The organism is Streptomyces sp. NPDC046900, assembly GCF_040644975.1.
Classification (GTDB): domain Bacteria; phylum Actinomycetota; class Actinomycetes; order Streptomycetales; family Streptomycetaceae; genus Streptomyces.
This window is the reverse complement of record NZ_JBEYXD010000007.1, coordinates 1-57,184: the sequence shown is the minus strand read 5'-3', so window position 1 is coordinate 57,184 and position 57,184 is coordinate 1. Positions and strand designations below refer to the sequence as shown.

The 57,184-nt window shown below is 68.1% G+C and carries 47 protein-coding genes, 2 tRNA genes and 7 pseudogenes (1 of these 56 cut by a window edge); 28 read left to right on the top strand and 28 right to left on the bottom strand.

Features of this window, described 5'->3' with window-relative positions; genetic code table 11:
* The 3 genes from ABZ904_RS09855 to ABZ904_RS09845 form a co-directional block, all read right to left on the bottom strand.
* Positions 1–619, bottom strand: the 5' end (the start) of a protein-coding gene (locus ABZ904_RS09855; RefSeq protein ID WP_361822297.1) for an SDR family NAD(P)-dependent oxidoreductase. Its footprint begins 722 nt before the window's first position; 619 of the gene's 1,341 nt are visible here — the first part of the coding sequence; the start codon lies at positions 617–619; its stop codon lies off the left edge, out of view.
* A gap of 30 nt (positions 620–649) precedes the next feature.
* A tRNA-Asp gene (locus tag ABZ904_RS09850) sits at positions 650–721 on the bottom strand.
* An 8-nt stretch (positions 722–729) separates the two neighbouring features.
* Positions 730–801, bottom strand: a tRNA-OTHER gene (locus ABZ904_RS09845).
* Between the two features lie 49 nt (positions 802–850).
* Here ABZ904_RS09845 and ABZ904_RS09840 point away from each other — a divergent pair.
* The gene (locus ABZ904_RS09840; protein WP_359391856.1) at positions 851–1,189 is read left to right on the top strand and encodes a hypothetical protein; all 339 of its coding nucleotides are present in this window, start codon (positions 851–853) and stop codon (positions 1,187–1,189) included.
* Between the two features lie 96 nt (positions 1,190–1,285).
* Here ABZ904_RS09840 and ABZ904_RS09835 read toward each other — a convergent pair whose 3' ends face one another.
* Positions 1,286–1,513, bottom strand: a complete 228-nt coding sequence (locus ABZ904_RS09835) for a hypothetical protein (RefSeq protein WP_359391857.1) — start codon at positions 1,511–1,513, stop codon at positions 1,286–1,288.
* Between the two features lie 137 nt (positions 1,514–1,650).
* Between ABZ904_RS09835 and ABZ904_RS09830 the strand changes: the two genes are divergently transcribed.
* From ABZ904_RS09830 to ABZ904_RS09815, 4 genes and pseudogenes are all read left to right on the top strand, one after another.
* Entirely contained in the window at positions 1,651–2,340 is a 690-nt protein-coding gene (locus ABZ904_RS09830) for a type 1 glutamine amidotransferase domain-containing protein (protein ID WP_359391858.1), read from the top strand.
* 88 nt (positions 2,341–2,428) lie between these two features.
* Positions 2,429–2,782: a VOC family protein gene (locus ABZ904_RS09825; protein ID WP_360992581.1), complete on the top strand. Its 354-nt coding sequence runs from the start codon at positions 2,429–2,431 to the stop codon at positions 2,780–2,782.
* Positions 2,783–3,200: 418 nt separating this feature from the next.
* Positions 3,201–3,677 carry an SRPBCC family protein gene (locus tag ABZ904_RS09820; RefSeq protein WP_359391902.1) on the top strand — a complete coding sequence of 159 codons (477 nt, stop codon included), beginning with the start codon at positions 3,201–3,203 and terminating at the stop codon, positions 3,675–3,677.
* A gap of 141 nt (positions 3,678–3,818) precedes the next feature.
* Positions 3,819–4,004, top strand: a pseudogene (locus tag ABZ904_RS09815) (GYD domain-containing protein); the annotation flags it as partial.
* A 284-nt stretch (positions 4,005–4,288) separates the two neighbouring features.
* On the opposite strand, the gene ABZ904_RS09810 reads toward ABZ904_RS09815, so the two are convergent.
* From ABZ904_RS09810 to ABZ904_RS09780, 7 genes and pseudogenes are all read right to left on the bottom strand, one after another.
* Entirely contained in the window at positions 4,289–4,735 is a 447-nt protein-coding gene (locus ABZ904_RS09810; protein WP_359391859.1) for a hypothetical protein, read from the bottom strand.
* A 198-nt stretch (positions 4,736–4,933) separates the two neighbouring features.
* Positions 4,934–5,602, bottom strand: coding sequence for a GNAT family N-acetyltransferase (locus tag ABZ904_RS09805; RefSeq protein ID WP_359391860.1), 669 nt, complete (start codon positions 5,600–5,602; stop codon positions 4,934–4,936).
* Between the two features lie 439 nt (positions 5,603–6,041).
* Positions 6,042–6,677, bottom strand: a complete 636-nt coding sequence (locus ABZ904_RS09800; RefSeq protein ID WP_359391861.1) for an MSMEG_1061 family FMN-dependent PPOX-type flavoprotein — start codon at positions 6,675–6,677, stop codon at positions 6,042–6,044.
* 371 nt (positions 6,678–7,048) lie between these two features.
* Complete coding sequence (locus tag ABZ904_RS09795; protein WP_359391903.1) at positions 7,049–7,189, bottom strand: hypothetical protein; 141 nt, start codon at positions 7,187–7,189, stop codon at positions 7,049–7,051.
* A 670-nt stretch (positions 7,190–7,859) separates the two neighbouring features.
* On the bottom strand, positions 7,860–8,357 hold the full coding sequence (locus ABZ904_RS09790) for a hypothetical protein (RefSeq protein WP_360992470.1): 498 nt from the start codon (positions 8,355–8,357) through the stop codon (positions 7,860–7,862).
* A 48-nt stretch (positions 8,358–8,405) separates the two neighbouring features.
* Entirely contained in the window at positions 8,406–9,527 is a 1,122-nt protein-coding gene (locus tag ABZ904_RS09785) for a winged helix DNA-binding domain-containing protein (RefSeq protein WP_360992473.1), read from the bottom strand.
* Positions 9,528–9,774: 247 nt separating this feature from the next.
* Positions 9,775–10,633 (bottom strand): annotated as a pseudogene (locus ABZ904_RS09780) (NAD(P)H-binding protein).
* A 146-nt stretch (positions 10,634–10,779) separates the two neighbouring features.
* On the opposite strand from ABZ904_RS09780, the gene ABZ904_RS09775 reads away from it, so the two are divergent.
* Entirely contained in the window at positions 10,780–11,112 is a 333-nt protein-coding gene (locus tag ABZ904_RS09775; RefSeq protein WP_360992476.1) for a hypothetical protein, read from the top strand.
* Positions 11,113–11,196: 84 nt separating this feature from the next.
* Here ABZ904_RS09775 and ABZ904_RS09770 read toward each other — a convergent pair whose 3' ends face one another.
* Complete coding sequence (locus ABZ904_RS09770) at positions 11,197–11,715, bottom strand: hypothetical protein (protein WP_360992480.1); 519 nt, start codon at positions 11,713–11,715, stop codon at positions 11,197–11,199.
* 212 nt (positions 11,716–11,927) lie between these two features.
* Between ABZ904_RS09770 and ABZ904_RS09765 the strand changes: the two genes are divergently transcribed.
* The gene (locus ABZ904_RS09765; protein ID WP_359391866.1) at positions 11,928–12,128 is read left to right on the top strand and encodes a hypothetical protein; all 201 of its coding nucleotides are present in this window, start codon (positions 11,928–11,930) and stop codon (positions 12,126–12,128) included.
* Positions 12,129–12,306: 178 nt separating this feature from the next.
* Here ABZ904_RS09765 and ABZ904_RS09760 read toward each other — a convergent pair whose 3' ends face one another.
* Positions 12,307–13,506, bottom strand: coding sequence for an epoxide hydrolase family protein (locus ABZ904_RS09760; RefSeq protein ID WP_359391867.1), 1,200 nt, complete (start codon positions 13,504–13,506; stop codon positions 12,307–12,309).
* Between the two features lie 239 nt (positions 13,507–13,745).
* On the opposite strand from ABZ904_RS09760, the gene ABZ904_RS09755 reads away from it, so the two are divergent.
* The 6 genes and pseudogenes from ABZ904_RS09755 to ABZ904_RS09730 all read left to right on the top strand — a co-directional run bounded on the left by ABZ904_RS09755 (position 13,746) and on the right by ABZ904_RS09730 (position 20,547).
* Positions 13,746–16,523, top strand: a complete 2,778-nt coding sequence (locus ABZ904_RS09755; protein WP_361822289.1) for an AAA family ATPase — start codon at positions 13,746–13,748, stop codon at positions 16,521–16,523.
* A 237-nt stretch (positions 16,524–16,760) separates the two neighbouring features.
* Positions 16,761–16,960, top strand: a pseudogene (locus ABZ904_RS09750) (IS5/IS1182 family transposase); the annotation flags it as partial.
* 246 nt (positions 16,961–17,206) lie between these two features.
* Positions 17,207–18,007 (top strand): polysaccharide deacetylase family protein, encoded by an 801-nt coding sequence (locus ABZ904_RS09745; RefSeq protein WP_360992485.1) that lies wholly within the window; start codon positions 17,207–17,209, stop codon positions 18,005–18,007.
* A 17-nt stretch (positions 18,008–18,024) separates the two neighbouring features.
* Positions 18,025–19,200 carry a hypothetical protein gene (locus tag ABZ904_RS09740; RefSeq protein WP_360992488.1) on the top strand — a complete coding sequence of 392 codons (1,176 nt, stop codon included), beginning with the start codon at positions 18,025–18,027 and terminating at the stop codon, positions 19,198–19,200.
* A 258-nt stretch (positions 19,201–19,458) separates the two neighbouring features.
* On the top strand, positions 19,459–19,884 hold the full coding sequence (locus tag ABZ904_RS09735) for a hypothetical protein (RefSeq protein WP_359391871.1): 426 nt from the start codon (positions 19,459–19,461) through the stop codon (positions 19,882–19,884).
* A 192-nt stretch (positions 19,885–20,076) separates the two neighbouring features.
* Entirely contained in the window at positions 20,077–20,547 is a 471-nt protein-coding gene (locus ABZ904_RS09730) for a VOC family protein (RefSeq protein WP_359391872.1), read from the top strand.
* 566 nt (positions 20,548–21,113) lie between these two features.
* On the opposite strand, the gene ABZ904_RS09725 is transcribed toward ABZ904_RS09730, so the two are convergent.
* Positions 21,114–21,536 (bottom strand): hypothetical protein, encoded by a 423-nt coding sequence (locus ABZ904_RS09725; protein ID WP_359391873.1) that lies wholly within the window; start codon positions 21,534–21,536, stop codon positions 21,114–21,116.
* 747 nt (positions 21,537–22,283) lie between these two features.
* On the opposite strand from ABZ904_RS09725, the gene ABZ904_RS09720 reads away from it, so the two are divergent.
* Positions 22,284–22,955 (top strand): hypothetical protein, encoded by a 672-nt coding sequence (locus tag ABZ904_RS09720; protein ID WP_360992495.1) that lies wholly within the window; start codon positions 22,284–22,286, stop codon positions 22,953–22,955.
* 470 nt (positions 22,956–23,425) lie between these two features.
* Here ABZ904_RS09720 and ABZ904_RS09715 read toward each other — a convergent pair.
* Positions 23,426–23,593: pseudogene (locus tag ABZ904_RS09715) on the bottom strand (NUDIX hydrolase); the annotation flags it as partial.
* Between the two features lie 834 nt (positions 23,594–24,427).
* Between ABZ904_RS09715 and ABZ904_RS09710 the strand changes: the two are divergent.
* Positions 24,428–25,882: a multicopper oxidase domain-containing protein gene (locus ABZ904_RS09710; RefSeq protein WP_360992498.1), complete on the top strand. Its 1,455-nt coding sequence runs from the start codon at positions 24,428–24,430 to the stop codon at positions 25,880–25,882.
* 141 nt (positions 25,883–26,023) lie between these two features.
* Positions 26,024–26,233, top strand: coding sequence for a hypothetical protein (locus ABZ904_RS09705; RefSeq protein ID WP_360992501.1), 210 nt, complete (start codon positions 26,024–26,026; stop codon positions 26,231–26,233).
* 108 nt (positions 26,234–26,341) lie between these two features.
* Here the strand turns inward: ABZ904_RS09705 and ABZ904_RS09700 are convergent.
* Positions 26,342–26,512 (bottom strand): annotated as a pseudogene (locus ABZ904_RS09700) (IS5/IS1182 family transposase); the annotation flags it as partial.
* A gap of 287 nt (positions 26,513–26,799) precedes the next feature.
* Here ABZ904_RS09700 and ABZ904_RS09695 point away from each other — a divergent pair.
* The 3 genes and pseudogenes from ABZ904_RS09695 to ABZ904_RS09685 form a co-directional block, all read left to right on the top strand.
* Positions 26,800–28,501: pseudogene (locus ABZ904_RS09695) on the top strand (SpoIIE family protein phosphatase).
* A gap of 471 nt (positions 28,502–28,972) precedes the next feature.
* On the top strand, positions 28,973–29,635 hold the full coding sequence (locus ABZ904_RS09690; RefSeq protein WP_359391877.1) for a DUF4253 domain-containing protein: 663 nt from the start codon (positions 28,973–28,975) through the stop codon (positions 29,633–29,635).
* Positions 29,636–29,964: 329 nt separating this feature from the next.
* Positions 29,965–30,121 (top strand): annotated as a pseudogene (locus tag ABZ904_RS09685) (IS5/IS1182 family transposase); the annotation flags it as partial.
* A gap of 262 nt (positions 30,122–30,383) precedes the next feature.
* Here ABZ904_RS09685 and ABZ904_RS09680 read toward each other — a convergent pair.
* The 4 genes from ABZ904_RS09680 to ABZ904_RS09665 all read right to left on the bottom strand — a co-directional run bounded on the left by ABZ904_RS09680 (position 30,384) and on the right by ABZ904_RS09665 (position 33,962).
* Complete coding sequence (locus tag ABZ904_RS09680; protein ID WP_359391878.1) at positions 30,384–30,587, bottom strand: cold-shock protein; 204 nt, start codon at positions 30,585–30,587, stop codon at positions 30,384–30,386.
* Positions 30,588–31,647: 1,060 nt separating this feature from the next.
* Positions 31,648–32,547 (bottom strand): hypothetical protein, encoded by a 900-nt coding sequence (locus ABZ904_RS09675; RefSeq protein WP_360992506.1) that lies wholly within the window; start codon positions 32,545–32,547, stop codon positions 31,648–31,650.
* Entirely contained in the window at positions 32,520–33,188 is a 669-nt protein-coding gene (locus ABZ904_RS09670; RefSeq protein WP_359391904.1) for a hypothetical protein, read from the bottom strand. The genes ABZ904_RS09675 and ABZ904_RS09670 overlap by 28 nt, the downstream gene beginning before the upstream one ends.
* Positions 33,189–33,740: 552 nt before the next feature.
* Positions 33,741–33,962 carry a hypothetical protein gene (locus ABZ904_RS09665; protein WP_359391880.1) on the bottom strand — a complete coding sequence of 74 codons (222 nt, stop codon included), beginning with the start codon at positions 33,960–33,962 and terminating at the stop codon, positions 33,741–33,743.
* A gap of 269 nt (positions 33,963–34,231) precedes the next feature.
* On the opposite strand from ABZ904_RS09665, the gene ABZ904_RS09660 reads away from it, so the two are divergent.
* Positions 34,232–35,248, top strand: coding sequence for a DNA-directed RNA polymerase subunit alpha (locus tag ABZ904_RS09660; protein WP_359391881.1), 1,017 nt, complete (start codon positions 34,232–34,234; stop codon positions 35,246–35,248).
* Positions 35,249–35,513: 265 nt separating this feature from the next.
* Here the strand turns inward: ABZ904_RS09660 and ABZ904_RS09655 are convergent, their stop codons facing one another.
* Positions 35,514–36,056, bottom strand: coding sequence for a GNAT family N-acetyltransferase (locus tag ABZ904_RS09655; protein WP_359391882.1), 543 nt, complete (start codon positions 36,054–36,056; stop codon positions 35,514–35,516).
* A 526-nt stretch (positions 36,057–36,582) separates the two neighbouring features.
* Between ABZ904_RS09655 and ABZ904_RS09650 the strand changes: the two genes are divergently transcribed.
* The gene (locus tag ABZ904_RS09650) at positions 36,583–37,320 is read left to right on the top strand and encodes a sulfite exporter TauE/SafE family protein (protein ID WP_359391883.1); all 738 of its coding nucleotides are present in this window, start codon (positions 36,583–36,585) and stop codon (positions 37,318–37,320) included.
* 71 nt (positions 37,321–37,391) lie between these two features.
* Here the strand turns inward: ABZ904_RS09650 and ABZ904_RS09645 are convergent, their stop codons facing one another.
* The 4 genes from ABZ904_RS09645 to ABZ904_RS09630 form a co-directional block, all read right to left on the bottom strand.
* Complete coding sequence (locus tag ABZ904_RS09645) at positions 37,392–38,144, bottom strand: hypothetical protein (protein ID WP_361822279.1); 753 nt, start codon at positions 38,142–38,144, stop codon at positions 37,392–37,394.
* Positions 38,145–38,477: 333 nt separating this feature from the next.
* A complete protein-coding gene (locus ABZ904_RS09640; RefSeq protein ID WP_360992514.1) occupies positions 38,478–39,446 on the bottom strand; it encodes an NACHT domain-containing protein in 969 nt (322 codons plus the stop codon).
* 168 nt (positions 39,447–39,614) lie between these two features.
* Positions 39,615–41,093, bottom strand: a complete 1,479-nt coding sequence (locus ABZ904_RS09635; RefSeq protein WP_360992517.1) for a glycosyltransferase — start codon at positions 41,091–41,093, stop codon at positions 39,615–39,617.
* A gap of 304 nt (positions 41,094–41,397) precedes the next feature.
* A complete protein-coding gene (locus ABZ904_RS09630) occupies positions 41,398–43,548 on the bottom strand; it encodes a SpoIIE family protein phosphatase (protein WP_361822276.1) in 2,151 nt (716 codons plus the stop codon).
* Between the two features lie 513 nt (positions 43,549–44,061).
* Between ABZ904_RS09630 and ABZ904_RS09625 the strand changes: the two genes are divergently transcribed.
* Together ABZ904_RS09625 and ABZ904_RS09620 are read left to right on the top strand one after the other, a co-directional pair.
* Positions 44,062–45,051 carry an alpha/beta hydrolase gene (locus ABZ904_RS09625; RefSeq protein WP_359391888.1) on the top strand — a complete coding sequence of 330 codons (990 nt, stop codon included), beginning with the start codon at positions 44,062–44,064 and terminating at the stop codon, positions 45,049–45,051.
* A 377-nt stretch (positions 45,052–45,428) separates the two neighbouring features.
* Positions 45,429–47,831 (top strand): SpoIIE family protein phosphatase, encoded by a 2,403-nt coding sequence (locus tag ABZ904_RS09620; RefSeq protein ID WP_359391889.1) that lies wholly within the window; start codon positions 45,429–45,431, stop codon positions 47,829–47,831.
* 115 nt (positions 47,832–47,946) lie between these two features.
* On the opposite strand, the gene ABZ904_RS09615 is transcribed toward ABZ904_RS09620, so the two are convergent.
* The gene (locus ABZ904_RS09615) at positions 47,947–48,417 is read right to left on the bottom strand and encodes a hypothetical protein (protein WP_360992525.1); all 471 of its coding nucleotides are present in this window, start codon (positions 48,415–48,417) and stop codon (positions 47,947–47,949) included.
* A gap of 1,304 nt (positions 48,418–49,721) precedes the next feature.
* A complete protein-coding gene (locus ABZ904_RS09610) occupies positions 49,722–50,567 on the bottom strand; it encodes a LysR family transcriptional regulator (protein WP_359391891.1) in 846 nt (281 codons plus the stop codon).
* Positions 50,568–50,696: 129 nt separating this feature from the next.
* Between ABZ904_RS09610 and ABZ904_RS09605 the strand changes: the two genes are divergently transcribed.
* Positions 50,697–51,587, top strand: coding sequence for an NAD(P)H-binding protein (locus ABZ904_RS09605; RefSeq protein ID WP_361822271.1), 891 nt, complete (start codon positions 50,697–50,699; stop codon positions 51,585–51,587).
* 124 nt (positions 51,588–51,711) lie between these two features.
* Positions 51,712–52,341, top strand: a complete 630-nt coding sequence (locus ABZ904_RS09600) for a hypothetical protein (RefSeq protein ID WP_361822268.1) — start codon at positions 51,712–51,714, stop codon at positions 52,339–52,341.
* Between the two features lie 54 nt (positions 52,342–52,395).
* Here the strand turns inward: ABZ904_RS09600 and ABZ904_RS09595 are convergent, their stop codons facing one another.
* The gene (locus tag ABZ904_RS09595; protein WP_361822265.1) at positions 52,396–53,730 is read right to left on the bottom strand and encodes a glycoside hydrolase domain-containing protein; all 1,335 of its coding nucleotides are present in this window, start codon (positions 53,728–53,730) and stop codon (positions 52,396–52,398) included.
* Positions 53,731–54,051: 321 nt separating this feature from the next.
* On the opposite strand from ABZ904_RS09595, the gene ABZ904_RS09590 reads away from it, so the two are divergent.
* The 3 genes from ABZ904_RS09590 to infA all read left to right on the top strand — a co-directional run bounded on the left by ABZ904_RS09590 (position 54,052) and on the right by infA (position 56,346).
* The gene (locus tag ABZ904_RS09590; protein ID WP_359391895.1) at positions 54,052–54,783 is read left to right on the top strand and encodes a ferritin-like domain-containing protein; all 732 of its coding nucleotides are present in this window, start codon (positions 54,052–54,054) and stop codon (positions 54,781–54,783) included.
* A gap of 505 nt (positions 54,784–55,288) precedes the next feature.
* The gene (locus ABZ904_RS09585) at positions 55,289–56,053 is read left to right on the top strand and encodes a GNAT family N-acetyltransferase (protein WP_361822262.1); all 765 of its coding nucleotides are present in this window, start codon (positions 55,289–55,291) and stop codon (positions 56,051–56,053) included.
* A gap of 68 nt (positions 56,054–56,121) precedes the next feature.
* A complete protein-coding gene (gene infA, locus ABZ904_RS09580) occupies positions 56,122–56,346 on the top strand; it encodes a translation initiation factor IF-1 (protein ID WP_359391897.1) in 225 nt (74 codons plus the stop codon).
* Positions 56,347–57,184 lie beyond the last annotated feature (838 nt).

The following is a 57,184-nucleotide window of genomic DNA, read 5'->3' as shown; positions in this document are numbered from 1 at the left end:
CCAGGCCCAGTACCTGGCGCGGGTCGCGCAGGTCGACGGCGAGGACGGTGAGCTTGTCCAGCCACGCCTCGCTGCCGGGCGCGGCGCGGAACCGGCGAGCGGTGTCGTGCGGGAAGCGGGAGGTGACCAGCACTTCGGCACCGTCCCGCAGCATCATCAGCGCCAGCTGGAAACCTATCTTCACCCGGCCGCCCGTCAGCAGGGCGCGGCGACCGGAGAGGTCGGTGCTCAGGGCGCGGCGGCGCCGGTTGTCGGCGGCACAGTCAGGACACAGCCGGTGGTAGAACGTGTCGACCTGTCGGTAGGACGACTTGCAGACATAGCAGTGGCGTGGCTTGCGGAAGACTCCTCCACTGCCGGGCACGGCCAGCGGGGCGTCGTCGCGCCGGTCTGCGGCACCGGTCGCGGTGGCGGCCATCGCGGCGGCATCCGCCGCGGACACCTCGGTGCCCCGGGCCTTGCGCCGACGGAGACGCCCGTCGCGCGCGAAGGAGGCCGCGACCTGCTCGGCCCGCAGCCGTACCGGGTCGTCGACGGGCAGCGCCCGCAGCTTGCCCACCACCTGGTGGAAGACCGCGAGTTCGGCCTCGCTGATCGTCCCGCCGGTCGCCTCGCCCATCCGTTCCCGCCCCGTGTCCGTGCCGCACCGTGGTCCCGGCCGGATTCGAACCGGCGTATCCGCCCTGACAAGGCGGCGAGTCTGCCTCTGCTCTACGGGACCCGGACGCCTCCGGGCGACCGGATTCGAACCGGCGTGATTCGCCTACGCAGTGCGTGCGCCTGCCTCTGCGCTACGTCCGGACGCGCCCCAGATCCTAGTAGAGCCTGCTCAATTGCATTCAGGAGGGGCATGTCTGTTCGACCGCGGGCGGCGTCGTCATGGCACGCCACCCAGGGAAGGTTCTACCTGTGGCACTGGCCCGTATGGGTCTACCTCGGTGTCAACCACCCGGAGTGGAGTCAGACAACGAAGGTCTCCGTGGCCGTCTGCGCGTCCGTCCTGCTCTGCGCGGGCAGCTACCGACTGATCGAGCGTCCCGTTCGCACCTCGTCGTGGCGCCCCCGGGTGCTGCTTCCTGCCCTGGCTGCTTGCTGTGTCACGTTGACCCTCTTCACCACCCTCCCCGTCGCCGACCCCGTGGACGCCCGTCACAACGGCCCGATCGTCTCGGGACCGAACGCACCCTGACGACACCGTCGTGGCTGACAACGCGCGTTGGCCCCTATCCTCGAGGACCGGGGGCCGCGCAGGGGCGATGCCGGGCTTCACCTGCCGTCGTCCTGCTCAGGCGAGGACCCCGAAGACCGGCGTGAGCATGGCTCGCTCCAGGCGTGGGCCACGGGCCGGAAGCCAAGCCAGGCGGGGGTTGCCTCCCGCCCCGCTGTCCGTCGGTGCGTCCGGGGCGTGGCAGGTGACCGCGAAGCTCTGTGCCTCGGCCGGATGGCCGTCCCAGGCCGTTCGTGGCGCCCTGGATGATCTCGAGGCGGCGGTGTACTCGAGATGGCGCGTCATTCAAGGAAATGGCAGGTCAGGTCCGCTTTCGTCTTCGACAGCACCGCACACCTCGCGGATGACTTGCGCACAGACCATGCTTTGACTGGGGGATATGCGCTAACCATGTCGGATCTGGACGGGAAGGCGATTGTCCAATGGCAAAACTGCTTTTCGTGATGACCGGGACGGCGTACTGGACGCTCAAGGATGGCACCAGGCACGCGACGGGCTACTGGGCCGAAGAGTTCGCGGCCCCGTACAAGGCCCTCACCGAGGCCGGCCATGAGATCGTCGTCGCCACCCCTCGCGGGGTCGTACCGACGGTGGACATGATGAGCTTGCGCCCCGAGATGGCCGGCAGCGCCCAGATCGCACTCGATCTGGAGGCGATCATCCGCTCCGCGGAGGTCTTGCGGCGCCCAATTCAACTGGCGGATGCAAGGCTGGAGGATTACGACGCCGTCTACCTCCCGGGTGGCCACGGGCCCATGGAGGACCTGTGCCTCGATGCCGACGCGGGCCGGCTGCTGACGGCGGCCCTGGCTTCCGGCAAGCCGCTCGCCATCGTCTGCCATGCGCCGGCGGCCATGCTGGCGACCAGGATCCATGGCAAGTCGCCGTTCGTCGGCTACCGGGTCACCGCGTTCACGAACGAGGAAGAGGAAGCGGTCGGGCTCGCCCAGCGGGCCAGGTGGACCGTCGAGACCGAGCTTATCGAGATGGGCGTCGACTTCACCAAGGGCGAGATGTGGAAGCCCTACACGGTGGTGGATCGCAACCTGTTCACCGGACAGAACCCTGCCTCGGCATCCGTCTTGGCGGAACGCCTGCTCAAGGTGCTCTGACGACTTCCCCCACGATTGAGACAGGGGTGTGAAGCAGGCGCTGGTGTGGTGCCCGCGCGCCCGATCGCCGTCCTGGCAAGACAGCGACATGGAACGTGTGCTTGGAATCGGCGGATACTTCATGCGGGCCACCGACCCGGGGGCCCTGAGCGCGTGGTATCGCGATTGCCTGGGTCTGGACGCCGATGAGAACGGGCTGTGGCATCAGGAACCCGGTGCGACGGTGTCCGCGACGTTCGAGTCCGAGACCGACTACTTCGGGGCCCGAGCTCAGCAGACCATGCTCAACTTCCGAGTCCGCGACCTGGATGCGATGCTCGCGCAATTGCGCGCCAAGGGAGCGGACGTGGCCCACGAGACTCAAAACATGGAGGGTGTCGGTCGATTCGGTTGGGTCACCGATCCTGAGGGCAATCGGATCGAGCTGTGGCAGCCAGCCTGACCGTGTCATCACGCGGGCAGTAACGTGCTGGTCTCCGACCAGCCTGTCGATGTGTGAACCCCGGCCGGACCCACGCGGCCATGTCCCACTCCGCCCTCTGTGGGCTGTCACGGGAACACTGGCGACACCGCCGATGGTGACCAGGCGGTGATGATCTCGATGCCGATCTAAGGCCGAAACGGCAGCCGACCCGGGACCGGGGCATCCGAGCTCGGACGGTCGCCGCCGTCACCTGGTTGGACGAGCGCACAACTCGGCGCCAGTTGGACGGGCAGCGCCGATCAGGGCTGTGATCCTGCCTGCTGACTTGGGCGCGCACGATGCCGTGCGGGTGCCGGGCCTGACCACGATTGCGGATGCTGGAGGTGTCCGGCGCGGCTAGTGTCGAGGAGCAGCGGACAGAGGGAGCGTGGGTGATGTGGCCCGGAACCTCCGGTTGATCCTGAGCTCGCCGTCCAGAGTCTGGGGCCTGCTGTCCAATGGCCATCGCTACGGGGAATGGGTCTCAGGAACGCAACAGGTCATCGCCGCTGACCCGCACTGGCCGGAAGTAGGCGCCCGCCTCCAAGTCCGAGTCGGTGTCGGCCCACTGGCCCTCGATGACACCTGTGTCGTACGCATCTGTGAGCCGGAACGCCGTCTGGAACTTGAAGCGAAGGCAGACCCCTTCGGCGCAGCCCGTATTGCCATGAACTTGATCCCCTGGGGCGAGAACACTCTTTTCGTTCTCGACTGGCACCCCCTACGGGGTCCCGGCATCCGGATGCACGGGCTCCCTGTCGACTACATCGTCTCGATCCGCAACGGCATGATGCTGACGAAGCTGGCCCGGATCGCGGTGCGCGAGCATCGCGACAGCGCCGGTGGCGCTCGACAGAGCACCCGGAGCGGATGAGGAGCAGTACAGCGCATCGGGTGTCGTTGATGTCGGAGTGGACGTCAGCCTGCTCTCTCGATTGCCGGGGGCGCTCGAAATTTCACGTTCGGGTGCGTACCTCGTGCAGTTTCTGGCCCACGTGCCCATGCTTGACCGGACATGGCGACGTACATCGCGTTGCTGAACTGGACCGATCAAGGAGTCCGCAACTATAAGGACAGCGCGAAGCGCGCCGACGCCTTCGGCTCAGCGGTACAGAAGTTCGGGGCGCAGCTCCTGAATATCTACTGGACCGTCGGTCCCTACGACCTTGCGGCCATCGTCGAGGCGCCGGACGACGAAACTGGGTAGGGCGTGACCTTGCGGAGCTGTGCCCGCTCAATGCGGAACTTCAAGCCGGCACTGGCCAACTGATCCCATGCTTGATCGCTCCGGCCGTACATCGCCCACCCCCTGCGCTCACAGTCCAGGCGCCTGAGTATGCCGAACAGACCGACCTGGCGGAGCGACTTGAAGCACACATGAATCCGGAGGGGACTTGGCTCCCGAGCGTTCGAGTAGGTCACGCCGCCTGTGGCTCGTCCACGTCGCGCCACTTGTTCACGAATAGCCCACGCCCGACAAGATGGTCATGCGCCGCTCGCCGCCTCTTCGGCCCGGCGGCGCACGTCGCGCAGAAGGCGGATCACTAGTACGCGATGGACGCGGGAGCCTATGACGATCAAGCGATAGAGCCGCCCATGCAGCCCCGGGAACGCCGCATACGTCGTAGCGCTGAGCAGCGTCCCGCTGGTGTGTTCGGCGAGGGTGAGCAGCAGCTGGTATTGGGAGAAGTGGTGACGTCCGATCAATCGGAGACAGCGTTCGGGGACGGCTTCGGCAACGCGGAAGCCTGGGAGCGTCGCGCCCGTGGCGACGGGTTCGCCAGCGGTTTGATTCGGTGAAGCGCCCAGCAAGCGGACGAACGTTCCGGAGCCGGTGAACTGCGGGATCTGCGCAGCCAGAGCACTCCAAACCACGAAAGCCGGCGCAGACACGAGCACACGATGCTCGTCAACGAAAGGCAGGGCTTCCATTCCGCTCACCACCGTCCGGCTTCAGACGCATCCACGATCGCCTCCGTTCGCGCCGCCGCCTCAAAACACTCTCCGCCGACGACCGCCGCTTTACAAGTCCGGTCCAGCTGCGCCATTGATCCTGCTGGGCTGCTTCCGCTCGCCGGGCCATTTCAGAGGAGCGTCGCCTCAGTCCATCCTTGTCTGTCCTCGTTGATGTCAACCCTGGATGTCAACGTGCTCGCTCAGGCCGAACCAGGGCAGGCACTCCCGCAGGCCTTCGATCGTCACCGGGACTCGTTGGCTACCTTGCCACTGTTCGGCGGTGAGTCGGAGCCTTTGCAGCACAGCGGGCTTGCTGCGTACGGCGTGTCGCTCGATCCCATCGTCGCGGTAGCCGAGTTTGCGCGATACCCCCAGCGAGGCCGAATTGTCTGTGTACGCCCCGGAGACGGCCTGTTGTGCACCGAGTCCAGCGAAGGCCAAGTGCAGAACCGCTGCGCGCATCTCAGTCCCCAGGCCATGTCCGTGGTACGCCCTGCCGAGCCACGAACCGGTACCGACTTCACGACGGATTTCGAAGTCCCGGGCACCGACGGCCTGTGTCCCGACAGCGACGCCGTCTCGCAGTGCCACCAAGTTGAGCTCCCAGTCCTCCGGCTTCCACGCGCCCCAGCAGCGCCAGTGGTACTGCAGGACGCTCTGGGCCCGCTGCTCTGGCGGGACATCGGTCCATGCCACGGTGAATGGCTGCACTGCCGGGTCATGAACACCGTCGGCTGCCAGGGAAGCCAGCGCGACCAGCTGATCGAGATTCGGCAATCGCAGTTCCAGTCGTGGCGTAGTCAGCCGCAGTCCCGCCAGAGGCCAGTGGGATACCAAACTCATGACCAGCGATTGTTCCTGCTACGGCCGTCGCGACCAAGGCATTTAGATCGCCCAGAAGCAGGGCAGAGCCCCAGTTTGGGAAACGCCGTATGCGGATGACGGCTGACCAAGCACTCCCTGACCTGGGTCGGAGCGCGATCGGCACCGCTGTTCCGGTGAGTCACCGCTGCGTCCCGCCGGACCGGGCACGAAACGGGCGCGCAGGGCACAGCCGACTGCTTTTCAGGCGAGTTGATCGTGCGGAGTGGATCATCCTCCGGTCCGACAGCGACCGAGGTTGACAGCTGATGACGTACGGCTGCGTAAGGTGGCGTTCGCGGACGTCGCCGTCAGTTGTGGCTGGGGTTTAGCCCTCGTCCTCATCGAGGCCGAACCCGTCCGGCACGGCCAGCAGGGCCTCGCGCCACGGCCCCTCCGGCTCTTTCGCGGCGAACCGATATCAGGCCAGCCGGTGCAGGAGGGAGTCACGCTGATCCTGCTCGACCTCGGCGAGCGTCAAGTCGGGGTCGCGCTGATGAGCAAGAGCGACCTCGGCCGACGTCGGCTGCTCCTCCTTGAGCGGCCATGCCTCGGGGTGCCAGAACTTCGACCGGACGAAGGCCTTAGCGCAGTGGACGTACACTTCGTCGGCCCGCACGACCAGCGCAGTTTTCGGCGGCTTGCCGACCGGGGTCAGCCGCGCCAGCAGGTCTCCATCGGCCGTGATCCAGGCTGCGCCGTTGACACGAAGCGTCGTGTCCCGGCCAGGGATGACGAAGTTGAGCCCGGCGTGCCCGTTGGCCAGGATGTTGCGATAGCTGTCCAGCCGATTGTTCCCCGTCGCGTCCGGAATCACTACATGACGCTCGTCGAGGACCGTGACGAAACCGGGGGTGCCGCCCCGAGGGGCCACGTCACAGCGGCCATTGGCATCGCTGGTGGCGACGAACACCACGGGCGAGACCGCTATGAGGCGGCGCGACATCTCGTCGATGTGGTCGAGTTCTTTGCGTACCGCCCGCGCTCCGGGGTCCGCGTACAACTCTCGGAGCTGCGCCTCACTGGTCAGAGCTCGGGGTATCAGGGAGTCATCCACTCTGGCGATCATAGCTCTGCGGGTCGAAGACAGGGGGCGTGCCCGCGGGCGGTGGAGTCTTAATGACCGGTCAACCCCTCGGAGTCCCAGTCCCTTCTTCCCATCCCCACTCGTGACGGCAGTCGGCGCAGGTGAGGTGTGTGGGCAGTGACTCTGAGGTGCTGTGGGTGATTCGGAAGAGGTCGTCCTCGTCGGTGGTGGTGGGGACGACCACGGTGAGGACGCGGTCGGTTGCTGCTCCGCAGCGGGGACATGGCGTGGGCGGATGAGCGCGTGGCCCATGCATCCTCTCCTCAGTCGGCTGATCGCCAAGGTAGCCACACCCGGTGTGCACCGTCGGTAATCGGGAGGGCCGAGGGCTTCGTGCCCGGTCAGGCCGCTGCGATCGTTGTTGTCCGGGTTGGTGGCGCGGTGGTGAAGGGGCGGTTGTCGCGTAGGAGGGCCCAGAGGACGTCGACGCGGCGGCGGGCGAGGGCGATGACGGCGGGGAGGCGCTTGTTGCGAACTCGCACGGCACGGTGACTGTCCTACGGGCGGGTGCCGCCGCAGCGCACTACCCGGGCCCGCACTCCGGGTTACTTTAGAGCTACTTGCCGGACGCCTGGAGGACTTCGCCGCCGCGTCAGGCGCGGAGAGGGGTGCGGTGGCGGTGTCGAGGAGCACAGGGTCAGCACGGGCCCGCCGTGCCCGGCCGAGACGGAAGACATACCAGCGTCCTCAACGGCGTTGGGAACGTACTCGGCAGGCCCGACCAGAATCAACCGGCTCCCGCGGGCTGCCGATACATGAGAGCTCTCGCAGGCGTTGGCTTCGCAGTTTCATGACCGGTCTCATCGCAATTGCCGCGGCATTCGGTGGGGTTGCTTGCTGGGCGATTGCCACTGCGGAGTTCGGGTGGACCGGAGTACCGGGCAAGATGACCGCGTCGGTGGGGAGGTCGGCGGGACTCGGTGAGACTGGGTCCCGCTCCTTGCGTTAGGCATCTGCGCTGTCAACCGCATGATCGTGCTGGTTGAGGCGAAGTGCCCCCGGCAGGATTCGAACCTGCGCGCACGGCTCCGGAGAGCACGCTCGTGACAGGCTTGATGATGGCTGTGACCTGCGGGGGGAGGTGTACGGGCCGTTTGATCTTGTCTGGCTCGCACGCCCCTCGCACGAGCACGCCGACATGCGCCCGGGCCGTCACACTCCGCCTGCCACTCGGCGCCGTAGGCGACGGTGCATCAGCCCTGCCGCGCACACCACGACGAGGGGCACGGTCCACCATGGGATGCCGATCCACACGGCCGGCAGCCCCACCCCGAAGCAGGCGACGGTACTGATGATGAGCAGCTGTGCGCCGTACGGATTCCAGGTGAACGGCTCGTAGCCGCGAGGTCTGGCAAGGCGTACCGCGCCGAACACGAATGCCTCAACCGCGACGAGCGCGGCGAGCATGCCGACGGCGGCGTTCATCTGAAGCTCGTCACGGGGCGCATCGGAGGTGTTCTGCCAGGCCCCCTCCTTGCTGAGCACCACGATGTCGCGGTGCCAGACGGTGGCGGTGACCCGGTCGCCCGGCTTCAGCCGCTCGAGGAGCGGTCCCGGGTTACCGAAGCGAACGACTCCCCGCCAGGAGTCCTCACCCTTCAGGGTCGCCTCGTACTTGGAAGGCTTCCCGGACTTGTTGACCGTCTTCACGACGGTGAAGTCTGTGAGAGGGGCCGCGCTTCCCTTGGGGCATCGCGGTCAGCCGTCGGTGATGCGCAGTTCACGCCCTGCCGCGCCGTCCGACGCGAAGAGCAGGAGACGTTCCCCTTCCTCCGCGAGTTCGGCGCGCCGGCGCTTGCTCACCGGGTGGAAGAGCTGGACGTCGAGAGTCGTCGCCCCGCGCGCACGGTCGGTCCGCCATGCTCCGGCGACGAACCCGTCGACCAGAATCGTCCCGGGAATGACGGCATTCTTCGTCGCGATGGCCTTGCGGTGCTCGTCGCTGATGATCCGGGTGCGGTCCGCGTGGGAGAGGATCGCGTTGTCGTACGGTGCCAGGTAGCGCACCGGCGCGGGCGTGTCGGGGTCCGGACGCGGTGCGCCGGGCAGATCCCACAGCTCTCGGCCGTCCTCGTCACGGAAGGAGACCAGCTGCGGGCGCAAGCGCTCGGTCACCGCGCGCAGCCGGGTGAGCCCCGACCACGCCTGGATGTCCTTGACGGTGGCAGGGCCGAACGCTGCCAGATAGCGCAGGACCAGGGTGTCGACGTCGGGCTCCGGGTCCAGCGGGGCGCCGAGCCAGTCCTCCGCCGTGGCGTATGTCGTCCGTCCGCTCTGACCCCACACTCCGCGGGGCGGGATCTGGACGACCGGAAGCAGACTGCGTACGACGTTGCCGAGTGCGGAGGCGGGGTGGTCGGGCCAGGTCGTCCGCAAGGAGGCGCTCAGGTCGCTGACGGTCAGAGGAGACTGTTCCAGGAGCTCCCGGCCGGCCGCCGCGACCTTGGCCGGATCCAGCCCGTGCAGGTCTTTGCCGAAGGCGGTGATCAGGCTTCGTTGCATGAAGGGCTGCAGACAGGGCCGAAGCCTGCGGCAGTCGGCGGAGGTGACCAGATGCACGGTGCCCCGCATCAGTGCGATGCGCACGACCCGCCGTTCGGTGAGCAGGCCGGCCAGTTCCGCCGGGCGGAAGTCCTCCAGCCGGGTCCACAGGCCGTAGTACGGCGGAATGGGTGCCTGTGCCTGCAGACCCACGAGGTGCTCGAGCGCCTCCTCCGCCGGCATCGTTCGTCGTGCCAGCAGCAACTGGCGTGCCAGGAAGGCGCGGTTGAGAGCCCGCCGGTCGAGTACGTCGGCGGGCCGGGGCGAAGTGGTGGCCATCTGACCTCTCAGTTCAGGAGGGCGAAGAACGTGCGCAGTTCGTCGGCGAGGACGGACGGCCTCTTGGCCATGCACGTGAGTGACGACGTCGTTCGACACGAGAGTGGGAGTCGCATACTCGCGCGAATAGCCGATGTTCACGAGATCGGGAGTCACGCGGCCTCGTCGGGTCGGGCCGGACGCGGACGTCGTTTCGTCACCTGTGATGCGGTTCCTTCCGTGTCCGTTCCACATACCACGCGGGAGGCTATGCCGTGATCACGGGGGCTGTTGCCGTGAAGGCGTCCGCGTGCTCCGCTGCCCACTGGGCGAAGGTGCGGGCCGGGTAGCCGGTGACCTTCTCGACGGTGTCGACGACCGTACGGCCCACCTCCGGGGTGTTCCCGTACGCCTCGGTCAGGAGGCCGATCACGTCCTCCGGGTGGCCCGCCGCCCGCCATTCCGCGACGGCCTGCTCCTCGCTGAGCTCGACGAGGGCGATCTCCCGGCCGCGGGCGGCAGCGATCGTCGCCACCTTGGCGCCGACTGTGAGCAACTCGGGGCCGGTGATCACGTACTCCTGGCCCCCGGTGGCCCTCTTCGGTGAGCACGACCGCGGCGACGGCGCCGATATCGCCCTCGTGGACCATGGCACTCAGCCGGGAGACGAACGGCTCGCGGACTTCGCCCGAGGACACGATCCCGTTCGCCCACTCCAGGCAATTGGCCGTGAACTCGACCGGCATGTGTACGGTCCAGTCCACATCGTCATCGGCACGCACGGCGTCCTCCAGCAAGGACGGCCCGCCGCCATGCACCACGGTGGCCCGGTGTACGCCGGCCGCGTGGGCCGGCTCCAGGATCCGCAGGCCGGTCTCCAGCGGGACGAAGCGGGCCCCGCCGAAGGTGATCAGGTGGAGGCCGGTGACGCCCTCCAAAGCCGGAACCAGGCTGGCCGGTTCGGTCAGATCACCCTGGACGACCTCGACACCGGCGGGGAGGTCCGCCCTCGCCGCATCCCGCGTGAGGGCGCGGACCGCATGGCGGCGGGCGAGCAGTTCGGCGACGACCTGGCGGCCGACGGTTCCGGTGGCACCGGTGACAAGAATCCTCTGCGTCCGTGTCATGGCACGACCGTACGGAGCCTTTAGGTCAGCTTCTGTCCGCAAGCCCCCCCACAAGCCCTATCTGGAGCGCGGTTCGCCGCGGGATGCACGAGTGTCACGCGCCTGCACCGCGAACTGCTCTCCGAGGACGCCCAGTCAGCTACCAGATGGTCCGCGCCTACATCGCTGCCCTGCGCGCCGCTGCCGTACCTGAGGCATGGCCTCCGCCGCCGACGGTGCGACGGGTCACCGGCTGGCTCACCCGCCACCGTACGGCCCTGAGCGAGGACGTGCGCGGCGCGCTCAAGGACGTCCTGGCCCGCTGCTCCGAACTGGATGACGCCGCCCAGCAAGTCCGCGACTTGAGCAAGATCCGCACCAGCCGCCTCGGCCTCAGGCTCCCCGCATGGATTGACGCTCTCGATGCCAGCCAACTGCCCGGCCTCACAGGCCTCGCACTCCGCATGCTCCGAGACCTCGACGCCGTGACCGCCGGCTGACCCTGCACTGGAGCTCCGGCGGCACCGAGGCGCCGCGAACCGCCTCAAGAAGATCAAGAGGCAACTCTACGGGGGGTGGATTCGTCAGCCGAGGGAAACGGCGATCAGAGCGATGGCGGAGCCGGCGAAGACCGTGGTGTTGCGGAGGTAGGCCTGGGCGCGCACCCAGTGGGGGAAGGCGTTCTCGGCGGCCTGGAGGAAGGGCGCGACCTTGATCCGGGCCAGCTCCGGGTCGCCCTTGCGGCGGAAAGCGGCCTCCACTGACTTCACCGCGGTGAGGTTGCTGTAGACGATGCCCGCGTTCATCAGCAGGACCAGGGAGGAGAAGATCCAGGTCAGTAGCTGTGCCAGGTCGGCGCCGGCGAAGTTGAAGGCGGCGGTGGCGGCCATCACCGCGGCGACGGCCGCCGGTGCCGCGGTCTCGTGGCCGCCGGCGTCGAAGCGGAGCCTGTTCTCCTCCAGCACCTCCGGGCGGACGCCTTGGCGGCTGAGCTCATCCACGGCGGCGGCCTTCGCAGCGGGACCGAAGCGGTGGCGGACCACCGGAATGCTGACAAAGGCGGCGGCGACGAGCAACTGCATGACAGCGGCGAGCGTGTTCATGGGTACCCCTCGACTTGCACTTAGTTCAACTGGCTGATGGAGCTGACCGTAACCGGCCAGTTGAACTTAGTGCAAGTCGAAGGTTGAACTTAGTGCAAGCTGCTGCGTACCGTTGAGGACGTGGCGCGCAACACCCTCACCCGCGACCAGATCGTCCCTGCCGCCATCGGGCATGTGGACACTGACGCACTGATGGCCCCGAAGACCTGAACATGCGCGCCCTGGGCAAACGGCTCAACTCCGCTGCTACCGCCGCGTCCTGGCACGTGAACAAGGACAACCTCGTGTTGCTCGCCACCGACCAGGTCAGGGGCGAGCTCGAACTACCCGACCTGGCAACGGTCGACTGCCGCACCGCGGCCACCACGATGGCCACCGACCTGTACGAGATGATCACCAGGCGCTCCGCATAGCGCTCTGACCTGCGGGGGAGCCCATCGCAGGGTGCCAGCGACACAGACCGTGCCGGACGTGTGTCGCGCACCGACCAGCGGCTCGCCTGTCGGAACAAGGGGCGGCCGAGTGACTCGGAGTCGAGTACCCTCGGCCACCCCCCGACTCTCACCTATGCAGGTGGCCGGACATGGTCATCTATCGAAGGGACCGGAAGCCCGCGCGGAGTTCCCCGACGAAGAGCTCCGGCTGCTCCCAGGCGGCGAAGTGACCGCCCTTGGGCAGCTTGTTGTAGTGGACGAGGTTCGGGTATGCCTGCTCCGACCAGCTCTTGGGGGCCTGGTAGAGCTCGTCGGGGAAGACGCTCACAGCGACCGGCAGCTTGACGCCCTTCGAACCGAAGAACGGAGTCTTGTTCTCTGCGTAGAGGCGGGCCGCGGAGATCGCCGTGTTCGTCAGCCAGAAGAGCGTGATGTTGTCCAGAACGTCGTCCCGTGTCAGGCCCTCACTCACTCCGTCGAAGGACCGGGTGATCAGCTCCAGGCTGGCCTTGTCGTGGTCGAGCAGAAAGGCGGCCAGGCCGACGGGGGAGTCCGCGAGCGCCGTGAGGGACTGCGGGCGCGAGGCCATCATGTAGGCGTAGTAGACGTGCCGGTAGACGAAGTCCACCTGCTCGACGGCGCGCTTTTGCTCGTCGTCGGCGAGGACGACGTCGGACGGCAGCGGGTTGCCGGCGATGATGGCCTGCTCGATGGCGGGCGGAATCACCTTGGGCATGTTGGTGTGGATGCCGACCAGGCCCTCGGGCTCCTGCACGCCCATGAGGTCGGTGACGACCGCGCCCCAGTCGCCGCCCTGTGCGACGTACTTGGTGTAGCCCAGGCGCTTCATCAGCTCGCCCCAGGCGCGGGCGATGCGCTCGGGGCCCCAGCCCTTGGAGGTCGGCTTGCCGGAGAAGCCGTAGCCGGGCATCGACGGGATCACCACGTGGAAGGCGTCCGAGGCGTCACCACCGTGGGCCGTCGGGTTCGTGAGCGGCTCGATGATCTTCAGCTGCTCGATGATCGAACCCGGCCAGCCGTGCGTGACGATCACCGGCAGCGCGTTCTCGTGCTTCGAGCGGACGTGGATGAAATGGATGTCCAGCCCGTCGATCTCGGTGATGAACTGCGGGTGGGAGTTCAGCCGCGCCTCGACCTTGCGCCAGTCGTACTCGGTCGCCCAGTAGCGGGCCAGCTCCTTGATGGTGGCGAGCTGGGTGCCCTGGGACTGATCGTCGACGGTCTCCTTCTCGGGGAAGCGCGTCGCCTCGATACGCGCACGCAGGTCCTGGAGCTCCGCCTCGGGGAACTCGAACGTGAACGGGCGGACAGTCGTCGATGCGGAAGTGTCAGACATGTGGGGGGTGTGCTCCTTGCAATGTCGGCGACCCTCTGTCGCCGGCTCGTCCACAGTCGTCCAGTTCTGCGTGCGTCGGCCCAGGGAAACCCCCGGGGTATCCCCGTGGCCGAACCCCCGGGGGTGGGCCGATCTCCATACAACTACTCAAAGCGACCAAAAGGGAATACGGTCAAAACAGCGCGCCAAAGCGCGTCAAAGCCGCATCCCAGGAAGACCAGCCTATGGGTGTACAGTCCATGGATTCTCACGTCGCGCTACGGGGCCGGGATCAGGAGCTGGCGGCGCTGGAGCGGGTGCTGGCCACAGCCCGGGCGGGCAACAGTGCGGTCCTGGTCCTGCGTGGTGAAGCCGGGATCGGCAAGACCGCGTTGCTGGACCACACGGCCGACCAGGCCGTCGGGTTCCGCACCCTCGGCGTCGCGGGCATCGAGTGGGAGATGGAGCTTCCCTTCGCGAGCCTTCACCAACTTTGCGCACCATTGCTGGACAGACTCCACCAGCTGCCCGATCCGCAGCGCGATGCACTGTCCGTCGCGTTCGGACTACACAGGGGTGAGGCGCCGAATCGGTTCCTGGTGGGTCTGGCTGTGCTCGGTCTGCTGGCCGGCGCTGCCGAGGACGGGCCGCTGGCCTGCCTTGTCGATGATGCGCAGTGGCTGGATGAGGAGTCCCTGCAGGTGCTGGCATTCGTGGCCAGGCGGTTGGTGGCCGAATCGGTCGCCTTGATCTTCGCCCTGCGGGATTCCGATGATGGTCGTGAGCTGCTCGGTCTGCCGGAGCTGATTGTCGAGGGCCTGAGTGAGTATGAGGCGCGTGCTCTGCTGGCCTCGGCGGTCCGCGTGCCGCTCGACCCGCTGGTACGGGACCGGCTCGTCGCCGAGACGCACGGCAACCCGATGGCCCTGCTGCAACTGCCACACGCGCTGGCGCCCGCCGAGCTGTCGGGTGGCTTCTGGCTGCCCGGCAGGCGTCCCTTGGCAAGTCACATCGAAAGCGCCTTTCACCAGCAGTTCCGATCGCTTCCGGTGGACAGCCGGCGTCTTCTGCTGACCGCCGCGGCCGAGCCGACCGGAGACGTGGATCTGTTGTGGCGCGCAGCCGTTCTGCAGGGGATACCGGTCGATGCCGCAGCGTCGGCCGAGACTGCGGGACTGGTCGAGTTCGGTGCCAGGGTGCGATTCCACCACCCCCTGGTGCGCTCGGCCATCTACCGGGGGGCGTCCGCGCCGGGGCGTCGGGCGGCGCACCGGGCGCTGGCAGAGGCCACCGATCCCCACCTTGATCCTGATCGCAAGGCGTGGCACCGCGCTCACGCCACCGACCGGCCTGACGAGGGCATTGCCGTTGACCTGGAACGCTCGGCGGGTCGGGCCCAGGGCAGGGGAGGAATCGCTGCAGCGGCTTCGTTCCTGCAGCAGGCGACGGAACTGACCCCCGATGCCGCACGCAGAGTCAGCCGTGCACTGGCCGCCGCTCAGGCCCACATCGACGCCGGTGGCGCCGACCAGGCCCAGTCCCTGTTGGCCATCGCGGAGGCCGGCCCACTCGACGACCTGCAGCGCGCCCGACTCGAGCGGCTGCGCGCCCGGCTGGTGTTCTCCCAGGTGCGCGGTAGCGCAGCGCCCCGGCTCTTGCTCGATGCCGCACAACGGCTGGCACCTCTCGACGCCGATCTTGCGCGCGACACCTTCCTGGAGACGGTCGGCGCGGCGAGCTTTGCCGGCCGCCTGGGCGAAGGACCCGGGCTGCGCGAGGTGGCCGAGGCGGCTCGCGCCGGCCCGCCGCCGAGGACGCCGCCGCGGATGGTGGACGTTCTTCTGGACAGCGTCGCTGTTCGGATCCTTGATGGCTACGTCGCCGGGGTTGCCGCCCTCAGGCATGCCATGCACGTCGTCCGGCAGGAGCAGAAAACCAGTGGGACGGAGGCGGAAAGGCGCTGGCTGTGGCTGGCGTTCCGCGTGGCACCCGAGCCCCTCGCACCGGAACTGTGGGACGACGACGCGTGGCACGAGATGGCGCTTGGCGCTGTCGGCCTCGCCCGCGAAGCGGGGGCGCTCACTGTCCTCCCGATGGCGCTGACCTACCAGGCGTGCTCCCACGTCCACGCCGGCGAATTCAACACCGCTGCCGCTCTGATCGACGAGGCCACGGCGATCTCGGAGGCGGTGGGCGGCGTACCGATGATGTACACATCCCTGGTTCTCGCCGCCTGGCGAGGACGGGTGTCCCCGGCACTGGACCTCATAGAGTCCACCATCGAAGAGGTGCGTGCCAGAGGCGAGGGACGCGTTCTCAGCCTGGCCGAGTACGCGACCGCACTGCTCTACAACGGACTCGGCCGCTACGACGCCGCGCTGGCAGCCGCGACGCGCGCATGCCAGTACGAAGACCTGGGCTTCTTCGGGTGGTCGCTGGCCGAACTCATCGAGGCGGCCGCCCGCAGTGGGCAGCCGGAGTCCGGCGAGGCGGCACTGGACGATCTCACCGAGCGCACGCGTGCGACCGGCACCGAGTGGGCCCTGGGCACGGAGGCTCGCTCCCGAGCGCTGCTGAGCGACGACCAAGCCGCCGATGCGCTCTACCGGGAGGCGATCGAGCACCTCGGACGCTGCCGCATCGCCGTCCAACTGGCCCGCACCCGTCTGCTGTACGGTGAGTGGCTGCGCCGGCAGAACCGCCGTCAGGAAAGCCGCACCCAGCTACGCTCCGCCTACGAGGCATTCAACCGGTTCGGGGCACACGGCTTCGCCGAACGCGCCCGCAGGGAGCTCCTGGCGACCGGAGAAACCGTACGCAAGCGAACGGTCGGCGCCGTCGCCGAACTCACCAGTCAGGAAGCCCAAATCGCCAGGCTGGCCGGAGACCACACCAACTCCGAGATCGCTGCCCAGTTGTTCATCAGCCCTCGCACAGTGGAGTGGCACCTCGGCAACGTATTCGCCAAGCTCGGCGTGAGTTCCCGCAGGCACCTTCGCTCAGCGCTGTCTCCTCCAAAACCGGGGACGTCGGCCTAACCCGCAGGCCCTCGTCAGCAGCCGCCACCACAGCAACCTGGTAGATCGACTTCGCCGACTGGCTGCGACACCCCGGAGTGTTGCAGCCGCCTGTGACCGGACAGTCCGGACACCGGCACTACGAGCTGTCCGGGCAGTTTATGCAGGTGAGAGACGTGACCGGACAGCTGCACAGGTGGGACGACGACACCGGACCACTGCCGTGAGAACCCGCCGCTCCAACTACCGTGATGGCGCCGCCCGGATGTGGTGCCGGCCGACCGCGGATACGACCACGACCACTGCCGCCGGCTGGTTCGGGACCTCGGCGAGAAAACGCTCATAGCCCGGCGCGGCACCGAGCACGGTTCCGGACTCGGCACCCAACGCCGGCTCGTGGAGTGCGCGTTCGCCCACGGCGCCGCCTCCGGATCCGCGACGACATCCACGAAGCCTTCCCCACCCTCGCTCCCGCGGCCGGCGAAGCAAATGATCGACAAAGGTTTGTTGGCGGATCCTTGTCCGCTCTCTTCCCGGTCGCGGGAATTGTGCCGCATACGGTTGCCGTGACGGGCGTCCGCCCGTCGGCGACTTTCGATCAGGCGGGAGAGCGGATGACACCCGGGCGCCGGGCGGTGCTGGCTGCTGTGGCGGGAAGTGTGCTCGCGGGCTGCGCGGGTCCGGGGAGCGGGAGCAGTGGCGGGATGTCCACGTCCAGCCCGTCTCCCTCATCCGGGGCGACCGATGCCGGCATTCCGGCTTCTGCGCCGCCGGCCACGACGGCCGCTGCGGCGCGCGCGCTCACCCGTGCCGCGATCGTGGCCCGCTTCGGGCACGCCGTGCCGCGCACCTGGGGCTTCGACGGACCCGGAGTGGTGCACACGCTGCCGACCGGGAAACGCGTGATCGCGCTGACCTTCGACGCCTGCGGCGGCCCGGGTGGCAGCGGCTACGACGAGGCACTGATCCGCTTTCTGCGCGGCCGGGGGATACCGGCGACGCTGTTCATCAACTCCCGCTGGATAGACGCCAACCCGGCGGTCTCCAGTCGCCTGGCCGCGGAGCCGCTGTTCGAGATCGCCAACCACGGCACGAGGCACCGCCCGCTGTCCGTCACCGGACGCTCTGCCTACGGCATTCCCGGTACCCGCAGCGCGGGCGAGGTCTATGACGAGATCGCCGGCAACCGGGCCAAGCTCACGCGGCTGCTCGGCACCCCGCCGCGCTTCTTCCGGTCCGGCACCGCGTACTGCGACGACGTCGCGACCCGGATCGTCACCGACCTGGGGGAGCGCTTCGTCAGCTTCTCGGTCAACGGCGACGGCGGCGCCACCTTCACCCACGCACAGGTCGCTGCCACCGTCGCGTCCGCCCGCCGCGGATCGATCGTCCTGTGCCATATGAACCACCCCGAGGGCGGCACCGCCCGGGGTATCGCCACCGCCGTACCCCACCTGCTGGAAACCGGCCACAGCTTCGTCCGGCTCTCGGACGCACTGCACTGACGGGCCGCCGTGTGAACGTGCGCTTCGACCGCCGCGAGGCACTGACCGCGGCCGGGATCTACCTGGCGATCGCCGTGACCGGCTTCGGTTTGCTTTTGGCGATCAGTCACTTTCGCGGCTACCACCCCACGGACGTTCTGACGCGGTGGGACAGCGCGAGATACCTGCACATCGCCGAGCACGGTTACCCGAACCACCTGGAGTACACCCCGAGCGGACTGCCCAAGCCCAGCGGCCTCGCGTTCTTCCCGATGGTGCCCGCCCTGATCCGCGCGGTACACCTGGTGACCTTCCTGCCCTTCCCGTACGCCGGAGTGGTGGTCTCGTGGTCCATGGCGGCGATTGCCGCGGCCGGGGTACACACGCTGGCCGGGTCGCTGTTCGGCCGTCGCGCGGGTTACGCCTGCGTGGGACTCTGGGCGTGCTCGCCGTACGCGTTCGCCCTGTGGGTGCCCTACTCCGAGGCCACCTTCACCGCCTTCCTGATGTGGACGCTCATCGCGGTGGTGGCGCGCCGCTGGTTGTGGGCGGGCGCCCTCTGCGCGCTGGCCGGCACCGTGCGGCCCACCTCGACCGTGCTGGTGGGAGTGGTAGCCATCAGCGCGATCAGGGCGTTGACGCTGCGCCGGGCCGGCCGGCGGCCTTGGGCGGCGATGGGCATCGCACCGCTCGGACTCCTCTTCAGTTGGCTGTACCTGGGCAGCCGAATAGGCCGGCTCGACGGCTGGTTCATCGTGGAGAAGGCCTGGGACCAGCAATTCGACTTCGGCCTGGGCAGCCTGCGGTTCCTGCAGAAACTGATCACCTACCAGAACACGGACATCCGTTACCCGGTCGTGCTGACGGTGATCCTCATCGTGGCAGTGGGCGTGGTCGCGTTGGCAGTGGACCGCCAGGTGCCATGGCCATTGGTGCTGGCGCTCGCCGGGGCCTGGGCGCTGATGTTCGGCACACCGGGCGCACCGTTGTCCAAGCCCGCTTCATCCTGCCGTTCCTGCCGATCATGCTCTTGCTGGTCGTACGGCCGATCGCCCGACTGCCCCGCCCCGTGCAAGGCTGCCTGTACGGGTGCGGGGCGATCTTCGCCGGCTGGTACGCGTTCGGGTTGCTGGTTCTCTTCAAGCACCCACCGTGACCACGATCGCGGCCCGGTGCCTCGGGGCCCGGTGCCGACGCTTTTGCAGTACGGCTGATGAGTCGCCGACGCGGGCGTTTCGGACACACCTGTGGGGCGCAGCGTCACCTTGATCATGCAAGAGCTGCGCAGGGCCGACGCGCTCAGTGTTTCCCGGTGCCGCCGGGCAGTCCGGCCCACCACCGGGACCGAGGGCTAGGCAAGGACACACTCGCTTTCAAGTTCTGTTCCCCCTGGGCAGGACACCGTTCGGCTTTGTCCGCGGTCGTTCACCACCGCGCTCCAAACGGTTGACTCCTGGCGGAGCCTGGCCGTCATGACGGCCTGGTACATCCCGTTCATCGTTTTGTTCGTCCGGACGTGGGTGGGCTTCGCCGCGCCCAGCGAGTGCGACCCCATGGTTAGGTTCCTGTGCTCCCACAGCGTGCTGGACGCCCAGCTCGTCACGATGATCTTCTGGTTTCCGGTCGATGTCGGGGTGTTCCTGGGCTCGGCGTTCATGCTCAGGTACCTGGTCCGGATCGAGTTCGAAACACCCTGGGCCATCGGGACGATTGCAGCTCTCACCGGCTGGTTCATCGGGTTTGCCCCGGAGCTGCTTCTGCTTCTGTGCCTCGGCGTCATGCGTCAGTGCGCGAGTCGGTGTCCGCGAGTCGGTGTCCTGGAGCGAGCCTCGTCTTGTGAGTCCCCGCTGTGTTCCGTCGGAACGGGCACGGTCCCGACCGGGCAAGAGCACGCATAGGCACGGCACGCGTGTCGACAAGGGGGCCACCTCCACCAGAAGCCGAAGAAGTGAAGGACAGGGTGTCTGACCTGCGGCCGTGATATCGATCAACGCTGCGACTGCGACTTGGCCGAGACCCACCGATGAGTTCCGCCGACTGGGCCGGTCTACCAGGACGTACGCCATCGAACCACCGACTGGAGACCCACCATGACCAATCCCGCACACCCCGGCCGCATGCTGTTCGTGAACATGCCCGTAGCAGACCTCGCGCGCAGCAAGGCGTTCTTCGCTGAGCTCGGGTTCAGCTTCAACCCGATGTTCACCGACGAGACCGCCGCCTGCATGATGGTCGGCGAGCACGCCTTCGTCATGCTGCTCAGCCGTGAGAAGTTCGCGGAGTTCGCGAAACTGCCGATGGCCGATCCCACCACGCACACGCTGGCGCTGTACTGCTTCAGCGTGTCATCCCGGGATGAGGTCGATAAGGTCAGCGCCGTTGCGCTCGCGGCGGGCGGCTCCGAGGCGGATGGCGCCGAGGACTACGGCTTCATGTACTCACGCAGCTTCTTCGACCTCGACGGCCACGGCTGGCAGGTCATGTGGATGGACCCGGCGGCGGCGGAGCAGGGCCCCGAGGCGTTCGCGGCCTCCACGCAGGACGCCGACGGCCCGGCCTGACCCACCACCGCGTTCCGCACGTGCGCCATCATGCATGCCGTGCCTGCGCTCGCGGTCGGTGTAGCGGCTTTGGGCTGGAGCTGCCATGGGGCGAGTGATCATGGCCCCGTCAGCTTCCGGCGCGTCGGGCAGTCTGTGAACCTGCCCGGTAAAGCACGACGTCGGGGCCATGATCTTCGAGGCTCGCCCCATGGTGGCTGCCCAAAGCCGTGGAGTCGACCGCCCAGCCACGACGGTTCTGACCCCATGCCAACTCCACCGGTACGGCTGGGAGCACCTGGAGGACGAGCACGGGGCCTGACAGACCAAGCGATCGACCCTGAAGAGGATCCGCTGGATGCCATCCCGGCCGAAAAGTTCCGGCGGGTGTGGAATCGGTGAGTACGCCGGACAACCACTTCAGGAGCGAGGGTGGGCCATCACAGGCGTGGCCTGCGCGTCCCCTACCTTGGCCGGAGGCCGGCGGCACGTACCCCTATGCACCCCGAGTCCCCGTGGGTTTCGTCCGTTCTGACACGGGAGTGGCACGGCCGTAGCCTGTCCGCGATTCCAGCATTCGCGCGGGTTCAGTCAGGGAAGCGACGGAAGACGCCGTCCCCGTCTACAGCGTCTGCGAACTCTTCGAAGTCGATGTTCCCTATTGAGAGGTTGGCGCCAATAGACCAAAGCTCGGATGCGGTGACCCGAAAGGACTGACCCCGCCCTGCTTCGAAGAGGTCGAGGACGAGGATCGGGTACTCCTTGTCGGTCATGGCCCGCTCGTCTGCCAGCAGGAGAAATGTGGGGTCGTGATCGCCCTGGGGCATCAGCTCCGTGAACTGCTCTGCTGTGAGGTCGCGGTACGCCAGGTCGTCGACGAAGCCGACAGAGCTACTTCCGCCTTCGGGATCTGCTCCAAGGATCGCTGACTGGAGCGCTTCCCACGCAGGGTGGTCGCCGAAGTAGGTACGGAGGACGAATGGGTCTTCGCGGTCTGGCACTGGCAGCATGGGGCATCCCTGAGAGTTACGACGGGGCCCAGCCATGATCACAGCTGACTGTCCCCGAGTACACCCCTGACTCCAGGCGCCATAGAGCCCCAGTTTGGAGGACGGCATATATGGCGCCCCTGGCCTGCCTGCCGAGACTCGGACCTGGGACAGAGCGCAGCCGGGCCCGTCGTTCCCCGTGGCTCCGCGTCCCATCGGAACAGCTCGCGTACCGGGCAGACTTGCAACGGCTCGCCCGGGCGGTCGGCCCAGCTTCACCGGACATGCCCACCGGCGCGCATCCACAGCAATCGACACATCGGCGAACGTGATCTTGCGACCGTCTGCTTGATCCCGGAGATGACGATGAGTTTTCCTGCTCCCCGCGCAGACGACACCGAGTCCGACCGCCTGAGGGCCCAGCTGGAACGTGCCGCCACGGGCCGGGACAGTCAGGCCTGGAGCGACTCTGCGCGGCGAGACGGGCTCTGAGCTGCACAGTCCGACCTCGATGGTCTCAACTCTTGCGAGCTGCGACACGTATGCGACACACCAGTCGTCAACCGCGTCAGGTATCCGTGCGGAGCCGCATGGCGGTCGTCGGGGCCAGGGCGCGGTCCCTGGCGTGCTTTCAGCGGCGCTACCCTTCGGCGCACATCCACCAATGACCGTCGGTGGCAAGCGACTCGGAGCGGTAGCACGCTCCGTCCACACGGGGGAGACGCGGCGATGCGCCTAATCCTGGCCGGCCCGGCGCTGGCCGCAGCAGTGCTCACCATCACGGCCTGCCGATCCACGGCAGACTCGGGGCTGCGCCACGCCGCTCTGCCGACGAATGCGACGCCGTGCGCGTCCAGGAGCCAAACGCCCAGCGTCAAGCCCGAGCCGATACAGACCAAGCTGGAGTGGCGGGCGGAGGAGCTGCGTGACAGCTCGGTGCGAATGACGATCGGAGACGTCGGCCTTGCTCCCAAGGATCCCAATGCTGTCCGCGTCACCGACTACCACGCGCCGGGCAGCGAGACCGCATGTGACTACGTGAAGATCATCGCTGTGCACGGGTGGTGGTGCACCACGACGGTTTCACCCGTCGCTGTGAACGGCGAGATCGTGGTCGGTGGCGCACAGCCACGCGCGCAGATCCACTCCGCCGGTTTCCACACGCGCTGCTCGGGACGCACCGCGAAGATGCGGCAGCACTACACGATTGAACGCGACAGTTGGTCCGGCTGGCGCCGGTACGACAATCATGGCCAGACCGATTGGACATCCCAGCAGGACCAGTCCGGCCACGCAGTGTCTGCCCCATGCCCTCAAGGACGGGTCGGCACCTACAACTACCGGCTGGCAGTCTCGGTCGAAATCGACGGAATCCAGGCGGACGACTCCATGGCTGCCAGCGCCGAGATCCGCACCGACTGCGGCACAGGCGTCAGCTGACCCCACCCCGAGCTGCTGTCCCGCCCGTCGTCGACCCGCACCCCGTGGATCGGGCGTGCCCTGTCAACGCCGGTTCCTGTCGGACCGCCCGGAGACGGCCCCAAGCTCCGAACCCTTCGTGGCCTCCCGTCTGTTTGCGAGCTCGGTTAGGAATCGCTGAACCAGGAGCCGATCGAGTTCCATTGGAAGGCATCCCGCCAGGCGATCTCGCCCGCCGCCCAGCCCACCAGGGCTGCAATGACCTTGTCCGCTGAGACTGTCCGTGTCTGATAGTGCTCGGCAGGACTGCGATCACGATATTCGAGCTCGTAGGTGCCGTCAGGCCGGAGCCAGACCTGGGCGTAGCAGTGCGCCTCCGCTGCACACTCCAACACGAGGAACCCGTCACGGGGAAGGCTCAACACCGCTGCTTCCAGTCTGGCGCCACGTGGGCAGTTCCGCTCGGGGCGGTGGCCCGGGTGCACAGGGGGCTGCTTGCCGTCGTGGCTTCTCACGTGCGGGCCCTCGCCGTCCGAGGCGTCCAGGAGGCGGACCGCGAAGACCTCGGCCATGCGCTGGCTGACCTCGTGGGGTGTGAGCCATTCGACCGCGGTGGACTCGGTGGACGTGCGCTCGGTGCCGCCCGATGGCGTGCAGCGGGTTTGTCCCCCAGCGGTGTTGTCGCTGGTGACGATGTGCCGTGAATTGCCGGGGTGTCGCCCGTTGACCACGCCGGGTGCCCTGTCCGGAGCAACTGCGCAGCCCAGGGCACAGCAGTCTGTGCAAACCTGCGAGTGTGACGTGGGCCGGCTTTGGTCCGGCAAGGCGAACGGAGAACGGGTGTGGCTACGAGGCGGCGTGTCATCCAGGCTGCCGTTACCGGAGGCGCGTTCGTGCTCCTTCCCTCCTGTATCGAGTTCGTCCCGGCGCGGTTGTCATCACCGGCGGGGCGCAGGGCTCTGGATCCGGAACGTATCGGAAAGTACCGCACACGTCTGGTAGTCCCTCCGGTCATGCCGCGGTCCGACCGCGGCTCGGAGGGTGGGATCGACCACTACTCCATCGGCGCTCGTCAGTTCCGCCAGCAAATGCTGCCTCCCGGCTTGCCGGCGACAACGGTGTGGGGATACGGCTCCACGGGACAAGCCGGCACCTTCCACTCCCCGTCCCTCACCTTGGAAGCTCGGGTTGGCACGCCTGTGCGGGTGCGGTGGAAGAACGAGTTACTCGACCGCTCGGGCCACCATCTGCCCCACCTGCTGCCGGTCGACCCGACACTGCACTGGGCGAACCCGCCGGGTGGGACGGGGGAGCGGGACGGGCACCCGATGTTCCGTTCGACGCCCGGTCCGTACACCGGCCCGGTGCCGATCGTGACGCATCTGCACGGAGGCCAGAACACGGAGGAAAGCGACGGATACCCCGAAGCCTGGTACCTTCCCGAGGCTGTCGACATCCCCGCCGGCTACGCCCGGGTCGGAACGTACTACGACGTGTACAAGCACAAGGCCGCAGCCGCCTACGGCGTCACATGGGATCCGGGAGAGGCCGTCTTCCAGTACGCCAACGACGAGCGCGCGGCGACCCTTTGGTTCCACGATCACGCCTTGGGTGTGACGCGTCTGAACGTCTACGCCGGCTTGGCCGGTTTCTATCTTCTGCGCGGGGGGCCGGCGGACCTGCCCGATGGCGTCCTACCTGGGCCCGCCCCCCGTCCTGGAGATCCACCGGGTCGGAGCTATTACGAGATCCCGCTCGTGATCCAGGACAGATCCTTCTACGAGGACGGCAGCCTTCTCTACCCTGCGGGACGCGCTGTTTTCGACGGATTCAAGGGCCCCTACGTGCCGGGCAGCGATGTTCCGCCGATCTGGAATCCCGAGTTCTTCGGCGACACGATGGTGGTCAACGGCAGAACCTGGCCAGTCCTGGACGTGGAGCGCCGACGCTACCGATTCCGTGTGCTCAACGGGTGCAATGCGCGGTTCCTCATTCTGAAGGTCGTCGCCGATCCCGCCGCCCGCCGTCCCGCTGACCCGGCCGTTGCCCTCTGGCAACTGGGAAGTGAAGGTGGCTTCCTTCCCGCGCCCGTACAACTCGAGCAGTTGCTCATCGCTCCCGCGGAGCGCGCCGACGTGATCATCGACTTCACCTCGGTATCTGCCGGCACTGCTCTGTACCTCATCAACGAAGGCCCCGACTCCGCGTTCAAAGGGGGGAGAGCGGGAACCGACTTCGTGCCCGCGAACCCGAGCACGACCGGGCAGGTTCTGAAGTTCGTCGTCCAGTCCCACACCTCGCCTGACACGAGCGTGCCGCCGTCTCAGCTGACCTTGCCGCCACTCGTACCTCTGGGCACTGTGGACCGCATCCGCAGAGTCTCCCTCAATGAGCAGAACTCCACTGTTCTGCCGCATGTCGGCCCCCGAGAAGCACTTCTCGGGACCGTCGACGGACACGGGAAGCAGGTCCTCATGCGATGGGATGACCCTGCGACGGAGAATCCGGCGCTGGGAGCAACCGAGATCTGGGAAATCCACAACTTCACCGCCGATGCTCACCCGATCCACGTTCACGAGGTCCAGTTCCAGGTCGTCGACCGGCGCAAGTTCGGGCAGAAGACCACATTGCCCCCTGAGCCATCGGAACGCGGCTTCAAGGACACCGTCATCGCTTACCCAGGGACCGTCACACGCCTGAAAGCGACGTTCGACCGTGCCGGCCTGTTCGTATGGCACTGCCACATGCTCGAACACGAGGACAACGAGATGATGCGGCCCTACCGCGTCGGACCGGGGCAGACCACCGCGCCGAAAAACCCACAAGGGCTGTCATCGACGGGAGTACCCGACCCGGCCCCGTCACCAGCCTCATCCATGGACATGCAGCCAGATCCGCCCCATGGTGCAGCAGCGGGGTTCACCGCCCGCCGGGACCCAGGGCGCTAGGGCCTGTCCGACGGGTCGCGTCACCGACCCCGCACCCGACAGCACTGTCACCCGAATGGCGCAACATGACGTGCCACCCACATGGGTGAAGATCAAGCTGACAAGTGCCCCAACCGAGGCAATCCGTGAAAGGGGAACCAAATGCGCATTCGACGAATCCTCGCCGCCGCCATCGCCACGGCAGCCCTCGTCGGACTCGGCCTCGCAGGCGCCGCCACCGTCGCCACCGCCACCGCGCAGGGTGCCCGATCTTACGTCACCCCTTCTGAGTGCAAGCAGGGCGGCGGAACGCCCGATCTGGCGGACAACCTCTGCAAGGGCGGTACGCACGACGGGGAGCAGATCGACTAAACCCCACAAGGCGCCCCGCAGCCACGTGCCGCGGGGCGCTCCCGTGCGAGCGTAGCCGGGAGAGTCGCAGGGACTGTGCCGACCCGTCGGGCACGCTAGGCCTGTCCGATGGGTCTTCGTCGTAAGACCACCCCGTGAGCGGCCAACCGCCTCGTCGGAACGGTGCTCAGCGGGGCGATGGCGCCGCCCCGGCACACGGGCTGGCCTGCGACGAGCCCCGGCGGCATGCTGATGAGCTCGGCACACCGTGGAGTCCACGCTCACCACACTCCAGTCGATCCGGCCCACGCCGTCGGCGGCCGTGTAATCGATCAGCGCTGCGACCTGAGCGCCCTCCGACGGCCCGGAGGCGGCCCCATCCTCAGCCGCCAGAGGTCCTCAGTGGTGGACGATGGACGACGTGACCGACTCGACCTCTGTGATCGTCTCAGCGAACGGACGCTCAGGCTGAGCGGCCAAAAATTGTATCGATCCTTCCTGTTATGCGCATTACCTGTGCCTTCAGGGGAACCCCGAAGGAGAGCACGGGTGGCCGAGGTGTTTTCCCCGGTGGCGGGAGGCACGCCATGACAGGCCCGGATGGTCCTCAGACGACGGTCGCCAAGGCTCTCGACGCCCTCGGCGCGGGTGCTTATCTGGCGGACGCGCAGGGCTTGATCATCGCTGTCAACAGGCGCGGCGAACAACTCCTGGCCCGCCCCCTTTCTGCTCTGATCGGCAAGGACGCCCACGACCTGCTGCATCGCACCAGCTACGGGCAACCTGTCCCGAGGGCCCAGTGCCGGATGAGGGAATGCGTCCTCGCCGGGCGCACGGAACAGGGTGACGGCGAGTGGCTCGAGCGCGGCGACGGCACGTTGCTGCCGGTCTCGTGGCTGGCCACTCCCTGCGGCGTCGGCCTCCGGCCGTCCGCCACGCTCGTCCTCTTTCACTCCGCAGGACGTTCTGGGCAGCCTGCCCAGCGGCCCCCGGTCACCGGGCGGCTTTCGGAGTTGGAACGGCTTGCGCTGCTCGCCGAGACAACCACTTTGCTCACTTCCACGCTGGACATCGACGAGGCGTTGCGCCACCTGATCAATCTGGTTGTGCCCCGTCTCGCCGACTGGGCCGTCATCGACCTGATCAGCGAGGAGGACGAGGTGGTCCGCTTCGCCGTCGCCCATGCCGAGGGGGACACCGTGGCGTTCCGGGAGGACCTCCAGGGGCTGATGCCGCCGGTGCAGCAGGAGTCCCCCCATGCCCCTGGCCCGCGCCCTGCGCGGCGTCGCGCCGACCTTCGCCGGCCCGGAGACCTATCGGGGGCGAACCAACCCGGGTATTGCGGTCGAGCAGCGGCGTCTGTTCGAGACGACCGGCATGCACTCGGCAGTCCTGGTCCCCCTCCGCAGCGTGCACGAGGTACTGGGCGCCCTCACTCTCGGCCGTGCCGACCAGCCCGAGCAGTTCACCGCCACCGACATCGCCCTGCTGGAGGACATCGCCCGCCGCGCCAGCCTCGCCCTGGAGAACGCGCGCCTCTACCAGCGCCAGCGCAAGGTGGCCGAGACCATGCAGCGCCATCTGCTGCCCAAGCTCCCGCGTACGCCCGACCGCGGCATGACCGCCCGCTACCTGCCCGCCCCGGACGCCTCCCAAGTGGGCGGCGACTGGTACGACGCGTTCACACTGACGGACGGCGCCACCGCTCTCGCCATCGGCGACGTCGTCGGCCACGACCTGGAAGCGGCGGCCGGCATGGCCCAGCTGCGCAACATGCTCCGCGCGTACGCCCGGGCCCAGCTGGAGCCGCCGAGCAAGATCGTGGAATGTCTCGACCAGGCGACGGGGGACATCGCGGAGGTCTCCCTGGCCACGTTGGTCTTCGCCCGCATGACGGAGAAAGACGACGGCCAGTGCGAGCTGTCCTGGACCAACGCGGGTCATCCGCCTCCGCTGCTGGTTACCCGTGAAGGCGTGGCGCGGTATCTGACCGAGGGCCACGGGCTCCTGTTGGGCGTCGCACCCGACCAAGACCGTCCCGACGCGACGACGGAGCTGCCGCCCGGGGCAACCTTGCTCCTCTACACCGACGGCCTTGTCGAGTCCCCAGGCCACACCTTGGACGAGGGGCTGAACCGCCTGCGCCGTCATGCCGCATCTTTGGCCCACCGCCCCCTGGAGTCCTTTACGGACCAGTTGCTGGCGCGGGCGCGTCCACCGGACAACGAGGACGACGTGGCGCTGCTGGCCGTGCGGCACGTGGCCTGCTCATCTACACGACACTCTTGAGAGCCGTCGTTGCTCGAGCCACTGTGGGCTGAAATCCCAAACCCACCGCCAGGTGGAACCGTCCCTCACCAGGGGAATCAGTCAGGAGCCGTTCTGGAGCGGGCGGAACGGCTTTGGTCGGTGGCCTGGCTGTGCCGTAGAGGCCCAGCTTGGAAGACGCTGTATGCGGATCGCGGCTGACCTGGTGGGGCACTGACCTGGGCCGGAGCGCGATCGGCGCCGCTGTTCCCCGTGAGTCCCCGTTGAGTCGCGTCGGACCGGGCACGCAACGCGCAGACCTCGAGTGGCGACACACGCAGCCCGGCCGTATGGGGCGGTGTGCGACCGAAGGGAGCCGAGGTCTATCGTCCGGGCATGGGTTTCGCGTTGCCAGAGGGTCTTCCTCCGGGGCGGTTCGTCTCCTCGGGGTCCGCGTGCGTCTGGGTTGCGGACGAACTGCCGTCTGACGTCGATGGCGTGTGGCGCCCCCTGTTGCACGGGCAAGAAGACACCGGACTGGTGCCGCTGCTGGGCGGGGCGTTCCTCGGTCGTCCAACAGATCTGGCAGAAATATCCGCTGTCCGTCTGGAGAACGTCCTGGCCTCGGACTTCACCGATTACAGGCGCCGCCGTCTGTCCTGGTGGACGGACCCGACACCGGTGCCGGTGCCCGAGGGCATCGCGCCGTGGCCGCACGATCCGGGCCCACCCTTCGAGACATGGCCGGGTCTGGCACCGGCGACGCCGGTGGCGGACGCTGATCCCTCCCCGGCGGACGCTGCAGCGCTCACGATCGGTCACCTCATAGCTACAAACCCGTACAGGCCGGCCGGGTGCAGCCTCGTGCTGGTCCCCGCACAGCACAGCGCCGATATCCCAGCACTTCTCGGCTGGAATGCGGAGGCTCCGCTGCCGCTGGTGTGCGCGCTGCTGCGCAGCTGGGAAGAGCGATTCGGCGCCCGGGTGGTGGGAATGGGAGGCGAGTTGTTCGTCTCCGTTGCCCGCCCGCCGCGAACCGCCGCGCACGCGGACCTTCTTGCCCTGGAGCATGTCCTGTCGACCGCCGACAACATCGTCGACGATCCGCCGACACCCTTCCCCACGTACGCGCAGAGCCTGCCGCAACGAACGCACTGGTCGTTCTGGTGGGACTGACTCGTCGGCGCCAAGTGCCGGACGAGCGTTCCCGCAGCCAGCGGCTGACCTGCGGACTCACTGAATCGCGGGCAGAACCATTTTCAAGGAGCCCCAATATCATCGTCAGTTACTGAGCGAGCTTGCACTACAGCCGAGAGCGTCCTTGACGCCCCCTCGCAGACCCTGATCGACTTTGCTTCATGGCTTTGACGGCGCCGTCCTCAATCCGCCGGAGGGTCCGCAGAGTCCTCTGGGCAGCGGTTGCTTGGTGTTGCTGGCAGTTGGCGGATGGCTGATCAACTACCGCCTGACTTACCACACGTTCGCCCGGTGGGGGTTCCAGCTCGCCGATCCGTGGTACGCGCGGTCAGCCGCTGCGCCGCCTCCGGCGCATCCATGCCGACCGACCGCGGCTGCGACCACGGCGTCTACCGCGACCGGGTCCGCCGGTTCGAGATCACCCCAGCCATCGCCCGGCGCGGCATCGAGCACGGCTCCGACCTCGTATCGAAGTCCCGTCAGCGGAGTGCCCAGTTAGGAAAAGGAACAGGTCCAGCTTCTGCCTGGAGCGCCTCTTGCCTCAGCCGCGCAACGCCCGGCTACTCCGCTTGGGACGTCCTCGGGCACGTTATGCCAGTGTCCCGGTGGTCGCAGACAGGCGCCGGGATCCCCCACGGGTGCTGCGCGAAAAAGCGTGGGCCAGCGCTCGTCGAGACGCTGGCCCAGGCCCTGTCTACGCCGCCGTTGCCGGTGGCCCGGGACACCGTCAGGCGGGGCGGATGTTCTCCGCCTGGGGGCCCTTCTGGCCCTGCGTGACGTCGAAGCTCACCCGCTGGCCTTCCTGCAGCTCGCGGAAGCCCTGGGCGGCGATGTTCGAGTAGTGCGCGAAGACGTCGGGGCCGCCGCCGTCCTGCTGGATGAACCCGAAGCCCTTTTCCGCGTTGAACCACTTCACGGTACCGGTGGCCATGCTTTTCTCCTCACATGGGTCGTCTAGTGTTCCACTCCACGTGGAACCCTGGTTGCTGAAATGACCCATCCGGAGCACACCGGGAAAACAAAATACGCCTGAAGGTCATATACCGTCAGGCGCACACTGATTTTCATGGGTACCAACTGCAACTAAGCCCAAACTAGCACGGATCCGTGTGTGGCGCGGGTCCAGCGAGACCGTCGTGGACTGCCCCGTCGAGGGTGGAGACCGTCAGCCGACAGAACTGCACAGACAGACAGGTACGGCTGCGTACGGCAGATATGGCTTACGTCGGCATGTGACGCTCAGCCCCTTGCGCTTGAAGACGATCCCTCCGAGCAGTGGTCGTATCCGGGCTTGACCGAGGGATACGACCTGCTCAGGGCTATCCGACGACCGGGGGCGTCATCTTCACAGACGTGTCCCCGGGGCCTGAGGCGGCCTTGATCCGCAGTAGCACTTCGTAGGACGAAATCTGTACGTGGCCAGTGCCCCCGTCGACCCAGAGCAGGACAGCCTGGAGCCAAGACACCAGAAGATGTGCGCGACGTTGGATGTGCCGTTCATCAGGTTGACCGGGGCGACGTTTTCGGGGTCGGTCGAATCCGGGTTGCAGCCGGCGAGGCGGAGGACGGCCAGACTCGGGAGAACCGACTGGGCAGCCATTGCGGTTCAGAAGGCTGGTCGGACAGTCGTAGGGGACCGACGGCGGCCACCTTCGGTTTTGATGGTTGCTGAAATTCGCTGCTGTACTGCAACCGGGTAAGGCACTTACGGGATGCTCGGTTCACCGGCCGCTCCCGGTGAGCGAACGGCGTCAGGCGGCGTCGGCCGGCAGGCGCCGGCCCTTGTGACAGGCACTCGTGCTCGCCACCGAGGCACGCGCAGCCTGCCAACGCCACGCCTGCCGAATGGCCACCCCCGGCCGCCGCAGCCGAACCCGTTCGGGAAGGGGAGGAACGACCACGGTGACCCGGCGCGGCGGACAGCCGCCGGGCAGCGGTGCGCAGGCCTGCGTGGCGGATGCCGGCGGCAGTGCGCGCCCGCCGCTGCCCGTTCATGCGTGGAAGGCGCCGCGATGCGGGCCGATGTCCGGGTCGAGTTCGTGGATCATCTTGCGGGCGTCCTCGAGGATGCCCGCCGTGCACAGCACCTTCCGGTCCGCATAGCCGGGCGACTGGTCGAGGGCGGTACGCGAGAAGGCGGCCTCGGCGGCAACGAGGACAGCCCTGAGCCGCTGGAGCAGGACCGTGTCGGGTGGGTTTTCCACGGCGTGTACGTCGGCCGGCAGTCCGAGCAGGGCGGCGAGGTCGGCCAGGACCCGGTCCAGACCCGGCGGGGCGCTCGCGGGTTCGGGCAGCAGACGGCTGTCGTGCTGGTCCCCGCGAAGGGGCGGCCGACCTTCACGGAAGGTCAGGTTGTACAGGCCCCGGCCGCGGACCTGGTGCCCGACGTGGTCCAGACACTGGGTGGCCTCGGCAAGCCGATCGATCCGGGGTCGGGCCCTGCCTGCGCGGGGGCGGAACCGAATGGCGTCCTCCGCTTCGCGCACCGCCTTGCGGACCGACTCCAGCCGCCTGGACAGCTCCCGGGCACGGCTGACCCACTGCCCGCTGTACGCCGCCCAGTCACCCGCGGCGAGCTGGTCGGACACCTGGGTCAGCAGGTCGGCGATCTGCCGGGTCAGACGGGCCAGTTCCTCGCCCGCACGCCGGGTGAATCCAGGTGCGGGCAGCAGGAGGCCGACCAGGGTGTCGATGAGGACGCCCACCACGTTGTCCTCCAGGCGGGTCGCACCGTATCCGAAGTGAGCGGCGGTGCCCATCACCAGCACCGCCGTCAAGGCGACCTGATGCATCTGCGGTCCGAGCCGCAGCAGTCTCCCCGCATACATGCCGATCAGGGTGGCAAGCAGCACCGTGACCGCGTTCACACCCAGCGACGCGGCGGCTGCCACGCCCGGCAGGAATCCGACACCGATCCCTGCCGCACGCTGCAGGCTTTTGCGCGCGGTTGCGAACGGCGTCGCATGAGCCCCCCAGAATCGCCCCCGCGGGCGCCAGCGAGGCCGAGTCGGAATGCAGAAGTGCGGTCGCGATCCACCAGGAGAGCCCGGCGGCGACGGCCGTACGCACCACCATCGCTCCATCCCCGAACCCGGCCACCATCCGGGAGCGCACCGCAGCGGTGCGTGGACGAGTATCCATGGGGGCTCTCCTCGTACCGTGCCAGTTTCCTCAGCCATCCGCCGAGGGAGAACTCGTCAGGCCGCCTGCCTACATCCTCCGCCCCGTGCGCGCCGGACGCCGTCAGCCGCAGTGCCGTGTCGATCAACGGCTCATGGCTGAACGCCTGCGGGAAGTTCCCGACCGGCCACTGCAGCCATGGGTCCCACTCCTCGGCGAGCAGAGCGAGGGACGGCTGGCCGCCGGTCAGCGCGAGCGCGGGGCAGCCGGTCGTGGCGCCCACGATGCCCGAGAGGGCGAGAGCGGCGAGCATGTAGGCGGCGCCGGACACGAGGAAGGGTCCGGCGAGGGTGGGCATGCAGAGGGACTGGGCGAGGCTCCCGGTCGGGGCGGCGAGATCGGGGCCGGCCACGGCGCCCAGGGTGGTCGCGACCCGGCGCGATCACTTCCACGGTTGAGAGGCGACAACACCCCTCCTTGGAAGCATCCAGTACGCGAGCGTATCGGCAGAGCCCCTTACCGCCGCCCGCGTCGGTCGCAGGGGTGTTCACCTGCGTTCGTGGGCGGCTTGCCTACGGGAAGGGCCCGGCACACGGTCTTGGCTGAACGACGGTGAACGGGGCTGAATCAGACGGGAACCGAGACGGCCGCACTCCTCACCGCAGCACCGGAGACGGCCCTCGGTCAGCTGTCCGGACCACCGCACTCGTGGGAGCTAGGCCGCCTTGGGTCGCGCCGTATGCGTGCCCGAGACGGGCTCCTGGGCATCCTCGAGGGGGAAAGTCTCGTCTTCCCCGAAGTCCGGGGCCTGGAAGGGGTTTGTCGTCGGAGGAGGCGATGCCGCAGTGGCGCAGCGGGGTTGCCCTTCCAGGGCGGAGAACAGCGACGTCAGGTCGATGAGATGTCTCTCTTTCGTTACAGGTCCCTGAGGGGGCCTGGCGTTCCGTGACCGGGCACAGCGGTCCTACAGCTTGGTCATCTTGGCGTACGGGCTCAAGATCCGCATTTGCGCCGAGCCGAAATCCACGAGTGCCGCGATTCCGTCCTCGATGCCGATCACCCGGCCGAGGCCATACGTGTCGTGCGTGACCTGATCACCCACGGCGAAGTGCTTAGGAGCCGGCGTGACCGGGGCCTTGAAGGGGCTGGTAGGCAAGTGACGCTTCGGTGCAGCAGGCTTTGTCATCGCCCCCAGTATGCACCCACGAACTACGCTGGTGGCAGACTCTCAAGGGCAGGAGTAGCTGATCGTTAGACTCCACTCCTGCAAGAGCTGAACCTGCCGTCCGCCGAAGCGCCGCCGCGTCTGAGGTACGGCTTGCCTGAGGATTCAGGCGGTACCTCCCCCATCAGGAGCCGTACCGCCCGTACCCTTGCAGTATCCGCACCCTGCCGGGTGCGGCCCCGTCGGGCGTCATATAGCGGGCGTCCACGACTGAAGGATCTGATCCACAGATGCTGATCGCTCAGCGACCCTCGTTGACCGAAGAGGTCGTCGACGAGTTCCGTTCCCGGTTCGTGATCGAGCCGCTGGAGCCGGGCTTCGGCTACACCCTCGGTAACTCCCTCCGCCGCACCCTCCTGTCGTCGATCCCCGGCGCTGCTGTCACCAGCATCCGTATCGACGGTGTCCTGCACGAGTTCACCACCGTGCCGGGCGTCAAGGAGGACGTCACCGACCTGATCCTCAACATCAAGCAGCTGGTCGTCTCCTCGGAGCACGACGAGCCGGTCGTGATGTACCTGCGCAAGCAGGGCCCGGGTCTGGTCGCCGCCGCCGACATCGCGCCCCCGGCCGGTGTCGAGGTGCACAACCCCGACCTCGTCCTGGCCACGCTCAACGGCAAGGGGAAGCTGGAGATGGAGCTGACCGTGGAGCGCGGTCGCGGCTATGTCTCCGCCGTGCAGAACAAGCAGGTGGGCCAGGAGATCGGGCGTATCCCGGTCGACTCCATCTACTCGCCGGTTCTCAAGGTCACCTACAAGGTCGAGGCGACGCGTGTCGAGCAGCGCACCGACTTCGACAAGCTGATCGTCGACGTCGAGACCAAGCAGGCCATGCGTCCACGGGATGTCATGGCCTCCGCCGGCAAGACCCTGGTCGAGCTGTTCGGTCTCGCCCGCGAGCTGAACATCGACGCCGAGGGCATCGACATGGGTCCGTCCCCCACGGACGCCGCCCTGGCCGCCGACCTGGCGCTGCCGATCGAGGAGCTGGAGCTCACGGTCCGCTCCTACAACTGCCTCAAGCGTGAGGGCGTCCACTCGGTGGGTGAGCTCCTGGCGCGCTCCGAGGCCGACCTGCTGGACATCCGCAACTTCGGTGCGAAGTCGATCGACGAGGTCAAGGCGAAGCTGGCCGGCCTGGGCCTGGCCCTGAAGGACAGCCCTCCGGGATTCGACCCGACCGCCGCCGCCTTCGACGCGGACGACAACGCGAGCACGGGTTTCATGGAGACCGAGCAGTACTGAGAAGTGCAGATCCAGAGGTGAGCCGGCCTTTGGTGGGGCGTAGGGCCGGTCAGCCCAATTCCACCAGACGTGCTGGCTCGAGCACCCGCCGGTCCCATGCGGCGGGTGCTCCCGTTGTCGTCCTCGCGTCGGCTCAGAACGGAGGCACCGGCCTTCAGCGGGCCGTCGCAGGGCGGACGGATGGGCATGGAGGTTTGTTCATCCGGAGCCTGCCGGTCGCGGGCCTGGGTGAGCGTGCGATCGGTGCTCGGGTAACAACTGAGGGTCAGGGGCGGTTCAGACCCCACGTCTGCAGGGCGTAGGGTCGCCCCTTCTCCACACCCTTGATCAGCGCCACGTCGAGCAGCCTGAAGCCCGCCTTGGTGGCCACGGCGACGCTGGCGGCGTTTTCGGCCTCCAGCTCCAGGATCACCCGCTCCGCGCCCAACTGCTCGAAGGCGTATGCCGCCATCACCCGCACTGCCCGCGCCGCCAGACCCTGGCCGCGGTGCGCCGGGCCGACCGCGTAGCCGAGCTCCGTGCCCTCGGGAGCACGCCGCAGCATCACCTCGCCGAGTGGTGCGCCGCCGTCGACGGTTATGGCGAGCAGGATGGTCGTGCCCTCCGCCCGCAACTGTCGGTCCCGGTCCAGCCGTGCGCGGGCGGCCGTTTCGTCGAACGGGGAGACGATCGGGGTCCAGTACGCGATGTCGGGGTGGTCAAACAGCTCCGGCATAGCGACCAGGTCCGCCTCCGTCCAGTCGCGCAGGACGAGACCCTCCCCGGAGAGCTCGATCCGCTCGGGAAAGGACGACGTGGTGGTGCTCATGCTGGGGGACCTCCCTGGTCTGTTCAGGACGAGGCAGAATAGCCGGGGGCGGGCCAAAGGCTCACCGGCATTTTCCGGTAACTCTCAAAGCCCGGCCGTGGTGGGGTCAGCACCGCCGACGGCTCCCGCGGGCCACTTGCGGGAGCACGATCACTCCCTCTGGGTGCCCGGCACGTGACCTGCGGCCGGTCGACCTGAGCCGAAAGCGCGCGAGGTATCCGTCAGCCCTCAAGATTGACTGCTTTGCCCCTGTATCCGGCACGGCTGTCGCACGCACCGGGCGGGGTTGGCGGACACGCCCCAGCACGTCCGTTCTGCTTCTGCGAATAGCTGCCGGGTGCCGTCGCCATCAGCGCTGCCGTCACCATGCCGACGTTCAACTGCCCGGTACGCATGCGCATCGACGGGTCAGACAGAACCCCTTCACCCCCGCAACCGGCTGCAAGGTCATTGCGTTTCAGGACCCTGGTCGTAAAGGCTTCAGTGTCTCGCCGAAGCCGAAGGAGGAACGTGTGGGGAGTCACCGGTGACTGGCTGGCCGGCCGACGTGCTGCTGTGCGGAATTGTCCTGGCAGGTGCGTCGGTGCAATGGCTCACCGGAATGGGGTTCGCACTCGTCGCGGTACCGGCGTTGATACTCGTCCTCGGTCCCGGAACGGGGGTGGCGTTGGCCAACTGCGCGGCCGGCGCCATCAGCGTCGTCGGCATTGCCGAAGGCTGGCGGAACGTGCGCCTGGTGGCGATGGTGCCGTTGATCGCCGCGGCAGCGTGCACCGTACCGGTCGGGACCTGGACGGCCGCACAGCTACCCGAGCCGACACTGCTGATCGGCGTTGGGGCACTGGTGAGTACGGCGGTTGTGTTGGTGCTGCGTGGACTGCGCATTCCCGCGCTGCGTGGCACCTGGGGAGCCGTGGCGGCCGGGGCTGTGGGCGGCTTCATGAACTCGTCGGCCGCAGTAGGTGGTCCACCGTTGTCCCTGTACGCCGTGAACGCGGGCTGGACCGTGCGGGAGTTCGTCCCCAACGCGCAGTTCTACGGGGTAGCGGTGAACGCGTTGTCTCTTGCGGCGAACGGCCTGCCGCGGCTCAACGCGTCGGTCTGGGAACTGGTCGTTGTCGCCATGACGGCAGGCGCCGCGATCGGAAAAGTGCTGGCGGGGCGAGTGCCGGATGGACACGCTCGTCGTCTCGTGCTTCTGCTCGCGCTGGCCGGCGGGATATCGGCTCTCGCGAAGGGGCTGTGGAAGCTCCACGGGCTATAAGTACCTGACACTGTCGCGGCGGCGGGCTGTGAACCCACGACCTCTTCGCCCGGAGTTCGTCGGCGTTGATGTCACTGATGGATGTCACGGGATGGCGCTCCTCGGCCGTTGAGGACGTCGGCGAGGGACTGCGCCTGCTCTGGTGTGATACCGAGTGCCAGCGGTACCTGGCGTGGACTGTAGGGCGACGAACAGATCGCGATCGGGTTGTCAGCAGTCAGGGTCCAGCGGGGGCCCTCGCCTGACTCAGGCTCGTCCAGCAAGGTTCTCGCCAACTCGCGGGCCGCCTCGGAAGGTACTCCGCAGTGGGTCAGCGCCTGCGCCACAGTGCTCTGGGCTTCGTTGGGCATCTCCGCATCCCCGAGCATCGGAAGGAGGAGCAGGAGGCGCTGCGACCGGTCGGTCAAGCCTTCGCCGCGGTCCGACGTGGGTGCTGCCAGCGCCGTGAGTTCCGTCCAGGACAGCCCCGGGCGGGCACCTTCGGGGCCACATTGGCCGAGGTAACCCAGCCGTCCCCAGTCAGGGTGACGGACGAAGAAGTCGACATTGTTCATGTCTTCGAAGTTGGCGTACACGACGTAGGCCGTATGCCCACCGGCGATGGGAGCGCGCAGGACCGGCCAGGGCTCTTCGGGGTCGCTGAGGCGCTCAACCATGTCCTCGTAGGCCGAGAGATCCACCCCATAGCGCTGCGGGTCGTCGGTCATGTCACCCACGGTCAACAAGAGGTGAGCGAGCCAGAAGGCGGGCTCCCGGGCGAGATCCTCGCCAGCTACCAGTTCGCAGTCCTCGAAGTACTCCGGGATGTCCACAGAAACAGCCATGCGCGGAGCGTACTCGGCTGGGATCTTCCCGACCTGGGCGCAAAGAGCCCGTGCCAACTTGAGGGGGCAGCCTCGGCGACTTCCTCACGGCGTCGGCCGCGCCCCCGCACCCGCGAGATCACCGGTTCCTGAGCGGTCCGACCACCTCGGAGATCATTTCGTTGAGCGTTCCTACCCCTGACCCGGCGTCCCCCTCACCTCGTCGGCCGATAGCTGGGACAGAGGCTGACCCGAATGCCGGCCAGCGGTGGGATGGTGGTGCCCTGCGGTGCGTGTCGCAGGACGAGCCGGCGCAGTTCCGGCAGCTTCGCGGCCAAGGCGGCCAAGTCCTCTTCAGGTGACCAGTCCATGATCACCGAGCGAACGCCGTCCACCTCGTCGAACCGGATCCCTCGCGCGCCGGCCGCAAGGCTGAGCCGACGAACGTGCAGTCCGGCCGGGAGACGCTCCGAGTCGCGCGGACGTGATTCGAGGCGCAGGCTGTCCAGCCGTATGCCGGCCAGGCTGGCGAGGTCCGCCCGGGTGGTGATCCCGGAGATAATGCTCGCCACGCTCCAGGTGAAGCGCGCACAGCAGCCCGCACAGCAGCGGGTTGGCGCTCATCCCGCGCAGCGCGGACCGGTTGGACAGAGTGATCAGCAGCTGCCGTTCGCAGTGCGTCAGCTCCTTGCGTATCTCGTCACCGGAGGCGGTGCCGGGCTGGTCGGCGCGTGCCGCCTCGTGCCAGCCGTGCACGTACTCGTCGAGGCTGTGACGGCTCATCGGCAGCAGGTCGTACTGCTGAAAATCGCGGTCCGCCCACCACTGTTCGGCCACGATGGAGGGGCGGGTGGTGACGATGCACCGGGTGCCGGGGTGCGCCTCCAGGTGCTCCTCGACCCATTCCTCGACGTGCACCCGCTCGCGCGGGGGTATCTCGTCCAGTCCGTCGAGAAGCAGGAGCACGCGGCCCGCTGTCAGCATGAGCCGTATCCAGCCTTCCGGCATCTCCGAGCGCAGCACGGGGGCGATCAGCTCGTGGAGGGAAGGCGGTCGGCCGCCTTCGAACCGCGCCAGCTCCAGGACGAACGGCACGGGCGCCGGTTCACCCGTTTCGCTCGGGGTCCGTGCGGCGCGAAAACCGAGCCAGCGCAGCAGCGTGCTCTTGCCCGAGCGCGCCACGCCGCGCACCAGGGCGCGTTCTCGGTTTCCGAGGGCCTGGTCGGCTCGGATTCCGGCGGCCACGATCGCCTCGTCCCGCGGGTCCCGCCGGCTCACCGTCAGAGGGACGTAGCCCGTGGCGAACCTGTGCCGGGTGACCACGGTCTTCTACCGGCTCATGCCGCTGCCGTGACGGCCGCAGGGCAGCGGCTGCCGGGGAGCGGGGCGTGTGCCGGTCCGTCTCCGAGCACATCGGGCAGACCCGCTCCGTCACCGCCACGCGTGCGGCCGGGCCGGTTCGACCGCCGGCCCCGGTTGCCGAGTGATCGTTCAGGAAGGGGACGGCGCCCTGCTGCCCAGGGCCGCCTGGTGCGGGATCGACGGGGTGGGCTGGGGGGTGTGGGCGCCCTGCATGGCCCGGTAGAGCCCGGCCGTGGCGCCGGCGTCGTCCGTGACCTCCACGCCTGTCTGCCGGGTGCCCCACTTGCCGTGGGTCATGGTGAGGATGGCGTAGATGCGGATCGGCAGCAGCAGGACCAGGTGCAGCACTCCGTATATCGGGGCCAGAGCGTAGATCCCCAGCCGGCCGACGAAGTCGACGCCCGGCCGAGGCACGTCGAGGTAGCGCACGCTGCGCGCGTATCCCATGACGGCGGTGAAGACGAGGTAGCCGCCCAGGTGCCGCAGGATGTTGCCGGGGTCGGTGGCCGGCTTGACGGCGAGCGAAGTGATCGCGGCGCCGGTGAACACCAGCCAGGTCGCGACCTCCAGGAACGTGAGGTACCAGCCGGGGCGCTGGCGCGGCAGGTTGCGCAGCGCCCACTGGGACTCGCGGAAGAAGGACTTGTTCCACCGCACCTGCTGCCGCAGGAAGTGTCCGAGACGCTCGGGGACCGCGGTGTAGGCGACGGCGGTGGACTGGAAGAGCACCTGCCCGCGCATCAGGCAGTAGTTGGTCAGTCGCCGGTCGTCGCCGAAGACGGCCGGACGGCCCAGGAACCGCTGGGTGAGGAAGTCGTCCAGGTTGGCGTGGACGACATCCGCGCGGTAGACCACGAGCGAGCCGCAGCAGCACAGTACCGAGCCCAGCCGTGAGTACGCGGCGCGCTCGAAGAGGAAGGCGTTGCCGTAGCGCAGGTCTATCAGCCGGGTCAGCAGGTTCTTGCGCTGGTTGAGTGCGAGGACGAGACCGGTGACCGCCTTGATACGGGGGTTGGTCAGCGGCTTGATCAGCTCCTCGACGGCCTGGGGGTCCAAGACGGTGTCGCTGTCCACGCACAGGTAGGCACCGGCGTCGGGACTGGCCCGGAAGCCGACCGCGAGGGCCTCGCGCTTGCCCTTGTTCTCCGGCTGACGGTGGATCCGCAGGGTGATCCCGGCCCGGGCGAACTGGGGGGCCATCTCCTCGGCGGCCTGGACCGCGGACAGGTCGCCGCTCGCGTCGTCGACCACGTGCACCACGGAGACCGGGCGGCTCTGCGCCAGGATGCTGCGCAGGCTGCGCCGCAGGGTGTTCGGATCCTCGTTGTACGTGGGGATGATCGCGACCAGGTCGAGCCGGTCCGTGCCCGTGTCCTGCGTGCCGGCCCGGAAGGGCCGGTAGGTCAGGGACAGCAGCAGCTTGACCGAGAGCAGTCCGATGGCGGCCATTCCGTAGAGGTGGAGGGTGCCGCTGATGACGTAGGCCGCCGCCGAGCCGGTGAGGACGAAGGCGAGCAGTGAGGGGCGCGGCAGCCTGGAAATCCAGAGGGCTGTACCGCGGTCGGCCCGGTGCAGGCCGCGGGCATTCCGGAGGAAGAGCTTGGGCACGTGGGTACGTTGCTTTCGTCTCGGGCTGGGCGTGCTCGGCGGCAGTGCGTCGCACTGAATACGCCTGGCTTCCCCCCCACGCATTCCCGGACAGTTAAATACGCGACACGAAAGAACAGATAGGGCATAGCGGGGTGATATGCCGCACAGCGGCGAGATGGGGCTCCTGCATAAAAATACGGATCATTCCGCATCAGGTGGGTTTTGCGCGCCATGACAGGCTGTCGCCCCCTGCGCGGCCGTCAGCAGCAGTGAGCGTTCCCGCCCCGGTCCGTGCCGTCGCCGTGTGCGGTCTTCGGCCGGGTCATGGCGCGGCGGGGACGGGTGTGGGCGGGAGAGCGAGTTCGGCCCAGATGGTCTTCCCGTCGGTCCGCTGCCTGGTGCCCCAGCGCTCGGCGAGCTGCGCCACGATGAAAAGCCCACGCCCGCCCTCGTCGAAGGTCCGGGCCCGCCGCAGGTGAGGGGCGGTGGTGGAGCCGTCGGACACCTCGCAGATCAGGGTGTCGTCGCGGATCAGGCGCAGCTGTATGGGGCCGCCGCCGTAGCGGATGGCGTTGGTGACCAGTTCACTGACCACGAGTTCCATGGTGAACGCCGCCTCCGTCAAACCCCACCCGGCCAGCAGGAGCGCGGCCAGATCGCGGGCGCGGGCGACCTCGGCGAGATCCTCCGGCAGCTCCCAGGTGGCGGCACACGTGCTGTCCAGTGCCTGAGTGCGGGCGACGACGAGGGCGACATCGTCTCGGGGGCGACCGTCGACCAGCATGTCCAGCACGTGGTCGCAGGCGTCCTCCAGAGAGCACATCGGCTCGGACAGGGCCTTCAGGAGACGTTCGAGCCCTTCGCCCAGGCCATGGTGGGGGGATTCGACGAGGCCGTCGGTGTACAGGGCGAGCGAGCTGTCCTCGGGCAGGCGCACCTCGGCCGTCTCGAAGGGGAGTCCGCCCACACCCAGCGGAGGTCCGTCCGGGACGTCGAGAAACTCGGCGCCTGCTCCCGGACGCACCACAGCCGGTGGCGGGTGACCGGCACGCGCGGCGGTGCAGGAGCGTGAGATCGGGTCGTAGACCGTGTACAGGCACGTCGCTACGACCTCGCCGATATCCGCTGCTGCCACGCCCCCGCCCGCCAGTGCGCGGGCCTCCTCCGCCTGCCGCCGAATGACGACGTCGTCGAGGTGGGTGAGCAGCTCGTCGGGCGACAGGTCGATGTCGGCAAGAGCACGGACCGCGGCGCGCAGCCGCCCCATCGTCGCCGACGCGTGGACGCCGTGGCCGACCACGTCGCCCACGACCAGGGCGACGCGGGCCCCCGACAGCGGGATCACGTCGTACCAGTCGCCGCCCACCCCGGCCCCGAGGTCCGCAGGCAGGTAGCGCGTGGCTGCCTGAACGGCCGGCTGCCGCGGGACCACCTGGGGCAGCAGGCTGCGCTGAAGGGCCACCGAGGTATTGCGCTCGCGGGTATAGCGGCGCGCGTTGTCCACGCACACCGCGGCACGTGCCGCGATCTCCTGCGCCAGCAGCACGTCGTCTGCGTCGAAGGCATCCCTGCGTTCGGAGCGGGTGAACAGCGCCATGCCGAGAGTCACTCCGCGGGCGCGCAGCGGCACGGCCAGCGCGGAGTGGAGCGCCTGCGCGCCGGCGTCGCCCGGATCGGCAGGCCAGCAGCCGCGGGCGGCGGCATCTTTGACCTCCACGTGCACCGGCTCGCCTGTCGTCAGACTCAGGGCGGGCACCGATCCCTGGGGGTAGGTGACGGCCGGGCCCGGCGGTGCCGTTGCGGGGAGCCCGGTCGAGGCCGATCGCCCAGCGGTGCGGCGCAGGGTGATCGGGCCCCGGTGCGGCCCCCGGGCGGGCTCCTCGCCCTGCAGAACGGGATCGAAGAGATCCACGGCGGCGTGGTCCGCGAAGCGGTGGACGGCGACCTCGGTCAGCTCGTCGGCGGTGCGGGCCACATCCAGGGTGCTGCCGACGCGACGGCTGGCCTCACTGAGGAGTGCGAGCCGCTCGCGGGCGATCATCAGTCGCTTCAGGCGCCTCTCCCCTGCGATCCGGGCGCGGCAGACGGCCAGGCTGATGAGCAGCGCGGCGGCCAGCGCCGTGAGAACCGTGACCTGGCTCGCGCGGGACATGTCCCGCAGGAGGATGCCGTAGACGGCAGTGGCGGCGGCCAGGTTGGCAACGCCCACGATCAAGGTCTGTCGCAGCGGCAGCACGGCGGCGGCCACGACCGGGATCAGCGCCGAGTACTCGGCCATCCCCATGATCTCGAGGCCCATGGCGGCCAGAATCAGCCGCACACCGGCGAACAGCGCAACGCAAAGGAGTAGAAGGGCGAAGCCTCCACTCAGCCGGATACGGCCGCTGTGCGCGTCGCGATGCTGCGGTCCTGCAGCAGCACGCACGGGCGAGGATGTCACGACCCGGTCAGGGTCCAGCGGGGTGCTGTGCATGACGTCCTCCTCAGGTCGCCTGTCGTGCACCGGGCGACCAGGAAACGGGCCGGGCAGTGACATCCGCGCTCGGGTACCGGGTACTGGCGAAGCTCTGGTCTCTCTCTGAGGCGCCGCAATCGAACGTGGTCGGGGGTTCCTATTTTCTCCCCTCGCATTCAGAATGTCCGATGTTGTGGCGTGGCGCTTCCATGAGCGAGGGCACCAGCGCCGTACGGCGGGGCCGAAGGTACCGGCCGCGACGCGGGGCAAGGCACGCGCCGCGTCATGGACCCGCGCCTCGGCGGACCCCGGATCCTGCCTGGTCGCCGAGATCGCGGAGGAGGGGGGATCCCGCCCCGGTGGTCGGCGTCGGCGACACCGGAGAAAGCGGAAACCCACAGGACGCGTCAGCCGTCGCGGGCCACAGCTCCGACTCTCCGGGTCGTCACAGACGACACCTTCTTCTCCGCCCGGCCTACGCTCAGTGATGTTGGGTGGCCGGCTGGGAACGCAGATCAACTCGGAGGTCGCATGTCGGACACGGTCCAGCACGCGTTCGTCACGGCCAACGGCGTCAGGCTGCACGTCGCCGAGCAGGGGAAGGGCCCGCTGGTTGTGCTCCTGCACGGATTCCCGGAGAGCTGGTACTCATGGCGGCATCAGATCGGCCCGCTGGCTGCGGCGGGGTATCGGGTCGTCGCCCCTGACCAGCGCGGCTACGCCCGCAGTGAGCAGCCGGAGGCCGTCGGGGCGTACAGCCTGCTCCATCTGGCCGGCGACGTCATCGGCCTGGTCGAAGCGCTGGGCGAGACGAGCGTGGTCCTCGTCGGCCACGACTGGGGCGCCCCGGTCGCCTGGGTGACGGCCATGCTGCGCCCGGATGTCGTGCGCGCCGTGGCGGGCCTGAGCGTCCCGCCGGTACTGCCCGGGGGAATGACTCCGCCATCGGTCACACGCGAGAGGTTCGGCGAGGGCTTCTACCAGGTCGGTTTCCAGAACCCCGGGGTCGCGGACGCGGTGCTGGCCCGGGACCCGGAGACCACGTTCCGCCGGGTGCTCTTCGGCGCCTCGGGGGACAGCCCGTCCGCCGACCCGCCCGGTCCATGGATCGTCCCCGACGGTGGGTCGCTGCTGGATGTGATGCCGGAGCCGAAAAGCCTGCCTGGCTGGCTGACCCAGGACGATATCGACGTTTTCGTTCGCGACTACGTCCGCCACGGCGACCGGGCCTTCACCGGGGGTCTCAACTGGTACCGGAACATAGAACGCAACTGGGAACTGCTCGCAGCCTTCCGCGGCCGCCGGATCGAGATGCCGGCGCTGTACATCGGCGGTGACCGCGACATGGTCGTCGGCCTGCGCGGCCCCGACGCCACCCTCAGCGCCCTGGAACAGGCGGCGCCGCAGCTGGTGCGTGGCGTGATCCTGCCCGGATGCGGCCACTGGACCCAGCAGGAACGCCCCGACGAGGTCAACCGGGAGCTTTTGGGGTTCCTGGCGCAGCTGCCCACAACTCCGTGAGGAGCAGACCGGACAACGGGGTGTTCCAGTCGGTGCGCGAGCGGCGCAAGCCGTAGCACGGGATTCGGCCCGCTGCACGACCCACCGGGACATGCTCGGATCTGCGCGGTGTGGGGCTGTACTCGCCGGGCGCATGCCGCGCTGTCGTACCTGGCCGCCTCGCGCACCACCGTGCCCGACGAGTGCGAACTCCTCGCGGTCAGGATCGAGAGACTGCTGGACCCACCCGCTCCTTCCATGTTCCTCACCTCGGTCGGCCAACGGCGGGGCGCACCTCGAGGTGCTCCCGGCCGCGACGCGGCTCCGATGTCGTGGGTGCCCGGCGCGGAGGACACTGGGGGCATACCGAGCTCTGAGGCGACTGAAAGCTGACGAACATGGGTGCATCTCATGCCACCGAGCGCGGCGGCCACCACGAGGTGGTCTCAGAAGAGCAGGCGGCCCACATCCTCATCGACCACAAGGGCGCAGTGGTCGGATGGAGCTCGGCAGCCCAACGGCTCCTGGGCTACCCCGCGAACGCGATACTGGGGCGCCCTGTGACGGACCTGCTGGTCGATGCCGGCCCCCCTCCACAGCCGGACGCAGCCGATGACACCCTCGCCGTCCGGCTGCGACACGCGAACAGCGCCATCGTGTCCTGTCGACTGGGTATCCGACCCGAACGCGCAGGTGGCGCGGCAACGAGGTGGACGGTGACGCTCGCCCCCGCACACGAGGCGAGTGCGACAGCCGAACTCGACCACGCCCTCCTGGAAACACTCTTCACGGTCTCACCCGTCGGCCTGTACCTCCTCGACCCCCACCTGCGGATCATCCGCTTCAACCCCGCAGCCGAAGGCATGGAGTCCACCTCGGTCGAAGAAGCCGTCGGCAAGCGCCCCACCGAGGTATGGCCTGACTTCGCCGTGGAGTCGGTAGAGCGCGTGATGGAGCAGGTCCTCGTCACCAGACAGTCGGCGATCGGCGTCGAAAAGCGGATGCGCCCTCCAGGCGACCCCGAACATGAGCATGTCTATTCAGCCTCCGTCTTCCCACTGGAGGACGAGCAAGGCCGGCTGCTGGGCATCGCGGACGCAACCGTCGATGTCACCGCCCGCCATCTGGCGCAGGAGCGGCTGAATGTGCTGGCGCTGGCCGGCACGCGGATCGGAGCGACCCTCGACGTGCTCGACACCGCCCGCGGCCTGGCAGAGGTGTCCGTACCGGGGCTGGCCGACAGCATGGCGGTGGAAGTGCTGGAGCCGGTACTCGCCGGAGAGGATCTGGAACCGGGCCCAGTACAACCCGACATCGTGCTGCGCCGCGCGGCTTCCCGCACCCGGGACGACGAAGACCCCACAACGCCCGGCGATCCGGACGGTACCCTCCCCCCGGTGACCGCCGCCGAGGCCCTCGCCGACCTTGAGCCGCGCATCCTCGACCCGCTCGGCGCCGCCGGGCGCCGGACACTGCCCGGTCTCCCGGCACGCCGGGAAGAGGCCCGCTCCCTGATGGTCGTCCCCCTGGTCGCCCAGGACCGCGCCCTCGGAGTCGCCACGTTCTGCCGCTGGGCAGATCGCAGAGCGTTCGAACAGGACGACCTGACCCTGGCCGCGGAACTCGCCCAGCGCACCGCCGCATGCCTCGACAACGCCCGCCGGTACCTGCGTGAACGCAACTCCCTGGCCGCACTGCAACACGCCCTGCGCTCGGACGGCCACCTGCCTGAGCACACGCTGGATGAGGGCCACGCATACGTACAGGCAGGCTCCGGCGGGGACTGGGTCGATGCCGTGCCCCTCTCCGGAGCGCGCGTGGCCCTCGTGGCCGGCCGTGCGCCGGGCCACGGTCTGCAGACCGCCGCAGCCGCCGGACGGCTCCGCGCCGCGGTCCACACGCTGTCGGACATGGACCTGCAACCGGACGAACTACTCGCCCGACTCGACGACCTGGCGCGCCGGCTCAGCAAGGACGACGGTCACAGAACACAAAAGCCACGGCCGGTGCGGGACGCCGACGCGAACGAGGCCGGCGCCACCTGCCTCTACCTGATCTACGACCCCGTGTCGCTGCACTGCTCCCTCTCCAGCGCCGGCCACCCCTGGCCCGTGATCGTGCACCCGGATGGCACGACCGCCACCCTGGACCATCCCACCGGCGCCCCCCTGTGCTGCTCCGACGGACCTTTCGAGAAGATCGACATAAACCTCCCCGAAAACTCGCTGCTCGCCCTGTACACGCCCGGCCTCTTCCAAGAACAGCCGGAAGCCCAGACCCGCCGGCGCATGGCCGAGCTTCTCACCGGTTACACAGGACCCGTCCGCCAGGCATGCAGCATGTTCACCCACGCACTCGTCCCGGCCCACCCTCGGGAGGACGCCGCCGTCCAGATCGCCCGCACCCACACACTCAGCCCCGCACAAGTCGTGTCATGGGACCTGCCCTGTGACCCATCCGTGGTCTCCACAGCCCGAGCGCTCGTCACCCAGCAGCTCGCGGCATGGGACATGGGCGAGACGACGTTCGCCACCGAACTCATCGCCAGCGAACTGGTCACCAACGCCATCCGCTACGCCAAACCCCCCGTCAGGCTGCGCCTCATCCGTAGCCATGTGCTGACGTGCGAGGTCTCCGACGGCAGCAGCACGTCCCCACGGCTGCACCACGCCCGCATCACCGACGAAGGTGGCCGAGGGCTGCTCCTGGCCGCCAGGCTCTCCGAACGCTGGGGAACCCGCTACACCGACGACGGCAAAACCGTCTGGGTCGAGCAGAGCATCCCTGAGCCCGTGACGTGAGGATCGCGCCCCTCGATCCGCGGTACATGAAGGCCGCTGATGAGGAGGACGCGCCCGGGCCCGCTCGTCGGCGCCGTCGTCGCCGTCGCTGACGACGCGACAACTACTCCTGGTATCACTGAGCGGCATGCTCGGAGCTCCCCGGATGGAGCCCGTACTCGGCCAGCCACCCGAGCAGTTCCTCGCGGGAGGTCTGGACAAGACGTCCTCCGGTGAAGCGAGCGTCGTCGGTGACCTCCGCCACGCACTCGGCAGGGGGCACGAATGACTGTGCCTCCGTGTCGCTGGTGAACTCGGCTTCCGCGAGCACCAGGCCCTGAAAGCGGCCGTCGAAGACGTCGACACCCAGGGGAGGGACGCTGAAGCGAGTCTTGGACAACAGTGCGCCCGGCAGCGAAGCGAGCACGTCGTACTCGGCCGGTGACAGGTACGTGTTCGTGATCAGGCCCTGGACGGCGCCGGGCCAGGGGAGGGGGACCTTCTGAGTGAGCTTGAGTTCGCAGCGACCGTCCGCGAAGTCGGCTCGCCGCAGCCTCAACCGTGTACCCACCACGTACCGGTCCGTGATCACACGCGTGGCAGTCACCGCAGACGGTCTCGGGGGCCTGGCCAGCAGAAACCGTCTCTCCCGCTCCACACGTGAGTACTTGCCCGGGCGAACCGACCGGCCCACGACCCCGCCTGCCTTGTCCTCCATAGAGGAAAGCTTCTCAGCCGTCCGGGCCTTCTCAGTGCCGAATGCAAGGTCCGGCACTGTCGATACGTGCCTTCGGTGGCGCGGGAACATTCGCCGGGTGCCGGTGGTTGAACGGGGACGTGGTGGTGAGGGGAACAGTGTCCCCGGGCCTCACCTTTTGCCCATGAGGACGATCGTTCGGCTGAAGCCTCATGGAGCCTTTCGCCGAGAGGCGACCGCCCTTCACGACCACACTTCGCTCATCAGCCCCGACCGGTGCCCTAGCCGGCCGTGGCTGTTCACGTCACCGGACGCGCGTGTCCGCGAGGCCGGCCGCCTTGCCCAGGCACGGACGACGGCGACCACCGAGACCTCGATGAGATCGGCTTCGCCTCCGTCGAGCGCATGCCCAAGCGCTTGGTCACGCTCTCTCGAGGAGGCGCACGGTGTGCTGTGCCTGCTGGTGGTGGGTGTCCGGGGCGGCGGCCCGATGTCGGGCAGCGCAAGGGGTTGGTCCGGGAGATCGCCGTGCGGGGGTCTGGTGGTGTGGTGTGGCTGAGGGGAAGACAGGGGGCCGCACCCGAGTGTCGGGTGCGGCCCTGACGCGTTCCGTGTTTCTAGTGGTACCCGGTTGTTTTCAGGTCCGGATAAAGGCGGTGGTGGGTGTCCGGGGCGGCGGCCCGATGTCGGGCAACGCAAGGGGTTGGTCCGGGAGATCGCCGTGCGGGGGTCTGGTGGTGCGGTGTGGCTGGGGGGAAGACAGGGGGCCGCACCCGAATCTCGGGTGCGGCCCTGACGCGTTCCGTGCTTCAAGTCTTACCCCGTCGTTTTCAGGACCGGATAAAGACGTCCTCGTGATGCGCAGGATGCCCCCGCGAGCGAGGGCTGAGGTGGCCGCCCCGGGCGTCCGCTGCCGACCTCACCAGCGTGCTCTCCAAGGATCTGCAGCTCGCCCACGCCGTTGTCGCCGCGCTCAGTGCCCGGCTGCGTGGGATGGCCGTACCGCATGGTGAAGACCCGCGACTTCCATCCCACGGCAGCCGAACCAGTCGGTCAGCCGTTGGTCAGGAGGAAGTGCAGCACCGCCGCCCTCGATCCGGTACGCGGTGGCCGTGGGGACGACCGGCCGGCTGTTCCCTCGTTCCCCCCGGCCAGTGCTGACCGCGCACCGCGGGGGCGGCACTGGGCCTCCAGTACTTCGGTGCCCCACAGAACTAGGCCGCTTTCGACTGACGGACGGTGTCTGCCGCGGAGGCTGCGGCGCGGACGAGCGCCGCGGTGGCGGTCGAGCGGGAGTGTTGAGGCCAGGCGATGGTCAGGACTGACGGTGGTGCGTCCGCAACCGACCGGTAGACGACACCGGGGCGCGGATAGCGAGCGGCGACGGAGGCGGGCAGCAGGGGAGTGGGGCCGCCGAGTGCGACGAGCGTGAGCAGTTGGGCGAGATCGCGGCCCTGGCTGCGGTGTTGGTCGATGAACGAGGGCACATCGTCGGAGTGCAGGCCGAGGTCGGCGAGGGCCAGGCGGCCACGGGCGGCGAGGGGGTGGGAGGCGGCGAGTGCGGCGACGCGCGGTTCGGCGATCAGCGTCTCCGAGTCGAGGCCGGTACGGTCGAAGGGCTCATGGACCAGGGCTGCGTCGGCTTCGCCTTGGCGCAGCAGCCGCGGCTGTTCGTGCCAGCCACACAGCCGGACGGCGACCGGTATGGCCGCGGCTTCCGAGGTGAAGCGGGCGAGGATCGGCTCCAACAGGCCTGCGTCTCCATCGGCCTTGACGGCCAGTATCAGTTGCGGCTCTCTCGTCGCGGCGCGTTGGGCCCGCCGCTCGGCGGCCTGCAGAGCGTCCAGGGCGATCCTCGCTTCCGCGAGGAGCACCACTCCGGCGGGGGACAGCGCCACGCTGTGGGTGTTCCGCTCGAAGAGGAGGACGCCCATCTCCTTCTCCAACTGCCGGATCGCGCGGGACAAGGGCGGCGGGGAGATGCCCAACCGCTCGGCGGCACGGGTGAAGTTGAGTTCCTCGGCGACGGTGACGAAGTAGCGCAGCGGACGGGACTCCACGCCGGCCCCCTCTTTTCCGTTCGGTATTGCCTTCAGGGTAACAAGCGTGAGCGGATCGATCCTTCAGTTCGGGGGAGCCCTGCAGCAGGCTCGACGACATCCAGCCACGCCCCTCTCTTGGAGTCGTTGATGATCCTCGTCACCACCCCCACCGGTCAGATCGGTCGGCAGGTCCTCGACCACCTCTTGGACGCGCCGGACGGCACGGCGGGGATCCGAGTGATCGCCCGCGACCCCGCCCGGCTTTCCGCCCGAGTGCGCGAACGCGTCGAGGTAGTACGGGGATCACACGCCGATCCAGCAGTCCTGGAGGCGGCGTGCGAGGGTGCCGAGCGCCTGTTCTGGCTGGTGCCCCCGACACCCCGGGCCGACAGTGTCGAGCGCCACTTCCAGGACTTCACCGAGCCACTGTGCGAGGTGATCCAGCGCCAGGGTGTCGAGCGTGTTGTCAGCGTCTCGACCCTGGGCCGCGCAGTGGCGAAGCACGCCGGGCAGATCTCCGCTTCACTCGCCATGGACGAGGCGATCATGGCCACGGGTGTGCGCTACCGCGCGTTGTGCCCGCCGTTCCTGATGGAGAATCTGTTGGGTCAGGCCGCGTCGATCCGTGACGCCGGCGTGTTTCTCCTGGCGATGACGGAGGACCGTGTACTGCGCACATGCGCGACCCGCGACATCGCCGCCACGGCGGCCCGGCTGCTGCTTGACGTCACCTGGACCGGGCAGCACGACGTACCGCTGGTCGGACCCGACGCACTGTCGCCGGGAGGCATGGCACAGGTCGTCACCGAGGTGCTGGACCGTCCCGTGAGCGCCCAGTTGATCAGCAGCGCGGACTACAAGGCGTCGGCTCTGCGTCTCGGCGCGAGTGAGGCGTGGGCCCAAGGACTGGTCGACATGGTGGACGCCCTGAACGACCAGGACTTCTACGGCGCCACTGAGCCGAGCACCCCCGAATGTGCGCCCACCGGTTTCCGCGAGTGGTGCGAGGAGGTGCTCAAGCCCGCTGTCCTGGGCTAGAACCGGCACCGGCAGGGGGCTGCCTTTCCCCCCAACCGGCCACCGCCACCACATCCGTCATCCGGGCCCCATCTCCTCATTCGTGCCCCGAGCGGCAAAGTAATGACGGACGTGGCGAGTCGTCATGCCGTGTTCAACGGCGGCGATTACTCTGCGGGTCATCGGGATCGACACCTACGACAAGCCGGGCAACGGAGGTGACGCCGGAGCCCTTTCTCCCGAACAGATGGCATGGTTCCGCGACCAGCTGCACCGCGACCAGGACCGTCCGACGATCGTCTTCGGCCACCACCCGCTCGTCGTCCAGGACTCGGCGTTCCCCATCACTCCCGGCAACTCGCTGGACGCCACGCAGGCGGCCACGATCCTGCAGGACTACTCCCGGATGCCGGGCCTTTTCCTGCATCACGCGGGCCACACCCACCGCAACAAGCGCACGATCAGCGCGCTGGCCCCGAACGTGACCCACCAGGAGATCGCCGCCGCCAAGGAGTACCCTGGCGGGTTCTCCATGCTGCGCCTGTACACGGGTGGCTACGCCCTCAACTTCTACAAGAGCCGCAGCGAGCCTGCCCGCCGGTGGAGCGAGCGCAGCCGCATGGAGATCCTGGGCTACTGGCCGCAGTTCGCCCTCGGTGCGAGCGTCGCCGACCGCAACACCGTGGTACGCCACGACCTCTCCGGCCTGCGTCCCCACCGCCGCGACCACCACGCCTCGCACGGGCACGGCAGCGAGCAGCACATATCCGCCTGACGCCACGGCGCGGGCCGGCTGAAGCCGGCCCGCGCCGTGATGTTTGTGCAGCGCTCAGCAGCGCGGAACAGGTTTGCTGTACGTCGTCTTGCTGGGCGTCGCCACGTAGTAGTCCGAGAGGTAGTGGCCGTTGTCCAGACGGTCCCAGACCTTGGTGGTGCCGACGGTGGAACCGGCGCGCTGGCAGGTGACCCAGGCAAGCGCTCCGTTCGGCGAGGTGCCGACGGCCGTGTATGCGGAGCCCGGGCCGCTGCGTTCGGTCAGGCCGGACGAGACGGTTACCTGGTATGGGTGGGTGCAGCGGGGCAGGGGCGAGCTGTAGCCGGTCTTGGAGGGTGTGCTGACGTAGTAGTCCGAGACGTAGCCACCGTTGGAGAGCTTGTCCCATACGGATGTGGTGCCGACCTTGGAGCCGGCTGTCTGGCACACCACCTTGAGGGCGGAACCGGGCGCGTATGTCGAGGCGACCGGGTAGGTCGTCGAGGGGCCGGTGCGGGCGTTGAGCGGCGTGGTGCTGGTGACCTTGTAGGAATACGCCACCGTGGCGACGGGAGCGTCCAGGCGGTCGGTGTCGACGTTGAGAGTGACACCGCCGTACGTCTCGTCGTGGCCGCCGCGGAGCTGTTTGGCGCGCTGGTGGACAGCCCACTTGGAATCCGCGATGCCGGCCCAGCCCTTGAGGGAGTCGACGCCGTCGTAGCGGGCAATCCACAGGGCGTCCGGCCGTGCGTACGTAGTGGAGGTGTATGCATCGGCGAGCTGTTTGGCGCCCAGGTTGAGATTCATATAGACGCCGGAGACGTAGCCGAGGCGGTGCAGTTCCTTGGTCCACGCCGAGACGTAGCTCAGTACGGCGGTGCGACACACGGTGTCCGTCTGGTTGTAGTTCTCGATGTCGTTGTACAGGGCGCTGCCGGGCAGCAGGCCGAGCGCCTTGGCCGCCGTGATCGCCTCCCCGGCTGCGGCGGTGCCCTGCGAACGGGCGGTGGCGGCGTTCGTGCTGATCTTGGCGTCGGTCGGTCGGGCACCGCACGGAGGCTGCAGCCCCTTGTGGATGGGCAGCAGACGCCACTTCAGCTGCGATACCGAGGCCACCCACGAAGCGGTCAACTGCGGTTGGGCGCAAGTGCGGTTGACGCCTGAGACGTAGATGCCGAGCGCGCGGTACGAAGAGCTGTTCCAGGCCTGCACGGACGCGAGCGGCGGAGCGGTACAGGTGTCGAAGGCGAGTCCCGAGTAACGGGTCGCGGTGGCGGCCGCCGGATAGGTGACCGGTGTGGCCGGTTCGGCGGCAGCGACCGGGGCGAACGCCAGGGCGGCGGTCCCGCCCAGGACGCAGACGGAGGAGACGGCGAGGAATCTTCGCAGGACGGAATACGGGTACGGCATGACGACCACCCGGAGAGATCAATGGAGTTGCCGACACAGTGGGCGAGGCTCCCCGCCCGCTGTCAGGGGCCGAGCGGCCCGTCCCGCGCCAAGTTCACAGCCGTGCCGGTACGTGGACGAGCACCGGGCGTGTGAACTTCTCAGCATACAATACCAGTTCAAGCACTTTCTCGGCACAATCCGCACCGTATCGTGTCCACTTCGTAAAGAAGTAGTCGACACTCAGAAGTTCGCGGCGTCGCAACAGTGGAACGATTTGGTGTCAGACGGCGTCGTCCTTCTCCGGGGCATGGTGGCTGTGCCCCGGGGAGGGGACACTGGATGCATACGAGCGGCTTCGCCAAGTGGACAAGGCAGTTCGAGGACGAGCGCGAGCGCAGGCGCGTCCAAGGCGACCCGGACTGGGGGCAAAGCGCGACGCTGCATCCGGCGGTGTGGGCCAGCATTCAGCGCTTCCAGGTCGGCGAGGACGGTGACGGCGCCAACCTCGTCGGCAAAGCGGATGAGGCCGGGGACGGTGATTACGCGCAGGCGGTCCGCCTCTTCGTGGCCGAGGAACAGAACCACGCCCGTCTGCTCGCTCGGCTGCTGACTGCAGGTGGCATGCCGACGTTGACCGGCCACTGGAGCGACACGGTCTTCGTGCGGCTGCGGCGTCTCATGGGCCTGCGCATGGAACTGCTCGTGCTGATGATCGCGGAAGTGGTGGCGCTGCGCTATTACCGGGTCCTACGCGACGGGACCGACGACTTGCTCACTTCGGATGTAGCGGGGCGGATCCTGTCCGACGAGCAGCGCCACGTCCCTTTCCATTGCGAGCGGCTGCATGCCTCCCTGGCGGAGCTGCCCCGCGCAATGCGCCGCCCGGTGATGGCCCTGTGGCGGCTTCTTCTTCTCGCGGCCTCCCTCGTCGTTGCCGTAGACCACGGTCCGGCGCTGCGACGACTCGCCATCGGACGCCTGCGATTCGTGGCAGATGTCATGGCCTCGTCCGGCGCGGTCGTCTCCGCGGTGCTGGCGCCCCGACCGGATGCATGGACGAGCGCGGGCTGACAGCAGCCGCTCGAGCGTGGCAAGCACAGCTTCGCCATCACTTAGGAAGGTCTCGGAGTGCGAGTCCGCCATGGACACGCACTTGGGGTCCAACGTGCCGACCGCGACCTCTTGTGCCTCGTCAGCAATCAGGTTGCGCCACCTTTTTGGGAAGGTCTCACAGCCGTGCGCAAAGCGTATGGCTGCTTCCGGACACGAGGTTTGGAGGAGAGACCTCTGTGTGGGCCCGTCGGAGTTCATCCGCGGCTGCCCTCGCACGGCAGGCCGCGCCGATCGGGCGCTGGCTACGGCCTGTCCGGTGTTCTGATCACGTGGCCGGGAAAAGGGTTGGGCGGGCTGATGATCGAGCTGGTAGCTTGCAGCCGACCGTGACTTCGCCAGAGGAGGTGAGACCCATGAACGCTGTATCGAGGTGGGTGCTCCCTCTTTCCGTCACGGTGTGCGACTGATCCAGGTGTCGTCGGGAGCGCCTCTCCAACAAGGCACTCCTGAAAGGCGAACACCTATGGGCACTGTGGTGATCACGCGGGTCGCGGAGGCGCAGTGGGAGGTCGTGGCAAACGATCGGATCGTCGGCCACGGAGATGTCTCGCACCGGCCCGACGGGCGGCTCTTCGTCAGCATCGATGTGTGGCAGGACGCGATCTTCGACCAGCTCGCCGCCGCGATGCTGGCGGACCTCCCTGAGCCGCTCTATACCTTGGTCGGCGAGGCCGACCACGAACTGAAGTCGAGCTGGGAGCGGCTCGGCTTCACTGCCGGACGCCGTGAGTGGGAGTACGTCCTGCCCACCGACTCGTGCGAGACCGGGCTCGGCGCACTGCAACTCCCGGCGGGTGTGACGATCCTGGCCGCCGGCGAGGCGGACGAGAGCCTGCTGCGCGCGTTGGACCGTGCGATTCGCGAGGAAGTCGAAGCCACCGTCGGGTGGCGCACCATGCCGGCAGAGGTGCTGGCCGGCCCGGCCGGGTCCACGCTGGTGGACCCGTCGAAGTACGCGGTGGCGGTCCGGAACGCTGAGTACGTCGGTCTGGTCCGGGTTGTGCCGGTGCGCCGCCGGGCGCGGATCGGGCTGATCGCGATACGGGCCGATCAGCGCCGACACGGCATCGGGCGGGCGCTGCTGGCTCACGCGTTGGGCGGGCTGCACCGGGACGGGATCGACTCCGCCTGGGCCGAGGTGGACGAATCCAACGCCGCGGCGAAAGCGCTGGTCGAGGGCGTCGGCGCCCGGCGATCGAGCAGCTACCTGGAACTGGTGCGCCACTGATGGCTGCTCACGCACCGAAACGACCTGTCCGACCCCGCACAACTCACCGATCTCAGAAGCGAGAGACATTGGCAAGAACAGCAAAGGGACTGGAAGTCGAGGGCACCGTCCTCGAATGCCTGCGCAACGCCATCTTCAAGGTGGAGCTGCAGAACGGGCACCACGTGCTCGCGCACATCAGCGGGAAGATCCGGAAGAATCACATCAAGATCCTCCCGTTCGACCGCGTGCTCGTGGAGCTCAGCCCGTATGACCTGACCCGCGGCCGGATTCTCTACCGGTACCGGACCTGAGTAGGGGGAAGCGCGCGCCCGGCAGACGCCGGGCGTGCGCTTCGGCCGCCGTTGCCGCTATTGCGCGTATCGAGTCGTGCTCGGTCCGGACGCGCCCGCAGGGGTGTGAATGAGAATGAGACCACGCTTGCCGTCAGCGTCCTGGCCGCACCGGTGAAGTCCACCGAGGACGTTGGCCCCTCCAGCGTTACCGGTCGAGGGATGGCTGCGCGACGACCGGTATCGGGTACGACGTTCACCTCAGTGGGCAGCGAGTGCTGTTGCCGGCAATGTTGCAGAGCACGTCTACCGATTGGTGCTGGACGTCCAGGAGGCCGGGGTGCGGTATGCCCCGCAGGGCCCAGAGTGGGTCCGGCCTTGACGGGCTGGAGTGATCTCGGCCTTGACGGACCATTAGTGTCCTCGCATGACCGACGGGATAAGAAGATCGGCGCGCGCGTTGTCGATGCTGACGTTTGCTTGTGTCCTCTCAAGCTGCGCTTCCAGTTCGGATGGCCAGGGACCTTCGCCCTCACCGATTTCTTCTGCTGCCTCCGACGTTCAGCAGCCACATCCCACCGACCCTGCAGACGCTATTACTGGTCAGTACTTCACAGTCCCGCCTGGGCACTACGCTAGTCCGACGGCAACAGGCGATTGTGCGTTCGGCGGATTGGTGATTCGCGGGGACAAGCTGTACCAATGCGAGCCGAGCGGCCGTCTGAAGTACCTGGGTCCGTACTCCGAAGCGACGCACTGACCTTGCAACGTCGTTCGATTAGATGATCTTGATCGGGTAGAGTCCCTGTCTCGTGCCGAGTGATCATGTTGCTGGTGGGAGCTATCCGGAGCGGGTGCG

What these genes read in the sequence shown, in the direction of transcription:
- ABZ904_RS09840 (WP_359391856.1), top strand. Translation starts at nt 851, where the DNA reads ATGTCTGTTCGACCGCGGGCGGCGTCGTCATGGCACGCCACCCAGGGA.
- ABZ904_RS09835 (WP_359391857.1), bottom strand. Translation starts at nt 1,513, where the DNA reads ATGACGCGCCATCTCGAGTACACCGCCGCCTCGAGATCATCCAGGGCG.
- ABZ904_RS09830 (WP_359391858.1), top strand. Translation starts at nt 1,651, where the DNA reads ATGGCAAAACTGCTTTTCGTGATGACCGGGACGGCGTACTGGACGCTC.
- ABZ904_RS09825 (WP_360992581.1), top strand. Translation starts at nt 2,429, where the DNA reads ATGGAACGTGTGCTTGGAATCGGCGGATACTTCATGCGGGCCACCGAC.
- ABZ904_RS09810 (WP_359391859.1), bottom strand. Translation starts at nt 4,735, where the DNA reads ATGGAAGCCCTGCCTTTCGTTGACGAGCATCGTGTGCTCGTGTCTGCG.
- ABZ904_RS09805 (WP_359391860.1), bottom strand. Translation starts at nt 5,602, where the DNA reads ATGAGTTTGGTATCCCACTGGCCTCTGGCGGGACTGCGGCTGACTACG.
- ABZ904_RS09785 (WP_360992473.1), bottom strand. Translation starts at nt 9,527, where the DNA reads ATGGCCACCACTTCGCCCCGGCCCGCCGACGTACTCGACCGGCGGGCT.
- ABZ904_RS09775 (WP_360992476.1), top strand. Translation starts at nt 10,780, where the DNA reads ATGGTCCGCGCCTACATCGCTGCCCTGCGCGCCGCTGCCGTACCTGAG.
- ABZ904_RS09770 (WP_360992480.1), bottom strand. Translation starts at nt 11,715, where the DNA reads ATGAACACGCTCGCCGCTGTCATGCAGTTGCTCGTCGCCGCCGCCTTT.
- ABZ904_RS09765 (WP_359391866.1), top strand. Translation starts at nt 11,928, where the DNA reads ATGCGCGCCCTGGGCAAACGGCTCAACTCCGCTGCTACCGCCGCGTCC.
- ABZ904_RS09760 (WP_359391867.1), bottom strand. Translation starts at nt 13,506, where the DNA reads ATGTCTGACACTTCCGCATCGACGACTGTCCGCCCGTTCACGTTCGAG.
- ABZ904_RS09755 (WP_361822289.1), top strand. Translation starts at nt 13,746, where the DNA reads ATGGATTCTCACGTCGCGCTACGGGGCCGGGATCAGGAGCTGGCGGCG.
- ABZ904_RS09745 (WP_360992485.1), top strand. Translation starts at nt 17,207, where the DNA reads ATGTCCACGTCCAGCCCGTCTCCCTCATCCGGGGCGACCGATGCCGGC.
- ABZ904_RS09735 (WP_359391871.1), top strand. Translation starts at nt 19,459, where the DNA reads ATGACGGCCTGGTACATCCCGTTCATCGTTTTGTTCGTCCGGACGTGG.
- ABZ904_RS09730 (WP_359391872.1), top strand. Translation starts at nt 20,077, where the DNA reads ATGACCAATCCCGCACACCCCGGCCGCATGCTGTTCGTGAACATGCCC.
- ABZ904_RS09725 (WP_359391873.1), bottom strand. Translation starts at nt 21,536, where the DNA reads ATGCTGCCAGTGCCAGACCGCGAAGACCCATTCGTCCTCCGTACCTAC.
- ABZ904_RS09705 (WP_360992501.1), top strand. Translation starts at nt 26,024, where the DNA reads ATGCGCATTCGACGAATCCTCGCCGCCGCCATCGCCACGGCAGCCCTC.
- ABZ904_RS09680 (WP_359391878.1), bottom strand. Translation starts at nt 30,587, where the DNA reads ATGGCCACCGGTACCGTGAAGTGGTTCAACGCGGAAAAGGGCTTCGGG.
- ABZ904_RS09665 (WP_359391880.1), bottom strand. Translation starts at nt 33,962, where the DNA reads ATGACAAAGCCTGCTGCACCGAAGCGTCACTTGCCTACCAGCCCCTTC.
- ABZ904_RS09660 (WP_359391881.1), top strand. Translation starts at nt 34,232, where the DNA reads ATGCTGATCGCTCAGCGACCCTCGTTGACCGAAGAGGTCGTCGACGAG.
- ABZ904_RS09655 (WP_359391882.1), bottom strand. Translation starts at nt 36,056, where the DNA reads ATGAGCACCACCACGTCGTCCTTTCCCGAGCGGATCGAGCTCTCCGGG.
- ABZ904_RS09645 (WP_361822279.1), bottom strand. Translation starts at nt 38,144, where the DNA reads ATGGCTGTTTCTGTGGACATCCCGGAGTACTTCGAGGACTGCGAACTG.
- ABZ904_RS09630 (WP_361822276.1), bottom strand. Translation starts at nt 43,548, where the DNA reads ATGCACAGCACCCCGCTGGACCCTGACCGGGTCGTGACATCCTCGCCC.
- ABZ904_RS09625 (WP_359391888.1), top strand. Translation starts at nt 44,062, where the DNA reads ATGTCGGACACGGTCCAGCACGCGTTCGTCACGGCCAACGGCGTCAGG.
- ABZ904_RS09620 (WP_359391889.1), top strand. Translation starts at nt 45,429, where the DNA reads ATGGGTGCATCTCATGCCACCGAGCGCGGCGGCCACCACGAGGTGGTC.
- ABZ904_RS09605 (WP_361822271.1), top strand. Translation starts at nt 50,697, where the DNA reads ATGATCCTCGTCACCACCCCCACCGGTCAGATCGGTCGGCAGGTCCTC.
- ABZ904_RS09600 (WP_361822268.1), top strand. Translation starts at nt 51,712, where the DNA reads ATGCCGTGTTCAACGGCGGCGATTACTCTGCGGGTCATCGGGATCGAC.
- ABZ904_RS09595 (WP_361822265.1), bottom strand. Translation starts at nt 53,730, where the DNA reads ATGCCGTACCCGTATTCCGTCCTGCGAAGATTCCTCGCCGTCTCCTCC.
- ABZ904_RS09590 (WP_359391895.1), top strand. Translation starts at nt 54,052, where the DNA reads ATGCATACGAGCGGCTTCGCCAAGTGGACAAGGCAGTTCGAGGACGAG.
- ABZ904_RS09585 (WP_361822262.1), top strand. Translation starts at nt 55,289, where the DNA reads ATGGGCACTGTGGTGATCACGCGGGTCGCGGAGGCGCAGTGGGAGGTC.